At 58.8% G+C, this 57,671-nt stretch carries 52 protein-coding genes, 1 tRNA gene and 1 riboswitch; of the genes, 37 read left to right on the forward strand and 16 right to left on the reverse strand.

Annotation, left to right across the window (positions count from 1 at the left end; translation table 11 throughout):
• Positions 1-258: 258 nt before the first annotated feature.
• The 7 genes from Q7U39_12260 to Q7U39_12290 form a co-directional block, all read right to left on the reverse strand.
• On the reverse strand, positions 259-903 hold the full coding sequence (locus Q7U39_12260) for a response regulator transcription factor (GenBank protein MDO9118726.1): 645 nt from the start codon (positions 901-903) through the stop codon (positions 259-261).
• Positions 896-2,065, reverse strand: coding sequence for a sensor histidine kinase (locus Q7U39_12265; GenBank protein ID MDO9118727.1), 1,170 nt, complete (start codon positions 2,063-2,065; stop codon positions 896-898). Before Q7U39_12265 ends, Q7U39_12260 begins: the two co-directional genes overlap by 8 nt.
• 64 nt (positions 2,066-2,129) lie before the next feature.
• A complete protein-coding gene (gene mutS / locus Q7U39_12270) occupies positions 2,130-4,781 on the reverse strand; it encodes a DNA mismatch repair protein MutS (protein MDO9118728.1) in 2,652 nt (883 codons plus the stop codon).
• 96 nt (positions 4,782-4,877) lie between these two features.
• The gene (locus tag Q7U39_12275; protein MDO9118729.1) at positions 4,878-5,216 is read right to left on the reverse strand and encodes a LapA family protein; all 339 of its coding nucleotides are present in this window, start codon (positions 5,214-5,216) and stop codon (positions 4,878-4,880) included.
• Complete coding sequence (tsaE, locus tag Q7U39_12280; GenBank protein MDO9118730.1) at positions 5,213-5,848, reverse strand: tRNA (adenosine(37)-N6)-threonylcarbamoyltransferase complex ATPase subunit type 1 TsaE; 636 nt, start codon at positions 5,846-5,848, stop codon at positions 5,213-5,215. The genes Q7U39_12275 and tsaE overlap by 4 nt, the downstream gene beginning before the upstream one ends.
• Positions 5,820-7,376, reverse strand: a complete 1,557-nt coding sequence (locus Q7U39_12285; protein ID MDO9118731.1) for an NAD(P)H-hydrate dehydratase — start codon at positions 7,374-7,376, stop codon at positions 5,820-5,822. The genes tsaE and Q7U39_12285 overlap by 29 nt, the downstream gene beginning before the upstream one ends.
• Positions 7,377-7,509: 133 nt before the next feature.
• A complete protein-coding gene (locus Q7U39_12290; protein ID MDO9118732.1) occupies positions 7,510-8,223 on the reverse strand; it encodes a pyridoxine 5'-phosphate synthase in 714 nt (237 codons plus the stop codon).
• A gap of 290 nt (positions 8,224-8,513) precedes the next feature.
• Here Q7U39_12290 and alaC point away from each other — a divergent pair, with 290 nt between their 5' ends.
• The 13 genes from alaC (at position 8,514) to rlmB (ending at position 20,998) form a co-directional block, all read left to right on the forward strand.
• Positions 8,514-9,710: an alanine transaminase gene (alaC, locus tag Q7U39_12295; protein ID MDO9118733.1), complete on the forward strand. Its 1,197-nt coding sequence runs from the start codon at positions 8,514-8,516 to the stop codon at positions 9,708-9,710.
• Positions 9,707-11,020, forward strand: coding sequence for a homoserine dehydrogenase (locus Q7U39_12300; GenBank protein MDO9118734.1), 1,314 nt, complete (start codon positions 9,707-9,709; stop codon positions 11,018-11,020). The genes alaC and Q7U39_12300 overlap by 4 nt, the downstream gene beginning before the upstream one ends.
• Positions 11,013-12,086 (forward strand): threonine synthase, encoded by a 1,074-nt coding sequence (gene thrC, locus Q7U39_12305; protein ID MDO9118735.1) that lies wholly within the window; start codon positions 11,013-11,015, stop codon positions 12,084-12,086. The genes Q7U39_12300 and thrC overlap by 8 nt, the downstream gene beginning before the upstream one ends.
• Positions 12,087-12,099: 13 nt before the next feature.
• The gene (gene apgM / locus Q7U39_12310) at positions 12,100-13,311 is read left to right on the forward strand and encodes a 2,3-bisphosphoglycerate-independent phosphoglycerate mutase (GenBank protein MDO9118736.1); all 1,212 of its coding nucleotides are present in this window, start codon (positions 12,100-12,102) and stop codon (positions 13,309-13,311) included.
• A gap of 4 nt (positions 13,312-13,315) precedes the next feature.
• Positions 13,316-14,557 carry an aspartate kinase gene (locus tag Q7U39_12315; protein ID MDO9118737.1) on the forward strand — a complete coding sequence of 414 codons (1,242 nt, stop codon included), beginning with the start codon at positions 13,316-13,318 and terminating at the stop codon, positions 14,555-14,557.
• 60 nt (positions 14,558-14,617) lie between these two features.
• Complete coding sequence (cimA, locus tag Q7U39_12320) at positions 14,618-16,267, forward strand: citramalate synthase (protein ID MDO9118738.1); 1,650 nt, start codon at positions 14,618-14,620, stop codon at positions 16,265-16,267.
• A 145-nt stretch (positions 16,268-16,412) separates the two neighbouring features.
• The gene (locus Q7U39_12325; protein ID MDO9118739.1) at positions 16,413-16,688 is read left to right on the forward strand and encodes an integration host factor subunit alpha; all 276 of its coding nucleotides are present in this window, start codon (positions 16,413-16,415) and stop codon (positions 16,686-16,688) included.
• A gap of 43 nt (positions 16,689-16,731) precedes the next feature.
• Positions 16,732-17,082, forward strand: coding sequence for a MerR family transcriptional regulator (locus Q7U39_12330; GenBank protein MDO9118740.1), 351 nt, complete (start codon positions 16,732-16,734; stop codon positions 17,080-17,082).
• A 76-nt stretch (positions 17,083-17,158) separates the two neighbouring features.
• A tRNA-Pro gene (locus Q7U39_12335) sits at positions 17,159-17,235 on the forward strand.
• A gap of 119 nt (positions 17,236-17,354) precedes the next feature.
• Positions 17,355-18,158: a 5'/3'-nucleotidase SurE gene (gene surE / locus Q7U39_12340; GenBank protein MDO9118741.1), complete on the forward strand. Its 804-nt coding sequence runs from the start codon at positions 17,355-17,357 to the stop codon at positions 18,156-18,158.
• Positions 18,159-18,161: 3 nt separating this feature from the next.
• Positions 18,162-18,800, forward strand: coding sequence for a DedA family protein (locus tag Q7U39_12345; protein ID MDO9118742.1), 639 nt, complete (start codon positions 18,162-18,164; stop codon positions 18,798-18,800).
• Between the two features lie 10 nt (positions 18,801-18,810).
• Positions 18,811-20,244, forward strand: a complete 1,434-nt coding sequence (gene cysS, locus Q7U39_12350; GenBank protein MDO9118743.1) for a cysteine--tRNA ligase — start codon at positions 18,811-18,813, stop codon at positions 20,242-20,244.
• Complete coding sequence (rlmB, locus tag Q7U39_12355; protein MDO9118744.1) at positions 20,219-20,998, forward strand: 23S rRNA (guanosine(2251)-2'-O)-methyltransferase RlmB; 780 nt, start codon at positions 20,219-20,221, stop codon at positions 20,996-20,998. The genes cysS and rlmB overlap by 26 nt, the downstream gene beginning before the upstream one ends.
• On the opposite strand, the gene Q7U39_12360 is transcribed toward rlmB, so the two are convergent.
• Positions 20,995-21,273: a LuxR C-terminal-related transcriptional regulator gene (locus Q7U39_12360; protein MDO9118745.1), complete on the reverse strand. Its 279-nt coding sequence runs from the start codon at positions 21,271-21,273 to the stop codon at positions 20,995-20,997. The genes rlmB and Q7U39_12360 overlap by 4 nt on opposite strands.
• 221 nt (positions 21,274-21,494) lie before the next feature.
• On the opposite strand from Q7U39_12360, the gene Q7U39_12365 reads away from it, so the two are divergent.
• The 20 genes from Q7U39_12365 to Q7U39_12460 all read left to right on the forward strand — a co-directional run bounded on the left by Q7U39_12365 (position 21,495) and on the right by Q7U39_12460 (position 44,701).
• Positions 21,495-22,265 (forward strand): prepilin peptidase, encoded by a 771-nt coding sequence (locus Q7U39_12365; protein ID MDO9118746.1) that lies wholly within the window; start codon positions 21,495-21,497, stop codon positions 22,263-22,265.
• Between the two features lie 279 nt (positions 22,266-22,544).
• Positions 22,545-22,979: a GspH/FimT family pseudopilin gene (locus tag Q7U39_12370; protein MDO9118747.1), complete on the forward strand. Its 435-nt coding sequence runs from the start codon at positions 22,545-22,547 to the stop codon at positions 22,977-22,979.
• Positions 22,976-23,455, forward strand: coding sequence for a prepilin-type N-terminal cleavage/methylation domain-containing protein (locus Q7U39_12375; GenBank protein MDO9118748.1), 480 nt, complete (start codon positions 22,976-22,978; stop codon positions 23,453-23,455). Before Q7U39_12370 ends, Q7U39_12375 begins: the two co-directional genes overlap by 4 nt.
• The gene (locus tag Q7U39_12380; protein MDO9118749.1) at positions 23,452-24,192 is read left to right on the forward strand and encodes a hypothetical protein; all 741 of its coding nucleotides are present in this window, start codon (positions 23,452-23,454) and stop codon (positions 24,190-24,192) included. The genes Q7U39_12375 and Q7U39_12380 overlap by 4 nt, the downstream gene beginning before the upstream one ends.
• 27 nt (positions 24,193-24,219) lie before the next feature.
• A complete protein-coding gene (locus Q7U39_12385) occupies positions 24,220-25,692 on the forward strand; it encodes a hypothetical protein (protein MDO9118750.1) in 1,473 nt (490 codons plus the stop codon).
• A 28-nt stretch (positions 25,693-25,720) separates the two neighbouring features.
• Positions 25,721-27,532, forward strand: a complete 1,812-nt coding sequence (locus Q7U39_12390) for a GspE/PulE family protein (protein ID MDO9118751.1) — start codon at positions 25,721-25,723, stop codon at positions 27,530-27,532.
• Between the two features lie 343 nt (positions 27,533-27,875).
• Positions 27,876-28,388 carry a type II secretion system protein gene (locus Q7U39_12395; protein MDO9118752.1) on the forward strand — a complete coding sequence of 171 codons (513 nt, stop codon included), beginning with the start codon at positions 27,876-27,878 and terminating at the stop codon, positions 28,386-28,388.
• Between the two features lie 23 nt (positions 28,389-28,411).
• Positions 28,412-28,924: a type IV pilus modification protein PilV gene (gene pilV, locus Q7U39_12400; protein ID MDO9118753.1), complete on the forward strand. Its 513-nt coding sequence runs from the start codon at positions 28,412-28,414 to the stop codon at positions 28,922-28,924.
• Positions 28,925-28,977: 53 nt separating this feature from the next.
• Positions 28,978-30,207, forward strand: coding sequence for a PilW family protein (locus Q7U39_12405; GenBank protein ID MDO9118754.1), 1,230 nt, complete (start codon positions 28,978-28,980; stop codon positions 30,205-30,207).
• A gap of 2 nt (positions 30,208-30,209) precedes the next feature.
• The gene (locus Q7U39_12410; GenBank protein ID MDO9118755.1) at positions 30,210-30,818 is read left to right on the forward strand and encodes a hypothetical protein; all 609 of its coding nucleotides are present in this window, start codon (positions 30,210-30,212) and stop codon (positions 30,816-30,818) included.
• 26 nt (positions 30,819-30,844) lie between these two features.
• Entirely contained in the window at positions 30,845-31,216 is a 372-nt protein-coding gene (locus Q7U39_12415; GenBank protein MDO9118756.1) for a hypothetical protein, read from the forward strand.
• 53 nt (positions 31,217-31,269) lie between these two features.
• Positions 31,270-35,649, forward strand: coding sequence for a PilC/PilY family type IV pilus protein (locus tag Q7U39_12420; GenBank protein ID MDO9118757.1), 4,380 nt, complete (start codon positions 31,270-31,272; stop codon positions 35,647-35,649).
• Positions 35,650-35,733: 84 nt separating this feature from the next.
• Positions 35,734-36,699 carry a putative Ig domain-containing protein gene (locus Q7U39_12425; GenBank protein ID MDO9118758.1) on the forward strand — a complete coding sequence of 322 codons (966 nt, stop codon included), beginning with the start codon at positions 35,734-35,736 and terminating at the stop codon, positions 36,697-36,699.
• 98 nt (positions 36,700-36,797) lie between these two features.
• Positions 36,798-37,862: a PhoH family protein gene (locus tag Q7U39_12430; protein MDO9118759.1), complete on the forward strand. Its 1,065-nt coding sequence runs from the start codon at positions 36,798-36,800 to the stop codon at positions 37,860-37,862.
• Positions 37,863-38,363 (forward strand): rRNA maturation RNase YbeY, encoded by a 501-nt coding sequence (gene ybeY / locus Q7U39_12435; protein ID MDO9118760.1) that lies wholly within the window; start codon positions 37,863-37,865, stop codon positions 38,361-38,363. It begins immediately after the preceding gene.
• Between the two features lie 2 nt (positions 38,364-38,365).
• The gene (gene ftsY, locus Q7U39_12440) at positions 38,366-39,301 is read left to right on the forward strand and encodes a signal recognition particle-docking protein FtsY (GenBank protein MDO9118761.1); all 936 of its coding nucleotides are present in this window, start codon (positions 38,366-38,368) and stop codon (positions 39,299-39,301) included.
• Between the two features lie 106 nt (positions 39,302-39,407).
• Positions 39,408-40,193 (forward strand): response regulator, encoded by a 786-nt coding sequence (locus tag Q7U39_12445; protein MDO9118762.1) that lies wholly within the window; start codon positions 39,408-39,410, stop codon positions 40,191-40,193.
• 10 nt (positions 40,194-40,203) lie between these two features.
• On the forward strand, positions 40,204-42,426 hold the full coding sequence (locus Q7U39_12450; protein MDO9118763.1) for a M1 family aminopeptidase: 2,223 nt from the start codon (positions 40,204-40,206) through the stop codon (positions 42,424-42,426).
• The gene (locus tag Q7U39_12455; GenBank protein MDO9118764.1) at positions 42,410-43,543 is read left to right on the forward strand and encodes a hypothetical protein; all 1,134 of its coding nucleotides are present in this window, start codon (positions 42,410-42,412) and stop codon (positions 43,541-43,543) included. Before Q7U39_12450 ends, Q7U39_12455 begins: the two co-directional genes overlap by 17 nt.
• 117 nt (positions 43,544-43,660) lie before the next feature.
• Complete coding sequence (locus tag Q7U39_12460; protein MDO9118765.1) at positions 43,661-44,701, forward strand: phosphatase PAP2 family protein; 1,041 nt, start codon at positions 43,661-43,663, stop codon at positions 44,699-44,701.
• A gap of 32 nt (positions 44,702-44,733) precedes the next feature.
• Here the strand turns inward: Q7U39_12460 and Q7U39_12465 are convergent, their stop codons facing one another.
• From Q7U39_12465 to Q7U39_12500, 8 genes are all read right to left on the reverse strand, one after another.
• Positions 44,734-46,539 (reverse strand): glycosyltransferase family 39 protein, encoded by a 1,806-nt coding sequence (locus Q7U39_12465; protein MDO9118766.1) that lies wholly within the window; start codon positions 46,537-46,539, stop codon positions 44,734-44,736.
• Positions 46,536-46,847 carry a lipid-A-disaccharide synthase N-terminal domain-containing protein gene (locus tag Q7U39_12470; GenBank protein ID MDO9118767.1) on the reverse strand — a complete coding sequence of 104 codons (312 nt, stop codon included), beginning with the start codon at positions 46,845-46,847 and terminating at the stop codon, positions 46,536-46,538. The genes Q7U39_12465 and Q7U39_12470 overlap by 4 nt, the downstream gene beginning before the upstream one ends.
• Before the next feature lie 17 nt (positions 46,848-46,864).
• Complete coding sequence (locus tag Q7U39_12475) at positions 46,865-47,596, reverse strand: glycosyltransferase family 2 protein (protein ID MDO9118768.1); 732 nt, start codon at positions 47,594-47,596, stop codon at positions 46,865-46,867.
• Between the two features lie 72 nt (positions 47,597-47,668).
• Entirely contained in the window at positions 47,669-48,841 is a 1,173-nt protein-coding gene (locus tag Q7U39_12480) for an MFS transporter (GenBank protein ID MDO9118769.1), read from the reverse strand.
• Positions 48,841-49,263: a universal stress protein gene (locus tag Q7U39_12485; GenBank protein ID MDO9118770.1), complete on the reverse strand. Its 423-nt coding sequence runs from the start codon at positions 49,261-49,263 to the stop codon at positions 48,841-48,843. Before Q7U39_12485 ends, Q7U39_12480 begins: the two co-directional genes overlap by 1 nt.
• A gap of 2 nt (positions 49,264-49,265) precedes the next feature.
• A complete protein-coding gene (locus tag Q7U39_12490; GenBank protein MDO9118771.1) occupies positions 49,266-50,474 on the reverse strand; it encodes a cation:proton antiporter in 1,209 nt (402 codons plus the stop codon).
• A 20-nt stretch (positions 50,475-50,494) separates the two neighbouring features.
• Positions 50,495-52,177 carry an ABC transporter ATP-binding protein gene (locus tag Q7U39_12495; protein ID MDO9118772.1) on the reverse strand — a complete coding sequence of 561 codons (1,683 nt, stop codon included), beginning with the start codon at positions 52,175-52,177 and terminating at the stop codon, positions 50,495-50,497.
• A gap of 19 nt (positions 52,178-52,196) precedes the next feature.
• Positions 52,197-52,267, reverse strand: a riboswitch (Fluoride riboswitch).
• Positions 52,268-52,323: 56 nt separating this feature from the next.
• Positions 52,324-52,872 carry a hypothetical protein gene (locus tag Q7U39_12500; GenBank protein ID MDO9118773.1) on the reverse strand — a complete coding sequence of 183 codons (549 nt, stop codon included), beginning with the start codon at positions 52,870-52,872 and terminating at the stop codon, positions 52,324-52,326.
• A 219-nt stretch (positions 52,873-53,091) separates the two neighbouring features.
• Between Q7U39_12500 and Q7U39_12505 the strand changes: the two genes are divergently transcribed.
• The 4 genes from Q7U39_12505 to Q7U39_12520 all read left to right on the forward strand — a co-directional run bounded on the left by Q7U39_12505 (position 53,092) and on the right by Q7U39_12520 (position 57,577).
• Positions 53,092-54,507 carry an SAM-dependent methyltransferase gene (locus tag Q7U39_12505; GenBank protein MDO9118774.1) on the forward strand — a complete coding sequence of 472 codons (1,416 nt, stop codon included), beginning with the start codon at positions 53,092-53,094 and terminating at the stop codon, positions 54,505-54,507.
• A 392-nt stretch (positions 54,508-54,899) separates the two neighbouring features.
• On the forward strand, positions 54,900-55,178 hold the full coding sequence (gene tatA / locus Q7U39_12510; protein MDO9118775.1) for a twin-arginine translocase TatA/TatE family subunit: 279 nt from the start codon (positions 54,900-54,902) through the stop codon (positions 55,176-55,178).
• Positions 55,179-55,288: 110 nt separating this feature from the next.
• Positions 55,289-55,588 (forward strand): twin-arginine translocase TatA/TatE family subunit, encoded by a 300-nt coding sequence (tatA, locus tag Q7U39_12515; protein ID MDO9118776.1) that lies wholly within the window; start codon positions 55,289-55,291, stop codon positions 55,586-55,588.
• A 306-nt stretch (positions 55,589-55,894) separates the two neighbouring features.
• Positions 55,895-57,577: an alginate export family protein gene (locus Q7U39_12520; protein MDO9118777.1), complete on the forward strand. Its 1,683-nt coding sequence runs from the start codon at positions 55,895-55,897 to the stop codon at positions 57,575-57,577.
• Positions 57,578-57,671: the final 94 nt, after the last annotated feature.

Here is a 57,671-nt window from a genome sequence, read left to right on the forward strand (position 1 = left end):
ATTTCTCTTCACTGGCCTGTTCTGAAAGACCGTCTTGCACACGATGACAGGTGTCGCACAGTAAGACGACGGGGTCGCTCATCCATCGTCCCGGCGTGATGGTCTGTTCGGACTCGTCCTCTAACTCCATCTGCACCGCCTGGCCACAGAAGCCGTTGAGTCATGCCACTCTATACGGACTATTATCGCGGGATGGAACTCGTAATTCCCGAAGGTGCCGGATGTATTTTTACGAGGAAGCGGTCGATTCTGATGGGCCTAGGTGGGGGTAACAATTCCGTGGGACAGCGCATATTTGATCAAGTCAGCCGTATTCTCCAACTGCAAGAGTTCCAGGATTTGCCCCTTATGGAATTCAACGGTTCTCGGTGAAATGTTCAGCACATTAGCGATGTCTTTGGCGGTGCGCCCTTCGGTAAGAAGTTGAAGAACTTCCTTCTGCCGCAGAGTGAGGCCGCCGGCGCCATTGGCCTTTTCGGATGGGGTGGCGAGAAAGACGGCCAGGAGGTCCTTGGTAATGAGCGGGGTAATATACGAGTGCCCGGCAAGGACCGCTCGGATCGCCTGCTCCAACTCATCGACCGCTGATCGTTTCAGGACATAGGCAGAGGCGCCGGCTTCAAACGCAGAGCGAACATATTCCGTGTCCGCATGCATCGTGACGAAGATCAGCTTGGCCATCGGGCACACTTTTTTGAGATGGGCAGCCGCATCAATGCCGTTCAGGAGGGGCATCGACACGTCGAGTATAATGATGTCCGGCTGAAGGGCTTTGGCCGACTCGATCAGTGCGCGACCGTCTGCGGCGGTGCCGACAAGGTCGTACCGGCCTTCCAGAATACGTTTGAAGCCTTCAATGATGAGCGCGTGGTCGTCGGCCAGCAGAACGCGGGGTTTATGCACGGGGTGCTCCTGTAGTCAGGGGAATCTCAACATGGATATGGGTGCCCTGGGAGGGCGTAGAATCGATTCCGAATCGACCCTTCGCCAGGCGAACCCGTTCTTTCATGCTGAGAAGCCCCAGGTGTGCTCGGGTCTGCGAGAGTTGCGCCTGGTCGAATCCCTTGCCGTTGTCATGGACAGAGAGAGACACGAGATCGTCTTCGCAGATCAACTCGACTTCAACCTGGGAGGCGTGGGCGTGGCGGACGATGTTGCTCAGACTTTCCTGTACGATCCGATAGAGGCAGATCGCCATTTCTGCGGGGAGCCCCGTCGTAGGATCCCGATGGACATAGGATATCTTGATTCCTGTGCGGGTGGAGAAATCATCGATCTGGCGTCGAATGGCTTTCACGAGCCCGAGATCGTCGAGGATGGAGGGGTGAAACCGGTAGGCCATCTGGCGTACGTCATCAGAGACAATGGTCAGCCGGTCGGAGACCAGCCGAATCGTCGAGCGGAGCGAGTGTGCGTCGGAGGACTCGTCTTTCTCAGCCTGCCGCAAATCCATTGAGAGCATGGCGAGCCGTTGATTGATATCGTCGTGGAGGTCCCGGGAAATCCGTCTGCGATCCTCTTCCTGCGCCGTGAGGAGTTGTCCGGCTAACGCGCGCAGATCCTCCCGGCTCTGTCGAAGTTCCCGCTGATTCGCCTGCAACACGGCTTCACTGTTCCGAAGCGATTGTTCCGTCTCTGCTCGCTCGGCGATTTCCTCAACCAGGGTATTGTTGACGGTTGCCAGTTCCTGGGTGCGTTGTTGAACGCGTATTTCGAGGTCATCATGGGCACGTTGCAACGTGTCCTCTGCCCGGCGCTGATGAAGGAAGAACAATACCGGTAGCCAGATGGCCGTCAAACTAAAGAGCCGGTTCGTGACGCCCATCCAAAGGGGAACTCCGTCGAGCGTGGGGCTCAGAATCACGTCGGCCATGGTCAGCACGGAACATATGGAGGCGGTGATCACCGGCCCTGTACGGTTCGGTAGCAGGAACGACAGAATGACGAGTCCCCCGTAGAGAACGCCGTTTCCTATTCCCAGCGGGAGGTAGAGGTCGAGACAGAACAGGGCGATCCCCAGACCGATGATCACCAAGAGGAGTCGTTGATTGGCATTGACTGCCATGAAGCGCCTCGCAGGCGGCCATTATCCGACTATTGAGGAAGCGGCATCAAGAGGGATGCGGCCCTCAGGATGCGGCATCCTTGGTCGAGGGGGTCGCTTTTCGCTGGAGATCCGCAAGGCAGTTGAGGGCATCCAGAGGCGTCATCGAGAATAAATCGATTTGCCGAACTTCCTCGACCAGGGGGTGCGGTTGAGGCAACGGCGCGGCGGCTGGTTCTGCGTGGGGGGCTGACTCCGCGATCTGGGCCGCCTCCGGTCGCTCCAACTGCACAAGGACATCCTGGGCCCGCGCGATGACGGATTGCGGGAGGCCTGCGAGCTTGGCGACGTAGATGCCATAACTCCGGTCCGCTCCTCCGGCGACAATCTTCCGGAGAAAGACCACATCGCCGTCGCGCTCTTGCACCGCCACCCGGAAATTCTTGATCCCGTCACGCTGTTGTTCCAATTGGGTCATCTCATGATAGTGCGTGGCGAACAACGTGCGGGCTCCGAGCGTCCTGCGATCGTGGATATATTCTGCGACGGCCCAGGCGATACTGAGCCCGTCGTAGGTGCTGGTGCCCCGCCCGATTTCGTCAAGCAGGATCAGGCTCCGCACGGTCGCGCTGTGAAGAATCGTGGCGGTTTCCACCATCTCCACCATGAAGGTGCTGTGGCCGCTGGCCAGATTGTCCGAGGCTCCCACGCGGGTGAAGATTCGATCGACCACGCCGATGGTCGCCGCAGTAGCCGGGACGAAGCTGCCGATCTGCGCGAGCAGGACGATCAAGGCGACCTGGCGAAGGAAGGTGCTTTTCCCGGCCATATTGGGCCCGGTCAGGATCTGCAGGCGGTGGGAGTCCAGGTTCAGGAATGTGTCGTTCGGTACGAATGCCATCTCTTCAGTCAGCCGTTCCACGACGGGATGGCGGCCGCCTCGAATGTCGATCAGCCCGCCTTCGTTGATGACGGGTTTGGCGTATTGATTCAGGGCGGCGGTTTCCGCCAGCCCGGCCAGCACGTCGATCAAGGCCAGTTTTCCGGCCATCTCTTGTAGACGGCCGGCGTGGCCGGCGAGGGTCGTGCGAAGCTGGGCGAAAAGATCCTGCTCCAGCGCCAGCAGTTTCACTTCAGCTCCCGTCACGCGCTCTTCAAGCTCTTTCAACTCGGGGGTCATGAACCGCTCGGCGTTGACCAGTGTTTGCTTGCGGATAAAGTCCGCCGGCACGCGGGCCAAATTGGCCTTGGTGATTTCGATGTAGTAGCCGAACACCTGGTTGTAGCGGACTTTCAGGGAGTCGATGCCGGTCCGTTCACGCTCTTTCGCCTCCAATGCGGCAATCCAGTGTTTGCCTTCGGTGTTGGCTTTTCGCAGTTCATCCACGTCAGCGTGGTATCCGTCGCGGATCACACCTCCGTCTCGAAGGGACATCGGCGCGTCCGGTTGAAGGGCCTGTTCGATCAGTTCGGCGAGATCCCGCCCGTCGTCCCATGCTTCGCGGGCTTCGGCGAGCTGGGGGCTTAGGAGCGGAGTCAGTTGCGTTGCAATTTCCGGAAGGGCGGCGAGGGAGTCCTTCAGTGCCAGAAGTTCCCGGGGGCCTGCCACGCCGAGAACGATGCGGCCACTCAGGCGTGAGAGATCCTGTACGGTTCTGAGCGCCGCGCGCAATGCCACGCGTGCCGCAATCCGGTCTTTCAATTCTCCGACGGCATCGAGTCGGGCTTGGATGGCATCACTGTGAATCAGCGGCCGGACTAACCATTGGCGGAGCAGGCGGCTTCCCATGGCGGTGACGGTTCGATCCAGCACGGAGAGCAGCGTGGCAGGTTTCCCGCTGTGACCGTCGTCGAAGGCTTCCATCGGTTTCAGCAGTTCGAGATTGCGAATGGTGACGCTGTCCAAATGCATCGCGTCCGAGATCCGGCGGACACGCGGGCGACGGATGTAATCCAGCGGCGCGCTCGGCTGGGTGTCGCGGAAGTAGTTCAGGACCGCTCCGGCCGCGCCGATTCCTGCCGTCAGGCCCTGACAACCGAAGGCCTCCAGCGAATGAATGTGAAACTGCTCTTGCAGCAGGCGAGCGGCTCGTTCAGCGTCAAACGTCGACGCGTCGCGCTCGCACAGGCGTATGCCTTTCATCTGATCGAGCCAGGCCCTGTCCCGGCGGTCGGCTGTTGGCGCAAACAGAATTTCACGGGGATCGAGGCGAGCCAGTTCATCCAACGTTTGCGTCTGAGCCTGATCCCCCTGAAATTCGGCAATCCAGAACTCTCCGGTGGAGACTTCGAGCATAGCCAATCCGATCACGGATGGTGGTTTGGCTGTGGAGCTCACGGACACGGCTGCGAGGAAGTTCGATTCGACCGGAGAAAGAAACTCGGTTTCGACGAGCGTGCCGGGCGTGTACAGCCGGACGACTTCGCGGCGTACCAGCCCTTTGGCGAGCTTGGGGTCCTCGACCTGCTCGCACAGCGCCACCGTCCGCCCGGCCTTCAGCAGCTTGGCGATATAGCCGGTGGCGGCATGGTAAGGGACGCCGCAGAGCGGGACGGGATTCGGGCTGTTCTTGTCGCGCGAGGTCAGCGCGATGGAAAGAATGCGCGAAGCTTCCTGCGCATCCTGATAAAACATTTCGTAGAAATCACCCACCCGGAAAAACAAGATCGCATGTTCGTAGCCGCGCTTGATCTCCCGGTATTGCCGCATCAGCGGACTGGCGTCGTGATCACTCATCGGCGAGATCTCGCACGGGGTGCGTGACGGAGATGGAATGGCCGGCGGCCTATTCGAGCGACCCGTATTGCCGTATCAGCGGACATGGCGTTGTGCTCACTCATCGACGAGATCTCGCGCGGGCCCGGCGGTTGAACTCGAACGGCCGGTCAGCTTTTCGAGCGACTGGCGCGCACGCTCCAGATCCACTTCGGCATCTTGCAGCGCTTTGGTCTTGCGGCGGAGTTCAATTCGGCCACGCACCCATGGGGGGAATAACAGAATGCCGGACACGAGCAGGCCGACAGCGAAGGCGGTGAGGATCGGTTTGTAGATCAGGGTGGAGGCTTCCAGTAGACCGAAGAAGTACCGCAAGGTGACTTCCTGTTCCTGATTTTGGAGAAAAAACGCCAGGGAAAGGAGCAGCAGAATTCCGACCAAGATGAGCCGAATCATGATGTGCGGGGTCTCCCTCTCCCGGTGGCCGTCTTGCGCGATGCGCTGGGTGCGGCCGCGCGCCGGCGTTGTCGAGCGGCTTGCTTGAGTGCTGCGAGCAACGTGCAGGCGCGCGGTCCGTGAGCGATCATGCGCGCAGTTCTCGTCGTCGGTGTGTTGTGCTGTAGCGTGAGTTCAAACCGATCGCTCGGCAATAATTCCGGGAACTTGTCGGCCCATTCGATCGCCGTGACGATGTTCCCATGAAAGTATTCTTGTAGCCCGATTCCCTCGGCTTCCGCTCCGCTCCGTAGGCGATAGAGATCCACGTGAATCAGCGGGAGCCGTCCCTCGTATTCGTGGATCAAGACGAAGGTCGGGCTGGTCACCTGATTCGATGGCGTGCCCAGTCCTGTTGCAATGCCGCGCACGAGAGCCGTTTTCCCGGCGCCGAGTTCTCCGGAGAGGGCCAGGGTTTCGCCGCCAGCCAGTGATCGCCCGATAATCCGGCCGAATGCTTCTGTGGCGGTGCGGGAGGGGAGCGCCACCGTCCAGGGCGCAGACGACGCAGCGCGTGGCGGCGTAGCCGCGCGGGCCTTCCGTGGTGCGGCGGTCGTGGGCCGGCTACGCTGAGCCGATGTTCGTGAGCGCATAGGGAATATGGTCAATGACATCTCTGGCGATTAAGCTGGTCTGTCCTATTGTCTCGGCGGCCAGATCTCCGGCGAGTCCGTGCACATATGTCGCGGCACAGGCGGCCTCCCATGAGGCGACTCCCTGGGCGAGTAGTCCGACGATCATACCGGTTAAGACATCGCCGGTTCCAGCGGTGGCCATACCGGGATTGCCGGTCGGGCAAATGGCCACCCTGCCGTCAGGTCCGGCAATCACGGTCCTGGCGCCTTTGAGCACTAGATAGCAGCCGCGTTCTCTGGCAAAACGTGCGGCCGTGCCGATTCGGTCGCCGTTGACCGATTGGGCCGAGGATTCGGTCACGAGTCTGGCCATTTCGCCGGGATGTGGCGTCAGGATAGGGGGGATTGTACACTCGGTGAAGAGCGCGGCGCGACCGGCCAGCGCGTTCAACGCATCGGCATCGAGGACACTTGGTCGATCCAGTTGCCGGACGAGTGCCTGCACCAGCTCAACGGTTTCCGGATGGGTTGAGAGCCCCGGGCCGATCGCGACCGCCGTTCTTGCGGCGATGAAGTCTTTCAGGCGATCCAACGCGGCGCGGGACAAGGTGCGCGCCTTGGTCTCGGGCATCGGAATCGTCATGACTTCCAAGAGCTTGGCCTCCAGGACATCGTTGACGCTCGCCGGGATGGCCACGGTCACCAGACCTGCCCCCATTCGCAGAGCCGCCTGTGCCGACATCGCTGCGGCCCCGGTCTTGCCGACCGAGCCGGCGATGATGCCGGCATGGCCGAACGTGCCTTTGTGACTCGAGAGCCGGCGTGGAGGTAAGGCGGTCCGCACGAACGGGGCGGTGATCAAGCGAATCCGGCTTTCCGTGGCATCGACATAGGCCGGTGGAATACCGATATCGACAATCTCCACCCGTCCGGCGTGATCGATGCCCTGATTCTGGAATAGACCCAGCTTGGGCAGCCCGAAGGTTACCGTCAGATCGGCCTTCACGGCGTGGCCTAACACTGCGCCGGTGTCGGCATGGATACCGGAGGGCAAATCCACGGCCACGGTCAGGCGCTCTGCCTGATTGATGATGTCAATCGCCTCTGCATAGCGGCCGGTGACCGGAGCGGCCAGGCCTGTCCCGAGCAGCGCGTCGATGATCACGTGGCTGTCGCTGAGCATCGTCTGAATTTGACTGGTCGAAGAAAATGGCTTCACGACAGTCTTGCCGGCGATCCGGACGAGGTGCCGGTACATGCGCGCGGCGTCGCGACTCAGGTCCGTGGCCGGAGCCAGGGTGAACACCTGCACCTTGGCTCGTTGCTTGTGGAGCAAGCGCGCTACGACGAATCCGTCGCCGCCGTTATTGCCTTTCCCGCAGAAGATCGTGATGACTTTCCCTCGCAAGGCACCCAGCTGGTGCTCAAGGCTGACGACGACTCCGGCTCCGGCCCGCTCCATCAACGTGGTCCCGGGCACGCCAGCTTCTTCAATCGTCCGGTGATCCAGCGCCTGCATCTGTGCGGCGGTGACGATGAGCATCATTGCGGGGCGTACCCTTTTCTGGCCATGGGCCATTGCGATGCGACTGGCAGCGCATGGCGCGAGAGGATGAATGCGTGTGGCGTCATGAGATCGTTGACGGCTCGGGTCACGGTGAATGGCGTCGACAGGCAGGCTAGCCGAGCAGCGCTTTCATTTCTTTCACTGCCTGGTCGAGGCCGACGAGGACGGCGCGGGCGATGATGCTGTGCCCGATGTTGTACTCCACGATTTCAGGAATATGTGTCAGCCGTGCGACATTGCGGTAATTGAGGCCGTGTCCGGCGTTGACGCCCATGCCCAGCTTGTAGGCGAGCTTGGCGGCCTGGGTGATCGCCTCGAATTCCGCATCGGCCTCTTTCGACTTGGTGGCGTTGGCATAGCGCCCGGTGTGCAGCTCGACGAAGTCGGCAGAAATCTTGTGCGCCGCTTTGATCTGATTGAGATCGGGTTCGATGAAGAGGCTGACGGGGATTCCGGCATCGTGCAGCATGGAGACGGTGGTCTGCATACGCTCTTTCAGCCCTGCCACATCCAGACCGCCCTCGGTCGTCAGCTCCTGTCGTTTTTCCGGGACCAGGGTGACCAAGTCCGGTTTTATGGTCAGCGCAATCTTGACCATGGCTTCATCGGCGGCCATTTCCAGGTCCAGCTTGGTCCGGACGATCTCCCGCAAGAGCGTGAGGTCGCGGTCCTGAATGTGCCGCCGATCTTCGCGTAAGTGGACGACAAGGCCATCGGCCCCGGCGAGTTCTACGAGGACCGCTGCGGCCAAGGGATCCGGATCGGTCCCGCCCCGGGCTTGGCGAAGGGTCGCGATATGGTCAATATTAACGCCCAGCCTGGCCATGACACCTCCAGCCTGCGGGAGACCAACAGGAACGGAATGAGTGACGGGGGAAACGTGACGCATTAATAGCAGAAGGCGAGGGATGGAGCAAGGTTGGCCGGCGTGGATCGCTGGAATGGGGAAATTGTGAGGCTTAATTGTTTGCTGAAACCGAACCCCACAGAATCACAAGGCAAATTGACTCGACAGGAGCCCTCCATTAGAATAGGCCCTTCTTCCAGCCTGTTCATTCCTCTGATCACTGAGGAGCAGCTGGAAGGAGACCAGAATTTAAGAGGTAGAGGACCGTCATGGGTTTGGGCGATGGGTTTTATCGGTTACAGCGACTTCCACCATATGTGTTTGCTCAGGTGCAGAGCCTCAAGTTAGAAGCTCGACAACGCGGAGAGGATGTCATCGATTTCGGGATGGGCAATCCCGACCAGCCGACTCCGCCTCACATCGTCGACAAGCTGATTGAAGCCGCCCGCAAAGGCAAGAACCACCGCTACTCGGCGTCGCGTGGCATCACCAAGCTGCGTCATGCGATTTGCGGATGGTACAAGCGGAATTACAATGTCGAGCTGGATCCCGAAACGGAAGCCATTGTCACGATCGGATCCAAGGAGGGCCTGGCCCATCTTGCGCTGGCGATGATCGGTCCCGGCGATGTGGTCCTGACCCCGACGCCGACCTATCCTATCCATATGTATAGCTTCATCATTGCCGGGGGCGAGGTGCGCGGGATCGAACTGCGCCAGGACAGCGATTTTTTTGAGGACTTGCAACGGGTCTATCGGCAGACGATGCCGCGTCCGAAAATCCTGGTCATTAACTTCCCGCACAATCCCACGACCGCGGTGGTCGATATTTCATTCTTTAAGAAGATTGTCGCGTTTGCCAAAGAGCACAACGTGATCGTCATTCACGATCTCGCCTATGCCGATCTGGTGTTTGATGGCTATAAGGCACCGAGTTTTCTCCAGGTCCCCGGCGCGAAGGATATCGGCGTCGAGTTCTATACGCTGTCGAAGGCCTACAATATGCCCGGATGGCGGGTGGGATTTTGTGTCGGCAATCGAGAAGTGGTCGGAGCCTTGGCGAAGATCAAGAGCTATCTGGATTACGGTATTTTTCAACCGGTCCAGATTGCCAGTGTCATCGCGCTGAACGGGCCTCAGGACTGCGTCAAAGAGACGGTGTTGCGCTATCAGAAGCGGCGGGATGTGTTGGTGGGCGGCTTGAACCGGATCGGGTGGCAGGTGACCAAACCCCTGGCGACGATGTTTGTGTGGGCGCAGATTCCGCAGGCCTATCGGCATATGGGGTCGTTGGAGTTCTCGAAGTTGTTGTTGCGCGAGGCAAAGGTAGCGGTCTCTCCCGGCATCGGGTTCGGCGAGGGTGGCGATGAGTATGTGCGATTCGGGCTGGTCGAAAACGAACATCGAACCAGGCAGGCGGTTCGGGGGATTAAGAAGGTGTTGAAGCTCGAAGGTTCGGAGGAATGAAAACCCGCATCGGTGTCGGACTGATCGGATTCGGAACCGTCGGAACCGGCGTCGCGAAAGTCTTGTTCGAGAACGCGGCCTTGATTCGTCGGCGGGTCGGCGTTCCGGTCGAGCTCCTGCGGATCGCCGATCTCGACATCACCCGTGATCGCGGAGTGGCGGTGCCGCCCGGCGTGTTGACGACGGATGTGAAGCAGGTCCTTGCCGATCCGGCAATCGATATCGTGATCGAGCTGGTCGGCGGCTACGATTTTGCCAAGCGTGTGATGCTCGACGCCATTGCCGCCGGCAAACATGTCGTCACGGCCAATAAAGCGCTTCTGGCGTTGCACGGAGAGGAAATCTTTGCCGCGGCGGAGTCCCGTCATGTGGACCTTGGCTTCGAAGCCAGCGTGGGCGGCGGAATCCCGGTCATTCGGGCGTTGACGGAAGGGCTGGCGGCGAATCGTATCGAATCGATCTACGGCATTATCAACGGGACGTCGAATTATATTCTCTCCCGGATGACGCGCGACGGGCACAGTTTCGACGCTGTTCTCAAAGATGCTCAGCAAGCCGGGTATGCGGAAGCAGATCCCACGTTCGATGTGGCCGGGATTGACTCGGCCCACAAGCTCGCCATTCTGGCGAATCTGGCTTTTGGAACGCCGATCAATTTCAAAGAGATCTACACCGAGGGGATTACCAATATCACGGAGCAGGACATCGCGTATGCGAGGGAGTTCGGATATACGATCAAGCTCTTGGGGATCGCCAAGCTCCATGACGGGGCCGTTGAAGCGCGGGTGCATCCGACCATGGTGCCGTCTGATTCTCCGATCGCCAAAGTCGAGGGCGTCTATAACGCGATCCATCTCGTCGGTGATGCCGTGGGCGACGTGATCCTGCATGGTCGGGGCGCAGGCTCCATGCCGACCGGTAGTGCGGTGGTGAGCGACGTCATTGCGATCGGGCGCAATCTGTTGAAGGGCGCTGCCGGGCGGGTTCCGCCGGCCTCGTTTCAGCAGGATCAGCGGCGGCCGATCCGTATCAAGCCCATGGAAGAAATCAGCTCACTCTACTATCTCCGATTTATGGTACTGGATCGACCGGGTGTGTTGGCGCAGATTGCCGGAGAGCTTGGCCGTTGCGAGATCAGCATCTCGTCGATGCTCCAGCAGGGCCGTCGCGAAGGGCAGACGGTTCCGGTGGTCATCAAGACGCATATGGCGAAGGAGCGGGATGTGCAGAAGGCGATTCGTGAAATCAATCGCCAGGCCTTTATTTCTGAGCCGGCCACGCTGATCCGCGTGGAAGGGAAGGATGAGTAGTCGGATGGCTCGTTGGCGCGGCATTATTGAGGAGTATCGAAAGTTTCTTCCGGTGACGGGGGCGACGCCGATCATCAGTTTGGGGGAAGGCAATACGCCGCTCATTCGCGCGGAACGTTTGGCGAAGGCGATTGCCCCGGGTGTCGACCTCTACTTGAAATTCGAGGGGGCCAATCCCACCGGCTCATTCAAAGACCGCGGGATGACGATGGCGATCTCGAAGGCGGTGGAGCAGGGCGCGCGCGCGGTCATGTGCGCATCGACCGGCAATACCTCCGCCTCCGCCGCGGCCTACGGGGCCCGCGCCGGGCTGGCTGTCTATGTGTTGATCCCTGCGGGCAAGATCGCGCTCGGGAAACTGTCGCAAGCCATGATGCATCAGGCGACGGTTATCCAAATCGAAGGCAATTTCGATCAGGCGCTGACGATCGTCAAAGATCTCTCGGTCGCGCACCATATTGAGCTGGTCAATTCCATCAATCCCTTTCGAATCGAAGGCCAGAAGACGGCCGCCTTTGAAGTCTGCGATCAATTGGGGGACGCGCCGCACCTTCATGTGTTGCCGGTCGGGAATGCCGGGAACATTACGGCCTATTGGAAAGGCTATTGTGAGTATCGGGCCGCGAATCAGACGACCAAGTTGCCGCGCATGATGGGCTTTCAGGCGGCGGGAGCCGCCCCGATGGTCTTGGGTCGGGTGGTGGAAGAACCGCAAACGATTGCCACAGCCATTCGTATCGGGAATCCGGCAAGCTGGGCCGCGGCGTCGACCGCGGTGGAGGAATCATCCGGCGCGATCGACCTGGTCACCGATGAAGAAATTCTTCAAGCCTATACGCTGGTGGCGGCCACGGAGGGTGTGTTTTGCGAGCCGGCTTCTGCCGCGTCCGTCGCAGGGGTGACGAAGCTGGGCCGAGCCGGGAAATTGCGGGAAGGGGAGACGGTGGTGTGTACGCTGACCGGACACGGATTGAAAGATGCCGATACGGCGATCAGCGTGTCGAAACCGCCGTTGACTGTCAAGGCGACATCCTCGGATGTTGCCCGGTTATTAAACGCGCGATGAGGGTCTGATCTCAATGAAGTATCTGATTCTCCATGCTGGCGGGTTAGCGGGTCATGCGCAGGATGCTCTGGGGGGACGCACGCCGCTCCAGGCGGCTGCCACGCCTCATCTTGATCGATTGGCACGGATCGGCGAACTCGGGTTGGTCACGATTCCTGCGGAGGGGCATCGCCATGGCAGCGGGCTCAATGGGACGGCGATTCTCGGGTACGACCCCAAGAAATACTATCAAGGTCCCGGTCCGCTTGAGGCTGCCAGTCTCGGCGTATCTGTGACGGAGCAGGATGTGGTCTATCGTTGTACGATGGTCACGGTGAAGCCGGAAGGCGGAAAAGTCGGCGCCGACATCAAGAAGTTAAGCGCGCATGTCGTACTCGATGATGCGACGGCCGGCCTCATCGAAACGGAGGAGGCGCGTGAATTGATCGAGGCGATCAATGAGCAGCTCGGCTCTGAATCGATGCAGTTTTACCCCGGGACGGGCCATCGTCACGTCATGGTGTGGATGAAGGGCAAGCCACGGGCCGTGTGTGTGGATCCGCAGTCAGTGAGAGGCCGTCTGATCGGGGATGCGCTCCCGACGGGGGACGGCGCCGATATTCTGAGAGAATTGATGGAAACGTCGCATGTCATTCTGCGCGATCATCCCATCAATAAAGAGCGGCTGGCTTCAGGGAAGAATCCGGCCAATTGTATCTGGCTATGGGGAGAGGGGCGGGCGATTCCATGGCCTAGCTTGACGGAACGATTTCACGTCACCGGCGCGGTTGTGGCCTCCAGCGACGTCCACCGTGGGGTTGGATTGTGCGCCGGGTTGGACGCGTCGGATTCTCCAGGGCTCGGGGATGAACACTTTAAAGCGATGACGGCAACGGTCCTTGATGAGTTCGGCAAGAAAGACTTTGTCTACGTCCATGCCTCCTTGTCCGATGAAGTGGTGCATGGCAGCGATGTGAATGCGACGGTGCAGGCCATTGAAGAGTTTGACCGGGACCTCGTCGGGCCGATCCTGGACGGGCTCGCAAAGAAAGGCTCGTATCGGTTTCTCGCGCTGTGTGACCATGGCGAGGGGGTGCAGGGACAGGCGTTTGCGGTGTTTGGGGAGGGCCCCGGCAAGGAGGGGGCGGCAGGCGGTCGTCGATTTACCGAGACGGATGCGCAAGCCTCCAAGGCGCCGGTCCGTGATGCCAGTAAGTTTGTGATCAAGCTGTTTGCCAAAGGGTGAGTCGGTGGCGTTGATTGTTCAGAAATACGGCGGGACCTCGGTCGGCACGATCGAACGGATCCATCGGGTCGCAGAGCGGGTCGCGCAGTCGCATCGTGCCGGAGACCAGGTGGTCGTCGTGTTGTCTGCGATGAGCGGCGAGACGGATCGATTGATCAAGCTTGCGCACGAGGCGGCCGCTACGCCCGATGACCGTGAGATGGACATGCTGTTGTCCACGGGGGAGCGCGTGACCGTGGCGCTCTTGGCGATGGATCTTCGTGGCCGCGGATTGAATGCCCGGTCCTACACCGGACGGCAAGTCGGCATTGTCACCGACAGCGCCCACACCAAGGCCCGGATTGCGCGGGTCTCCGCCGACCGGCTTCGCGAGGCGTTGGCAAAAGGCATCATTCCCGTGGTGGCGGGGTTCCAGGGAATCAACGAGCAGTCGGATGTTACGACCCTAGGACGCGGCGGATCTGATCTGTCTGCGGTGGCGTTGGCTGCGGCGTTGAAAGCGGATCGGTGCATCATCTTTACCGATGTGGACGGGGTCTACACCTCGGATCCCAATGTGGTGCCTGCGGCGCGGCGGATCGATAAGATTTCATATGAAGAAATGCTGGAAATGGCCAGCCTCGGCGCGAAGGTGCTGCAGGCCAGATCGGTGGAGTTCGCCGCGAAGTTCAATGTCCCGGTTGAGGTGAACTCGAGCTTTAAAGAAGGAAAGGGGACTCTCGTGACACGTGAAGATGCGGACATGGAAGCGGTGGCGGTGGCGGGAGTCACGGGAGACCGGAACCAGGCAAAAATCACGATGGTCGGTGTGCCCGACAAGCCCGGCATCGCGGCAAAAATTTTCGGGCCCGTCGCCCAGGCCAACATCAACGTCGACATGATCATTCAGAATGTCAGCCAGGATGCGTTGACGGACTTGTCGTTCACCGTTCCTCGGGCGGATTTGCGCACCGCCACTCCGCTGCTCCAAGGCGTGGCCAAAGATGTCGGGGCCAGAAGTGTGGCGATTACCGAAGCGATTGCCAAGGTCTCGCTCATCGGCGTGGGCATGCGCTCGCATTCAGGTGTCGCGGCGAAGATGTTCGAGGTGTTATCCCGTGAAGGGGTCAACATCATGATGATCAGCACGTCGGAGATCAAAATCTCCTGCGTCATCGACGAGAAGTATTTGGAATTGGCCATGCGTTCACTGCATACGGCATTTGGCCTTGATCGGGTTCCACCAGGAGACCGGCCGAACAAGTAACGCGGATTTGGCTGACTCCCGCTCGACAGATCCTTCTCACTCCTGTTAGTCTTTCAGACGATGGCTCGAAAATCCTCACAGACTCGTCCTGCTCGTCCCGCTCCGCCGGAGGAGCCTGTCGTCATTCCTGTTCTCACTCTCGATCGAGCCGCTGCTCTGGAAATTTACGATACGACGCTTCGCGACGGCGCACAGGCTGAGGATGTCAGTTTTTCAGCGGAAGACAAAATCCGCGTAGCTCAAAAACTGGACGAGCTCGGCGTGCACTATATTGAAGGCGGCTGGCCGGGAGCCAATCCGAAAGACATCGAATTCTTCCGGATCATGAAGACGACCCCGCTCAAGCATGCCTCGGTCATTGCCTTTGGATCGACGCGCAAAGCCAGCAACTCTGTCCGTAAAGACCAGAATCTGCAGGCGCTCCTTGCGGCTGAAACCAAGACCATCACGCTGTTCGGGAAAACCTGGTCGCTGCATGTGACCGATGCGTTAGGGATCTCGCTGGCGAAAAATCTCGAATTGATCGGCGACTCCATCGCGCACCTCAAAAGCAAGGGCCGGAGGGTGTTTTACGATGCCGAGCATTTCTTCGACGGGTACAAGACGAATCCGGAGTATGCGCTGAATACGATCCGGAAGGCGGTGGCGGCCGGGGCTGAACGCGTCATTCTCTGCGATACGAACGGCGGAGCGATGCCGTGGGAGATCCGGACGATCTGCGAGGTCGTTCGCCAGGAAATCAAGGTACCGTTGGGTATCCACGCCCACAATGATTGTGAAATGGCGGTGGCGAACTCGCTGGTGGCGATCGAGACCGGCATTGTTCAAGTGCAGGGGACGATCAATGGGATCGGTGAGCGGTGTGGGAATGCCAACCTCTGTTCAATCATTCCCAATCTGGAATTGAAGATGCGGCGTCCGGCGCTCGGCGATCGGCTCAGTCATTTGAAAGATGTGTCGGGATTCGTCACGGAAATCGCGAACTTGATGCCCAATAAGCATCAGCCCTATGTGGGCGATTCTGCGTTTGCTCATAAGGGCGGCGTCCATATCCATGCGGTGCTGAAGAATGCGTTAACGTATGAGCACGTTGATCCGAAGAGGGTCGGGAATCGCCAGCGCGTGCTGGTGTCGGACTACGCGGGGCGCAGCGGGCTGTTAGACAAGATCGAGGCCTACGGCATCAAGCTGTCGAAAGACCACGCGAAGGTGCAAGAGCTGATCGATACGCTCAAAGAGCGGGAAAATGAGGGCTACCAGTTTGAAGGCGCTGAGGGCTCGTTTGAGTTGTTGATGCGCAAGGCGATGGGGACTCATAAACCGGCGTTCCAGCTGCTGGGATTCCGCGTGATTGTTGAGAAAAAGCAAGAGGACGGCGCTCCCCTTTCAGAGGCGACCGTGATGGTCAAGGTTGGCGGAGTGGTCGAGCATACCGCAGCGGTCGGTGCCGGGCCGGTGAATGCGCTGGATCATGCGCTGCGTAAGTCGTTGGAAAAGTTCTACCCACAATTGCAAGAAGTGAAGCTCCTCGACTACAAGGTTCGAGTGCTCGCGGCCAATAAAGGTACCGAGTCGAAGGTGCGGGTACTGATCGAATCCGGCGACCACAAAGATAAATGGGGAACGGTCGGGGTCTCCGAGAACATTATAGAGGCGACTTGGCAAGCCTTGGCCGACAGCATAGAGTACAAGCTTCTTTCGAAGCGTTAACGAGCTCCTCCCGCCTGTCCGGCAATGTTTATTCTTGACAGAACTCGTAACCTCACGTAACTTAAGCAGAACTTTCCGTCTTTAGAGTGCAACTTCATCGGAGGTTGTGTGATGGGAATGCGCAGCGGTTACGGAGGGGGGTGGCATGAGAAAGGCTGATATCGCGAACGAGATATTCAAGCAGGTAGGAATTTCGAAAAATGAGGCGGCCGATATCGTTGAACTTGTGCTCAATCTCCTCAAGTCGGTGCTGCAAAAAGGTGAGTCCGTCAAAATTGCGGGCTTCGGCAATTTCGTCGTTCGCAGCAAAGGTTCTCGCAAGGGGCGCAATCCTCGTACAGGAGAAGAAATTGGGATTACCCCGCGTCGAGTCGTCACATTCCGCCCAAGCCAAGTCTTTAAGAAGTACGTCAATTCGTAGCTATCGCGAGACCCACATCGCGACCACCGCATGAGGGCCGGTCATGGGGATTGAACCCAGGCTGGGGAGCAAAGTTTTCTATAAAATCGGGGAGGTCAGTCAACTGACGAAGCTCCCTGCTTATGTGCTACGTTTTTGGGAGTCTGAGTTTAAGTTCCTGAGCCCGAAGAAAAGTCGGGGAAATCAGCGGCTGTATATTCGTCGGGACATTGAGACCGTCCTTGAAATTAAGCGGATGTTGTATGACGAAGGTCATACGCTGGAGGGAGTGAAGCGGTATTGGGCCAGGCGCGGGCGGGCGGCTTCTCGAAAGCTCACCCCTCAAGAGTTGGCCAAGAAGCTGCGCGGGGATCTCCAGGCCATTGTGAAAATCATCGACGCGCATTCACGATAAGTCTTCCGTAACATCCCCATTGCCTTTCCGGGGTTGCACAAGCGACAATAGAGATCGAATCATACAGAGAAGATGTCGGGGCGTAGCGCAGCCCGGTAGCGTACTCGCTTGGGGTGCGAGTGGTCGTGGGTTCAAATCCCGCCGCCCCGACCAATCTTTTCGAAGCCCCTTAGCGGCTGAGCATGAGGCAGCGATAGCGGCGCGGCCTTTCGGTCGGCTGCAGGGATGGAAAACAAGCTGCTTCGGGCAGCTTTTTTTATGACTGGAATCACATGCGAATCTTAGTCACAAATGACGATGGGATCGACTCGCCAGGCCTGACGGCATTGGCCGAAGCGCTTAAGGCGATCGGCGAGGTGTGGGTGGTGGCGCCGGATCGAGAGCGGACCGCTGTGGCTCATGCCGTGACCTTGCATAAGCCTCTTCGGCTCCATCGCCTGGCTCCACGCACATTTTCCGTCAACGGCACGCCGGTGGACTGTGTGAATTTGGCGTTGCTCAAGGTGATGCCGAAGCCTCCTGCCATTGTGGTGTCCGGAATCAACAAGGGCGTCAATCTCGGCGATGATGTGCTCTACTCAGGCACCGTCTCTGCGGCGATGGAAGGGACGATTCTCGGCATTCCATCGATTGCCGTCTCGCAGGAGGGTCGAGAGACGTTTCGATTTCCTGTCGCCGCGGACTATGCCGCGCGTATTGTGCGGCAGGTATTGGCGCAGGGGTTGCCGGACGAGACGTTGTTGAATGTGAATGTGCCGAATCGTGCGTTGCGGGCCATCAAGGGAGTTCGGGTCACCTGCCTGAGTCGGCGGCGCTTTCATAACCCCATCATCGAAAAGCTCGATCCGCATGGCAGAAAGTATTATTGGATTGCCGGGACGCGGGTATCCTGGAGCCGGAGCAAAAACGCCGATCATGAAGCGCTCGAACAGGGACGGGTGTCGGTGACCCCGATCCATCTGGACTGCACCAACTACGCCGTCCTCGATCATTTTCGCGCCTGGGAACCGATGATCCAAGGTAAGTCGGTGCGCCCCAAGCCGCATCCGCAGTCAGCCTCCCGGCGGAAGGGGTGATCGATGATTGGAAGTCTCATTGAAGCGATCATCGGCGAGCTGAGCCGCTTCGTCATCGCCTGCATTTCCCGATTCGGCTATGCCGGAATTCTGTTTACTATGGCCGTGGAGAGCGCCTGCATCCCGTTGCCCAGCGAGATTATCATGCCGTTTTCCGGCTATCTGGTGCTGTCCGGGCAGTTCACGATGCTCGGGGTCACATTGGCCGGGGCAGTAGGAAACGTCGTCGGGTCTATTGCAGCCTACTACGCGGGGGTTTGGGGTGGCCGCCCGTTCGTGGAGCGTTATGGCCCGTACTTTCTCGTGTCGCATCGAGATCTCGACATTGCCGATCGCTGGTTCCTGAAATACGGGGAAGCCGCAGTTTTTTTCAGCCGGATGCTGCCGGTGGTGCGCACATTTATTTCATTGCCGGCCGGCATCGCCCGGATGAACTTCCCTCGTTTTGTGCTGTTCACGTTTCTCGGTGCGTTGCCCTGGTGCTACCTCCTTGCGTATATCGGGTTCAAGATGGGCGAGCACTGGGAAGATCTGCGGCAATATTTTCATGGGTTTGATATCGTGATTGGCTTGGCGCTCGCCGCGATCATGGGGTTCTTTGTCTGGTCGCACTGGCCGAAGCAGCGCTCCACTCTTCCCTAGGGTCACGCTCATGCTCAAAATCTACAACACGCTCACGGGAAAGAAAGAAACGTTTGAACCGCTCGTACCGAGCACTGTTCGCATGTACGTGTGCGGGGTAACGGTCTATGACTATTGCCACATCGGGCATGCGCGTAGTGCTCTGGTGTTTGATGTGGTTCGGCGGTATCTCGAATATTCCGGCTTTCGCGTCGAGTTTGTCAAAAACTTCACCGATGTCGATGACAAGATCATCAAACGCGCCAATGAACAGCATGTCAGTTGCGACGCGATTACTGCGACATACATTCAGGCCTATCACGATGATATGGCCCGATTGGGGGTGCGCCCCGCGTCGATCGAGCCGAAAGCCACCGAGCATATGGCTGACATCGTCCGGTTGACCGAAACCCTGATCGCAAAGGGTTTGGCGTATCAAGTGGACGGAGATGTCTACTTCGAAGTTGCCAAGTACGGAGATTACGGGCGACTCTCCAAGCGGAAGATGGACGATCTTCAAGCCGGGGCACGGGTGGGTGTGGACGAGCGAAAACGGCACCCGATGGATTTCGCTCTCTGGAAGAGCGCCAAGCCTGGCGAGCCGGCCTGGCCGAGCCCCTGGGGCCAGGGACGGCCGGGGTGGCACATCGAATGTTCCGCCATGTCCATTCGGCACCTGGGCGAGACGTTCGATATTCATGGCGGCGGGATGGATCTTATTTTCCCGCATCATGAGAATGAGATTGCCCAGTCTTGCGGTGCGACCGGGAAAGAATTTGCCCGCTACTGGATGCACAACGGGTTTGTGCAGATCAATCAAGAGAAGATGTCCAAGTCGCTGGGGAACTTTTTCACGATCAGAGAGATCTTTGAAAAGTCTGAGTGGCCGGAAGCGGAGACCGGAGAGCTGTTGCGGTATTTTCTTCTGGCGACGCAATACCGAGGGCCATTGGATTTCTCCGATCAAGCTTTGAAAGAAGCGAAGAATGCGGCGAATGGGTTCTATGATCTCTTTGCACGATTGGCCGAGACGGGCGGGAATGCGGCAGGAGATGCAGGACTGAATCCGGCGATTGAACGATGCAGGGCCGCCTTTCAGTCGGCTATGGACGATGATATCAATACACCTGTGGCTCTTGCGGCGTTGCAAGGGCTGCGGAGCGATCTGAATAAACTGCTTGCCGAGGGGTTGTCGACGGAGGCGCGCCGCGCGGCCAGAGAGGCTTTCCGGTCGCTGGGCCGGGTGTTGGCATTGTTCCAGTTGGATCATTGGGTATTCAACGTCGAAACCGGGGGATCTGTGTCCCTCGCCAGTGAGGTCGAGATTGAGAGACAAATTGCCGAACGAACGGAAGCCAAGAAGCGGAAGGACTTCAAACGCGCCGACGCCATTCGAGCGGAACTGGCAGCCCAAGGCATCGTCATCGAGGACAAGCCCGATGGCACCAGCCGATGGAAGCGATGACAGCCAGGAGATTCTCTACGGTCTCCATGCGGTCCGGGAAGCGCTGAAGGCCGGCAGCAGGCCGTTGCAGCGGCTGCACGTGATTCGGACTGATAAGCAGTTCGCGGAACTGGTGCAGCTGGCCAGGGCGTTGCATGTGCCGGTTCATATCCAGCCGCTCGCGTCTCTCGATCGGCTGGCTCCCGGCGGCCGACACCAGGGTATCGTGGCTTTTGCCGCGGCGAAGGCCTATCAGACGGAAGATTCCATTCTTGCCGGCGCCGCCAAACGGAACGAGCCGCCGTTACTCGTGATTCTCGATGGCGTGGAAGATCCACATAATCTTGGCGCGGTACTTCGCACGGCCGAAGGGGCCGGGGTGCATGGGGTGTTTATTCCTGAGCGGCGGGCGGCCGGGCTGACGTCGGTGGTGGCGAAAGTATCGGCCGGGGCGATCGACCATATCCCCGTTGCCCGCGTGACGAATACCAGCCGGCTGCTGGAGTCGTTGAAAGCGGCAGGGGTGTGGATCTACGGATTGGATCCGGCGGCGACGAAGCTGTTCACCGACGTGGATTTCCGAGGCCCTGTCGGGTTGGTTTTCGGGGGAGAAGGCGCGGGGATTCGTCCCGGCGTTTTACAGCATTGCGATGAGCGGATTCGCATCCCGATGAAGGGGCATGTGCAGTCGCTGAATGTCTCGGCTTCTGCGGCAGTGACGCTCTTCGAGGCGGTGCGGCAGCGCGCCGTGCCCGCACCACCCCGCACACGTTAGCGGATCTTCAGCACGCCGCCTTGAATGGCGTTCTTCAGGAGTTGTGCGGTGTTGGACACCCGCATCTTCTTCATCATGTTCGCGCGGTGCGCTTCCACCGTTTTCACGCTGATCTTGAGCTTGGTGCCGATTTCCTTATTCTTAAATCCGGCCCAGATCAATTCTAAGATTTCCTGTTCGCGTGCGGTGAGCGACTCCGGCCGTTTCTTGCGGGGAGGGGGCTCGAGGTCAGCAAGGGATTTGCGTACCCGAGGCTTGGTCGGTGCTTTGGCCATAATCGTCGGTTCTCCTTTGAATCGCCGGGGCTTGAGGTATACTGGATTCGCGCGGCTGCGCCTCAGGCGCGCTGCGGGCAAAAGTATAGAGACGTTCTTAATAAGTGTAAATGCAGGCATAATGGCCCTAGTAGGGTTACTGAGTACGGAAACAAGAGTATTCGTAACCAGCTAGAGAGAAATTGGACTTCTTCACGGTTGCCATAGGGACAGGGCGCGGTATGTGGCAGTTGTATCTCATCGTGGGACTCTTGGGCGCACTTATTGGGAGTTTTCTCAATGTGTGCATTTACCGACTGCCTCGCCATGAATCCATTGTCTGGCCAGGATCCCATTGTCCTGCCTGCTCCAAGCCGATCGCCTGGTACGACAACGTACCGATGCTGGGCTATCTGATGCTAGCCGGTCGATGTCGCGCCTGTTCCGTCAGCATTCCACTCCACTATCCCGTCGTAGAAGCGTTGAATACTGTCGGGTATCTGGCCACGCTGTGGGTTTTTGGGCCTACGTTGGTGGCGGCGGTTTATGCCATTCTGTTTTCCGCCTTGCTTGTGGTGGCGGGCACGGACTTGTCCCATAAGATTATTCCCAATGCCGTCACCTTTCCCGGGATCGTGTTAGGGCTGGTGAGTGCCGCAACCATCTTGCCATTGGGATTGTTGAATGGCCTTGTGGGCCTCCTCGTTGGTGGCGGGATTTTGTGGCTGCTCGCCTGGGCCAGTCCCTATCTGTTCGGCAAAGAAGGGATGGGCGGCGGGGATATCAAATTACTGGCCATGATCGGGGCATTTCTGGGGTGGAAGCTGGCATTGATGACGATCATGATTGGATCCCTGGTCGGGTCGATCGTCGGCATTTCGCTTCTCGCGGCGCAGGTGATCAAGCGCGAGGAGTACATTCCATTTGGCCCCTTCCTGGTCCTGGGCGCAGTGAGCGCCCTCTTCTTTGGAGCCCCCCTTCTCGAGTGGTACCAGGGGTTGTTGGCGGGCTAATCTTATCCCCTAAATTCACGCTATTCGCTCTCCTCTGTATCTATTCCTTTCCCGATTGTATCCGCCTCGTTACACGGTCATGTGCTACGCGTGGCATGTTCCGATGCCGCGGTCTCGTGGCTATTCCCTCCATTTCCCGATGATTTCCCCGTGAGATTCAAAGGGATCGGTATCTCGCTCCTATCGGCTCATGTCGAGATGTTGCGCTGTACGCGACAGGTATGGCTCTTGATATGACGCCTGAGTATGAACCGATGCAGCGCAAACAGAACATCAGTGGTGAAGAATGAGAGCGGGTTCAGCCTCACGGAGGCGCTGACCTCGATGGCCATCGTCGGACTCGTATCGGCGTTGGCCATTCCCAATCTGATGATGCTGAACGCGCGCATGCAGGCCGATGTGTTTGCGCAGCAGGTCTCGTCTGAACTCCGTTGGGCCAGGCAATGGGCGATCTCGAAGCGAGACCGTGTCCGGCTGGTATTCGATCAAGACCGCCAGGCGATCGTTGCGCAGATCGGCAATGATCGCGTGCAGCATCACCAGTTGTCGTATCAGCACAAAGGGCTTGAGATTGATGAGCCGAGCGCGGGACCGGATGTCGTCTTTCATCCGAGCGGTCGTTCTGCGACCGCCACGACGATTCAATTCCGCAACGGCCAGGGGCATGCCCGCACCATCACCGTGAGTCTTACGGGACGAGTCTCAATTCGATGACGCGGCGTTACGACAGGGGCTTCAGTCTGGTAGAGGCGATGGTCGCCATGACTATTTCAACGATTGTCGTGATGGGGGGGATGGCGGCGATTGAGGTGTCTGCCAGGCTGGTTCAACAGGGGACTTTAAAGACCAGGGCATTGGCCCTGGCGCAGGGGCGCTTGGAAGCCAAGCGGTCCGTGCGGTGGGAGGCGCTTCTGCTGGATGATCTCGACCATGACGGCAGGACGGATGTGATGATGGCGGATGATGGTCAGGGGGGCGATGTCTTGGCCGGAGACGGCATCTACTCGGCTCAGTGGGAGCATGACGGGGTGACCCTGAAGTGGACGGTGGCAATGGACCGTCTCGGACCGCTCAGCACCGCCGGATGGGTGACGATTCGGGCGGCGGCATCCTATCAGGCGTTCGGTGGCGTGCGGGTGGTGGAGCTGGGAACCGTGCGGGCCAATCCGACATTCACAGGGGCTCGATGAGCGGACCGACTCGACATCACCGGTGGCTGACAATCCTGATCTCACCGTCCGGGGTGTGCTTGTCAGAACTGATGGTGGCGTTGGCGATCGGAACGTTGGTGTTGGCGGGAAGCCTGGAGGCGTTCAACATCGTGCAGGCTCAGGCCGTTCGACAGCAACGCATTATGGCCGCCCAGCAAGAGATGCGGGTGGGCTTGGAAGTGTTTGAGCAGGAAGTACGCATGGCTTCGTCGTCGACCATTGTCGTTGCCAGGTCTGATCGCTTTGAGTTTTCCGCCAACATCCATGGGTTGCGGACGGTGACCACCGCCTCTGTCGCGGCCGGTCAAACGGTCTTGCCGGTGCAGAACGGCAGTGGGTGGGACGCAGGGAAAACGGTGGTGCTTTGTGGGGTGAGCGGGTGCGAGTCCCACCGACTGGGGAGCCCAGGTCAGCGCAGCCAACTCCTGCTGAGTGGCCCGGTTGGGGGAACCTATCCGGCTGGTGCGTCGGTAGAGGTGCGCAATCGGGTCACGTACTACACCCGGGTTGATGACCGAGATCGCACGCAGCTGATGCGGCAGATTGATGGAGGCGCCGGGGTGTTGATCGGCGATCTGCAGTCCGTGCGTTTGTCGTATTGGGATGAGTGGGGGAAGGCTGGTGCAGGCATAGGCCGGATCCTTCGTGTCGCAGTGGAACTTCTGCCGGTTGCCGGTGATGCCAAAGTCGTTCGAGAAGTCACGGTGCGCTCCTAGCGCATCGGATGAAAGGAGTCAGGCGCCATGAAGACGGTTCAAACACGCTCATCACATGAACAGGGCATTGCGCTGTTAGGGGTCATCATTCTTGCCTTGGTGCTGGCGCTGGTGGGCGCGGCGCTGCTGGATCTGGCAGGGCAAGAGGCGTCGAGCGCCTCGGGAGCCACCGAGGTTGCTGTGGCCCAGGCCGTGGCTGATGCGGCGCAAGATCTGGTCATCGCCTGGTTTCATAGTCCGCACACCAGCCCGTCGGCCTTGGCGGCGCTCCTAACCAAGCGGCAGTCGTCCTCAGAGGGAAGTCCCTCATTTTTCGACCAGGCCGGCCGGTCTCAATTCATCGGAACGGCCGATCGTCCCGATGTGTGGCTCGATGCTTCACGGAGTGTGGATCACCATTTGTTGAACGATGCGGGGACGGGAATGTTTCGGCTCCTGCAGGATCTCGGTTCAGTGCAAGGGCTGAAGGTCTATGCCCCGAGCGGTCCCGGGTTGCTCTGTACCGTCGACGCAACAGTCGCGACGGTGAGTTCTTCCGTGAGACATGCGGTCTCGATGCAACTCCGTGCCCTGGAAATTCCGGCACTGCGAGCCGGGATCCAGGTTGGAGGCAATCTTGGTGTGCCTCAGGTCGCGCCGGAGTCGGGTGCGCTGGTGCATTGGGGAGACCTGACCGTCGGAGGCGATCTGATTGTGCAGCGGGTGGAAGATCTCCCTTCGCAGAGTGACAGCGCACCGGTGACCGGTGTGAGCTATCGCGACATGTCTCACCGCGAAGACCGATGGTTATCGATGTGGATAGGGGGACCGGTTCATCTCATGCAACTGTCACCGGGGCAAAGCAGTAGTGTCGTGCTTCCCCTCAATGTCCATGTCAATCGGCATCCGACTCCCGGGGTGCGGAGAGATCGCTGGGGGTACGAGCAGCTCAAGCAATTTGCCAAGCAACATGGCACCTACGTGGCAATCGATCGGGATGGCCTCCTGTATTTGAATGGGGCTGTAGAGCCAGGCCGTGGTGTGGCTCCAGACGACTACCTCCGCTCACGCAGCGTTGGCGATACCCGAGGACTCATCTTCATCGACACGTTGGATCAGAAGGCTCCGCGGACGGACAACCTTGGGGTGGTTCGGCTGAATATGGCGTACCTTGAAGCGGTCCTTGTCGTGCAAGGTCATGTCATGGTGGGTCCTGCCGGGTCGGGGCAGTCCCTGTCGGTACTGAGCCCCCCTGCCGGAGGAAGCGAGGCGGCCGGCAGCCGGACCGCCGTTCAACTCTCGAATATTCATCTGAACGGGGCGCTCTATGCCGTCGGGAATATCACGCTCGATCGCTCCATGCGGGTGTTCGGGGCCGTCGCGGCGGAAGGGACGATTGCGACGACTCACCCGGGGGCGACCATGGAGCTGTGGTACGACCACGAGATGGGGCGCGGACTGTTTCGCGGGATTCCGGTTGTTATGCGCGTGCCCGGGACCTGGATGGTCCGATATGAATGACACCGACTTGGCAGGGAGGAGGTGAAGAGTGCAGAGTCCAGGCGACAAGCTCCCCAACGCGAATCCGTCTAACAACGTAGAACGTCCGCTAGGCAAGAATCCGCCTGCTCGCATGGATCGGGAGCGCCGTCTCCTGTCGCTGCTGGTGACTCGCGGCGTGCTCAGTCAGGATGAGATGGAAGCCGTGCTTGAGGCGGTACGGGTGGAAGGGGTTGACTTGGAGTCGCTCCTCCTCGACACGTATCACGTTCCCAAGTCGGACTTTGGTGCCGTGCTCAGCGAGTATTATAGCTGTCCGTTTCTTGCGTACGATGAACGCGTCGTTCTAGAGGTGGCGCTCCTCAAGAATCTGCGCATTGAGTATCTCAGGAAAAGCGCATGGGTGCCGATCAAGCGGCAGGGAGCGGTGGTGGAGATTCTTCGGGCGGATCCGCAGGATCTCGATAAAGATCCTGACATCCGGCGAGCGTTCCCACGGCTGACGATTCGAGTCGTGGTTGGACTACGGCGCGATCTCGAAAAGTGGTTGCTTCTGGCCACCGAGCAGTCGGCTCGCGGGGCGATCGCCGACATTCTCGGCGAACTCGTGCAGGAGGTCTGGAACGAAGCCGATGGCACCGTGCAGCAGATTACGGAGCATGATTCCGCCATCGTACGACTGGCGAACCAATTGATCGCGGAGGCAGACCGGCTCGGGGCTTCGGATATTCACATCGAACCCTATTCGACCGGGCGTGACACCGCGGTGCGCTTCCGTGTTGACGGGACCTGCTTCCCCTACATGAAGATACCCTCCGGCTACCGGCGTGCGGTCGTGTCACGCATCAAGATCATGGCCAATCTGGATATCGCGGAGCGGCGCAAACCCCAGGATGGCAAGATTCGCTATCGCCTCGGAAAAGATCGAGAGCTTGAACTGCGCGTGGCGACGCTTCCTACGGCAGGAGAGAACGAAGATGTGACGCTGCGACTTTTAACGGCGAAAATCCCGATGCCGTTGGAGGCCATGGAATTTATGCCGGGTGTTTTGCAGGCCGTCAAGGAGTTGGTCGAACGTCCGCAGGGTATTCTCCTCTGTGTGGGTCCGACCGGGTCCGGGAAAACGACGACCCTGCATGCCCTATTGAAGCAGGTGAATACCGATGCTCGGAAGATCGTGACGGCAGAGGATCCGATCGAACTGACCCAGGAGGGGCTCCGTCAAGTGCAGGTGCACCCCAAGATCGGCTTTACCTTCGCTGCGGCTATGCGGGCGTTTCTGCGGGCCGATCCGGATATCATCATGATCGGGGAGATGCGCGATAAAGAAACCGCGGACATCGCGATTGAGGCATCACTCACGGGTCACTTGGTGATGAGTACGCTGCACACCAACAGTGCCGTCGAGACCGTGACGCGACTGTTGGATATGGGGTGCGATGCGTTCAACTTTTCCGATGCGATGCTAGGCGTGCTGGCGCAACGATTGTGCAAGCGCCTCTGTGTGCACTGCAAAGAGGCGTACTATCCGGATCGGCAGGAGTTTGACGACCTGGTTCAAGCCTATGGAGCGTGTGACTGGGACCGAGTCGGAGTCACGTATTCGCCAGGGCTGAGCTTCTATCGCGCGCGTGGATGTGAGCGCTGCAATCAGAGCGGATTCAAAGGCCGGATGGCGCTGCATGAGTTGCTGGTCGGTTCAGACGAGGTAAAGCGCTGTATTCAGTCTCGGGCCAGAACGGCAGAGATGGCGGGTGTCGCGAGGCGTGAGGGGATGGTGACACTGCTCCAACATGGGATTCAGAAAGTTTTCGAAGGCGTCACCACCTATCGACAAGTTCGTGCTGTGGCTGTGAAGTGAAGAATCGAGTCAGATTTTCTCGCGCCTGTAGGGCCAACCGTTAATGTCCCTCACCCCGGGTGGCTTTCCTTTTGAGGCTTGCCTGTGGTGTCTCTCCAGCCTTCAGCCAACCACCATTATATGTAGTGACCAGGGGGCGCTTGAGGGGCGCGCCATCTCAGCCCGCAAGGGTGCGCGCGCGCATTGGCTCAGACTCCCGGCCAAAATTTGTCGGCACATTGCGCGAAAAGCGACCATCACACGCTCAGCATTGCTCCGAACAAGTCCTGATAAATCAAGCAGTTAAACTGTAACGCAAGAGCCTCAGCAACGGCATGCCCCTTGCTCGGTTGGGGGTGCCATGATGCACTCTAGATCAAACAGGCTACGCAAGGTCCGTACACAGGAAGGGGGGTTCACCCTTCTTGAGATCATGATCGTGCTTGTCATTGTTGGGATTGCTGCGGCGCTGACCGTTCCGAACTTTACATTCATGTATGCCAAGTACGAGCTGTATCAAACCACTACCACGATTTATAACCGCCTCATCATGGCTCGCTCTGCTGCCATCAGCCGGAACGCTATGATTGTGGCCACTCCAGCCAATATACCGTTGGGCCTGGACCAGGTGACGTTCACCGCGCCACTTGGAGCAGAGACCTTGCCTTTAAATGTGAGATTTGTCCTGCCGCTGCCAGTTAATCCTATCGGTTATACGCCCAGAGGGTTGAGCACATCGCCTCTGGCGGTTCAGACAATTCAACTGCAAAGCGTACGTAACCCCAGTCTGATTTACACGATCTCACTCGCGCCTTCGGGAAAGGTGACGTGGTGTCGGCAGGCCATCAACCCTTGTGTGTTGAACGCCACATCATGAAGAGAGGAGCAGGCGAAACCATCATGAAGGCACGCAACGAACAGGGTTTCACGTTGGTAGAAGTGCTTGTCTCGGCTGCTATTCTCGGTGTGGGTGTGATGGGTATGGCGGCTATGCAGGGCATGTCACTCGGGAAGAATGTCGATGCCAACGATTTATCCATTGTGACGAACATCGCCGCCGACATGATGGAGCGGATCCAGAACAACCGGCGGTACTCCTGGGCGTACCACAATCTCGATACGACCGGCCCAGGTAACTGCCTTGTAGGCGGATTGCCAGCCCCGCCTCCACTTGGCATTCAGCCGATTACCAGTCCACAGGTGACGCAGGTGGTTCAGGGAGATTGTACCCAGTGGCGGGCGAGAGTTCTAGGTTCGAATCTGGTGAATGCAGTTGGTTTGGTGACGGCGACTCAAGTGGCGCCGGCCGGATCTGGAGCCATGCAGGTCACAGTCAGGGTGAACTGGAACGACCGAGGGCCTGGACAGCGAGCCAGGACCGTGGCATTTCAAACGCTTGTTGTTCCCGAGTGATCAATGAGTAGTCGGTTTGAGTTGGGCGAGAAGGATAAGGATTAGGTGAACCGATGACGACACAGCCACAGGTTCGGAGCCAGGCTCAAGCGGGATTTACGCTCACGGAAGTCATGGTTGCGACCATGATGACGACGGCGCTGCTCGCGGCTGGGTTCGGGGCCTTGACCGTGAGTCAGAAGACCACCCGGGTTAGCGGTCAGGTTGGGCAGACACAGGCCACAGCGCGGAATGCCCTCGACATGATCACGGCCGATCTGAAGCTGGCCGGTTTCGGGATGCAGGGACTCACGACACCCGTCGGGGGGTGTCATATCAACGGAACTCCGTCCGCGCTCGTGCCGGCAGACAACAATCCGGCAGGAGCCGATTTCGGACCTGACTCTATCTCAATGGTCGTTCCGATGACGAATTCGATTCCCGCAGTGGGAGCGCTATGGCAGGTGTTTGTGCCACCGGCCGGAACCATCGGGGGGCCGAAGACGCCCATTACCAATATTCCAATGCCGGCGAATGCCACTACGGGGATGGGCACCGCTCTCCCTGGCGGGTTTCTCTCACTGCCTGGAAACGTGGTGTCGTTGGGCGGGGTGGCTGGATCAATCATCCAAGCAGCAAATGTCGGCGGGTTAACCATAAGCCCGGCGATTCAGGATCCGACGGCGTTTGGTACCGGAACTCAGGTCTATCTGGTGCAGTGCATCACCTATCAGGTTATTCCTCCGCCTGATGTTCTCAACATCTGCCAGGGGTCGGCGCCCTGTCTCGTTCGTGGAGCAGTACCAGCGGCGCTGGTACTACCGGGTGCCCTGCCGAACTGTAATCAGGTGAACGCGAATTGCGTGCCCATTATGGACGGGGTTGAGGATCTTCAACTGGCCTATGCGTGCGATGGCTGCAACCCCATCATCAATTCAGGAAATCCTGATGGACAGATCGATGATCTGAACGGGAATAACATCTTCGACACCCCCGATTTTGTCACGGATAGAAATTGGTTCGGCACGGCGGCGCCGTTTGGCGCGTCCATGACGCCGGCGAAGATCCGCATGGCTCAGGTCACGATTGTTGCTCGGCAAACGCAGCTAGACCAGGGCATGGGCGAAGGCATCTCGACGAATGTCTCGAACAATAACGCAATTACCAACGTGAGTGACCACAATCATGTAACCGGGGTCTTCGCGCTCGGCGATAACGCTACACCGGCTCAACAGCAAGCCTATCTGCAGTTTCGCCGACGGGTGCAGACTCGTACGGTTGAGCTCCGAAATTTGAGGTCATAACTATGAGACAGGTTGATTGCGATCGCGCTCAAGAATGCCGGCAAGACTCGCTGGGTCTCGATGAACGAGGCACCTCGTTTATGACCGTGATGGTGATCATGCTCATGACCGGCACGCTCGGCGTAGCCGCGCTCACGATGACCGGCTTGGAAAATTCGATGGCCGGTGCAATCAGGATGGTCGAAGAGGGCACCGATGCTGCGGAGTCTTGTGTGGGCATGTCTGTAAATGTGATTCAAAATTCGGTTGACCCCGGATCGGTTCCCGCCACGCTCATCGCCCCGGCTGGACCTGTGCCTGCGGCCAATGCTGCCATACTCAGTCAGGAAATCAATGGCGCTCCGGTCTCAATGAGGAATAACCCGGATGTGGCGGTGGGCGCCGGGAATGCCCCCAATATCACGATGACAGTGAATAACTACCTGGTGAACGGGGACATCGATTTTCTCTACAGTAAGCTACGAGCCGGCAGCGATGAGAATACGAAAGACTTTTTCTATCGTGTCGATTGCACGGCGGCGAATGCGGCAACCGGAGCGACGAGCCGGGTCATTGCGGTATTTGACTGTCTCCATCTGGGGTCCGATACCTGTCAACGCCGGGCGCTGTAATGCGCCACAAAAGAGGAGCCAAGATCATGGACATGCCGCGTACCAGCGCGATGAATCAACTGAGTCGATCCAGGGCCTCCTGTAGAACGATTGTGGGAGCGGTCGTGGTCTTAGGAATGTGTGGTCTAGCGGGATTCGCTGATTCTGCGGCTCAGGCTGACCCCATTCCCCTCAGCGTGATGACCAGCCTCCAGTCCGGCAGTATCACGGCCATCTATGAAACAGCCTTTCAGATTGACGGGAGAACGTTCAGACTCACTCCCGATGCGGTAATTCAGAATGAGAAAGGCGAAGTGATGGAGGCGAGTTCACTCGTGGTCACTGCCGAGGTTAAGTATCACGTGAAAAAAGAGCAAAACAACCAGATCGACCGCATGATCGTCTTTTTGCCTCGCTAAGACATTCGCTAAGCAGACTCGAGGTTAAGAGTTAGGGGAAAGGGAAGAGTACCATGAAAGGCCGAAGTCTCGCAGTTCGTGGAGCCATCTTGAGTGTGCTCATCGGATCTTTGACCGGTCCGAACGCAAGTCTGGCCCAAACCATGGATCAGTACTACGCGGTTCCACCTTTTGTCAGCGACCAGGTGGCCCCGAACATCATTCTCCTGCTCGATAACTCCGGCAGCATGGCGGAGCGGGCTTGCGATGCGACTTGGTGCGGTGTGCTGTCCGGAGGCGGAACGACGCCGGTGAATCAGAACTTTGTGGCGACCACGACCTATGGCGGGTTTTTCGACTCCCTGGGCTGCTACGCCTACGATGCGACGAACACGCGTTTTGAATTCGCGGTGGGGAAGGCCACGGTTAATGCTGGTTGTCCGGCCACCACGCAGTGGGACGGGAATCTGTTGAATTGGGCCACATTCCTGCGTATGGATGGGCTCAAGAAGGCCATGTCGGGCGGCGATTGTGCTGTGATCAGAGCGGCCGACGGAACCTGTCCCCCCAGTGGAACTCCTGCGAAGATTACGATTAAAGCTCAGCAGCGGTTTGACAACACAGGTCGTGGGCACGACGTCATGGCGATCTCGAGCGGACCGGGAAACGGATACCAGAATCGCATTCCCACTGCGGCTACTCCCGGTACTCCCGGGACAATCCGCATCCAATACCGGGGCGGTACGAGCGGGATGGGCGGCAGTTTCTGCATCGACGACGACGCGACAGCTCCCGGCAACACGGCTACCTCGTGCAATGACGGTGATGGATTCGCCGAAACACAATATTGGCTTCGATTCGTCCGGGATGCGGAGCCGACGGGCACCATTCAGCAGGTCGGTCCTCAGGCTCGATTCGGTCTCTTCGAGTTCAAGGCGACCGGCGACGGGCCACGCATGTTGGTAGGAGTGGGAGCCCGTCAGACCATCGGGTTCAATACGACAACCGTGAGAACGTTCAATACGAACACAGCAGCCATGTTGGACGCAGTCGAAGAAACCTTTCCTTCGACCTGGACACCACTCGCGGAATCACTCTATGAAACCACACGCTATGTGGCCCAGATCAATTCGGCGTACCTCACCACCTCGTATGTGTACCCCATTTCCTATTCGCCGGGCGTGGCTTTTCAGGGAACCGGTGCAGGATCCATCGGGCCCAGTGAAATCAGTGCTTTGACCGGAAGCGAGGTCTGCCCTGCCGGATACATCACCAATGGCTGCGGTCGCGATCCCTATTTCTTCGGCAGCAACCATTCGCCGGCCTGGGCTACCAACTCCGTTCAGGTAGCCTGCTGCAAGACGTTTGTCCTGCTCGTGACGGATGGCGAGCCGACCCAAGACTTAAACATCCCCGCGAGCATCAGGAATTATGCCAACACCAATGCTCAGCCTTACGCGGGAACCTTCTGCGCAGGGAATCGCGGAGTGCCCTTCGTGGATCCTCCCGGAGGAACCTGCAATAACGATCCCGCGACGCCGACCAATGTTCTGCTCAAGCAACACCGGACGGACTATGCGAGCAATGGCTCGCATCACTTGGATGATGTCGCCTATTGGGCCCATACCACCGATCTCCGGCCTTGTAGCGGTACGGCTGATGGAACGATCGCCATTCTGGGTGTGTCTGGTCGCTGTCTGCCCGGTCTGCAAAATATTAATCTCTATACGTTCTATGCCTTCGGCAACATCAGTGGACGCGAGCTGCTTATGAAGTCGGCATTGCTGGGAGGATTTGAAGACGTGAACGGCAACAACCTTCCTGATCAAGTATCCGAATGGGATAAGGTCATCAATGCGACCGGGGCGCAGGGCAGCGACGGGATTCCCGACAATTACTTCGAGTCATCGAACGTTGACGATCTGCAAGACCGGTTGATGGCCACGATCACATCGATTCTCCGCAAGAGCGCCTCCGGTACATCGATTTCGGTCTTGGCGACGGCATCGACTGGTGAAGGGTCGATCTACCAGGCCTACTTTTTTACGAGCGACGTCGGTCAGGGCGGCGCCAGCGTGAAGTGGACGGGCTATACCCATTCCCTGTTCGTCGATGGGTTCGGTAATTTCCGTGAAGACACGATCCAGGATGGGAAATTGGTGTATGAGCAGGATCGCATCATCACCACGCGGTACGACAACAATCCCCTAAGCCCGACGTATCAGAAAGTGCTGGTCGATAAGTTCGAGGATCTCAATGGAGACGGGGTGGCCGACAGTGCCACGCCGATTCTGACGTCCGACTTGAAGTCCATCGTACCGGTGTGGGAGGCGGGGAAAGAGTTGGCTTACACCACATCAGGAGCACGTACGATTCTGACGTGGGTCGACGCGAACAATAACGGCGTCGTCGATCCGTCGGAACAGATCGATTTCAATACGGCAAACTGCGCGGCGCTTAAAGACTATCTCCGGTATGCGGCCGATACCTGTTCTGGTAGTTCGAATGCCATGAACCTCATCAATTTTATTCGTGGCGACGAGGTGGCGGGCCTGCGAACGAGAATGTTAGAGACGCCGGTCGGGAGCGGGACGTACAAGGTCTGGAAGTTAGGAGATCCGATCCATTCGACGCCGACGGTCGTTGGCGCCCCTAAAGCTCGATACGACCTGGCCTATGGGGACGCAGACTATAACCTCTTCTATCAGCAATACCGGAATCGCCGGCAAGTGGCCTACGTTGGCGCGAACGATGGAATGCTCCATGCTTTCAATGGCGGGTACTATCATAAGGGTGACGATTCAACGACGGCTGGTACCGTTGAGCATGGCTGGTACACGAAGAATCCGACCAACAATTCAAGCGGACCGAACCTCGGGGCTGAGATGTGGTCGTTCATTCCGCAGGAATTGCTCCCTCATCTTCAGTGGTTGGCGCGGGTCGACTATAGCCATGTGTACTACGTCGATTTGAAGCCGACGATCACGGAAGCGCGAGTGTTCACTCCGGATGCCGACCATCCGGGCGGATGGGGCACGATTCTCATCGGGGGATTCCGCATGGGGGGCAGTTGCGGACAATGCGCCGCTGGATCCGGTGCGCCGCCCATGACCGCCACGATCGGCGGGACGCCGCGGACATTTTATAGCGCCTACTTCGCGCTCGATGTGACCAATCCAGAAGTTAGCCCCAAACTACTGTGGGTATTTACCGACAGCGGCTTGGGGCTCACCACGAGCTATCCATCGGTTGTGCGGATGAATCCCGATACCGATGCCATCACAGCAACCGGGAATGAAAAATGGTTCGTTGTGTTTGGTTCGGGCCCCAATGGGTATCAAGCTGATTTGCCTGCTGCCCCATCTCAGTCTGCGAAACTGTATGTGGTGGATCTGAAGAATGGGCCGAAGGTGGCTGCCAGTGGCAGTTTGACGACTATGCCGGTCGGCAGTTGGCGATCCTTTATGGGCCACGTGGCCTCGATTGATAAAGATTTAGATTGGCGGACTGATGTCGCTTATGTTGGACGAACGGCCCATGACGGGGCGTTGCCCTGGCGCGGGAAAATGTACCGGCTGACCATGGGTTGTCCCGCAGCCCCTTGCACGCCTAATACCTGGGGGATTGCGAATGGAGCCAATCGGACTCCAACGGAGGTCATTGACACCTTCTTCGATGCAGGCACGGGCACCACAGTCGAAGTCGGCCCGACGGCCGCTGCGCCGGCGGTGACGATCGATGACACCAATGCGACCTGGGTGTTCTTTGGAACAGGCCGGTATTTTAGCAATGCCGATAAGGTGGATAGCACCATCCAGCGGCTCTATGGTCTCAAAGATCAAGTCATGAACGGATCCTGTACACAAACCTCGACCTTCAACTGCCACAGCGATGATCTGGTCGATGTGACCAGTGCGGTGGTGTGTTTGATCTGCAGCGGCGCGACCAACCAGGTCACAGACCCGACTAACCCCAGTGTGACGAGTGTCGAGGGGACTGGGGCGAACTCGATGATGGGGTTGATTGCGAGTAAGGACGGCTGGCGGATCACGTTGCCCGGACCGGTCACGATCTCCACTGTCAACTATTCTGCCGAGCGATCAGTAGTGAATCCGACTCTGATCGCCGGCGTGATTTTTCTGCCGACGTTCGTGCCGACGAACGACTTCTGTGCCTCCGACGGAATCAGCTATCTGTACGTGCTCTTCTATAAGACCGGTACGGCACCTCCTTATCCTGTGGTCGGCACCACGCCATCCGGCGCAAATACCAATATCAATACCAAGATTAACCTTGGCGTCGGTTTGGCCTCGTCCGGATCGATGCACGTTGGACAGGAAAGCGGCGGAGGGAAAATCTGTAATCAGATGAGCGGTGGTAATGCGGTCTGTACGAGTACGGTATTGAAAGAGTTCTATAGTCGATTCGTTAGCTGGGTGCATCAACGAGACTAATGTCGCATGGTGGTTGGCGATGGGCAAGGACACGTCTATCGCCGACCGATGATTCTCTAGGGAATGACTGATAAAGCAAGATCAATGGCTCGTAATCCCAATAGAGAAATCTTGATCGCTGGTGTGCTGCTCGTTCTGAGTGGAGCTGGTTGTACCGGCGGCGCTGGTTCGGAACCAGTAAAAGGTGTGGGAGTTGCTGGAAATGCGCCTCCCGTCATGGTGCTGGCGAAGATTCTCCAGACCCCGATTCCTTTGACGGGCCCGGTCGGAATCCAAGCCCTGGCGGAGGATCCCGAACGAGAACCCATTACCTATTCCTATCAGTGGTATGTGGATGATGCTCTGGTCGCCGGCCAAACGAATCCGACATTTCCGGCCGAGTTGTTGCGCCGGGGGCAAATGATTTCTGCCGAGATCACACCCTCTGATGGAAAGCAGAAGGGAAAACCGGTCCGAACTCCGGCGGCGCAGGTCGGCAATACCGCTCCCCATATCACCGCAGTGACATTGACCCCTCAGACTGCACAGCCCGGTGGCAAGCTGACTGCAGAGGTGGTTGCGACCGACCCTGATCATGACCGGGTTGATTTGACCTATCGCTGGTTCCGGAATGATGCGGTCGTCAAGGAGGGGGAAGAGGCGTCCTTAGATACGACCGGATTGGCTCCACGCGACAAGGTGACGGTCGAGGTAACGGCGCGTGACTCGCAAGCTATGGGTAATATGCTGCGCTCTGATGTCGTGACGTTGGGCAACAACGCTCCTACGATCGTATCGACTCCTCCTGCCCCAGTGACGCCGGATCAATATGAGTATGCCGTCAGAGCGACGGACTTTGACGGGGATCGCTTGACCTATGAATTAGAAACGGCCCCTGCCGGCATGACCATTGAGTCTGCTACCGGGCGGATTACCTGGATGATCCCACCGGGCAACCGGGGCGTTTTTCACGTCAAGGTCTTGGCTAAAGATGGCCAGGGGGGCTTGGCCTATCAGGAATTTGACCTCGCGCTTGGCGTCAGCCTGCCAGGTAAACCAGCGGGGGCCTAGTCTTCCTACTCTGTTCCGTACTTCTGCTTGTCTCGCCTTTTCTCCCTCTGCTAGAATCAACCCATCTGATGTTTTAGGAGGGAGACCATTCTGCATTCGTGCGTAAACTAAAACTACGAGAAGGCACGGACACTGCCGCCCTCTTCGGTCACCACGACCGGCACCTCAAGCTGATTGAGGACGATCTCGGCGTGCGGCTGTCCGCACGCGGTGAAGAGGTCACCCTCGATGGTCTTCCTGACGCGACTCGCCAGGCTGAACGGATCCTCTTCGAACTCGCGAATCTCACCAACGAAGGACTGGTGCTTCAAGCCGATGATGTGACGCATGCGCTGACCGCGTTGCGTCAGACGCCGGATGCCTCTGTTAAGGAGGTGTTGACCAACGCCACGACGATAGTCACGAAGAAGCGGTTCGTCGGCCCGAAATCTCCCACGCAGAAATCCTACATCGAAGCGATTGAGACGCACGACATTGTGATTGCGATCGGGCCTGCCGGTACGGGCAAGACCTATCTGGCGATGGCAATGGCGGTCAGTGCGTTGATGAAGAAGGAAGTGAGTCGCATCATCCTGGCACGGCCCGCAGTCGAGGCCGGCGAGAAGCTCGGCTTTCTCCCCGGCGATATGTATGCAAAGGTGAACCCGTATCTTCGTCCGCTGTACGATGCGCTGTTCGACATGATGGACATGGAACGGGCCAATCGCATGATTGAACGAGGGGATATTGAGATCGCGCCGTTGGCATTCATGCGCGGGCGCACCTTGAATGATTCGTTCGTCATTTTGGACGAAGCTCAGAATGCCACAGCGGAACAGATGAAGATGTTTCTCACCAGATTGGGATTTCATTCAAAGGTGGTTGTGACCGGAGATATCACGCAGATCGATCTGCCGTCCGAGCGGGTGTCCGGTCTCATTGAAGTGAAAGAAATCTTGCGCGATATCGAAGGGATTGCCTTCGTATATTTCGATGAGAAGGATGTGGTCCGTCATCGGCTGGTGCAGGACATCGTCCGAGCGTATGATCGACACCAGTCTGCAACCGGTGGTGATCCCAGGCTGTCCAAAGGGCCGGCCTTGCCGCACTCGTCGCCGTCCGGGTCCAACAAGTGGTCTTCCTCTGGTTCGCCGCCCCGAGGCTCCTCGGGACAATCGCACTAAATGGCTGTCTATCTACGTGTTCGTCTTATTCGTGTCAGGGTACGTCAGGCGGCCCTGAGGCGTCTGGCTGAGCGCGTGCTTGTCACGGTCGGGGAAAAGCAGTCAGAGCTTAGCCTGGATTTGGTAGGCGATGGGCGGATGCGTCGGTTGAATTGTCAGTATCGGAAGAAGGATCGAACCACCGACGTCCTGGCGTTTGCTATGCGAGAGTCGAGCAGCCCGATGTCTGCGCTGCTCGGTGATGTCGTGATCTCGGTGCCGACGGCGCAGCGGCAGGCGAAAGAAGGCGGACGATCCCTGAGTGAAGAGCTGGCCTGGTTGCTGGTTCACGGCGTGTTGCATCTCTGCGGGTACGATCATGAGCGAAGCGACGCGGAGGCGCGCCGCATGAAGCGGCGGGAGCAAGCGGTGTTACGAGGTCTGCGGCCGATTCCAATATTGGCGACGGTGCCACGGGTGAGTCGAATGTGTGCTGGATCAACGGCGGCGAGGAAAGGGTAGCGATGGGGTGGTTTCAGCGGCTGAGCGATGGGCTCAGTAAGACGCGTCAGGTCGTTCGGCAATCACTGGATCGCGTCTTAGGGCGCATGCCCGATCCGGCGATGCTGGAGGAGCTGGAGGCTGCGTTGCTCTCGGCAGACTTGGGTGTGCGGGTGGTCGACCGATTGATGACCCATGTGCGCGAACACGCCAGAGGGGCGGATGCGGCCAACCCTGAGGCGTTGCAGAATGTCCTGAGCCGGACTTTGTATGGTGTCTTGGCGCCGGTGCAAGGGCCGTCGCTGGAACAGTTGATCGAAAAGGGGCCAAAGCCCTTCGTGGTCCTGATGGTCGGGGTGAATGGCGTCGGGAAAACGACCACCATCGCCAAGATGGCGCAACGGTTGGTGCAGGGTGGTCGCCGCCCTCTGCTGGTAGCCGGCGATACCTTTCGCGCGGCGGCAATCGATCAGCTGCAAGTGTGGGCGGATCGTGTCGGTGTGGATGTGATCCGGCATCGCCACGGGGCGGATCCGGCGGCTGTCGCGTTTGACGGCATCGTGGCGGCCAAGGCGCGCGCGGTCGATGTGGTGCTCATTGATACGGCCGGTCGGTTGCATACGAAGTCAAATTTAATGGAAGAATTGCGGAAGATCGTTCGGGTGATCGGTCAGGCGCTGCCGGGGGCGCCGCATGAAATTCTCCTGGTGCTCGATGCGACGGTCGGACAGAACGCGTTGGCGCAAGCGCGACAGTTTAAGGATGTCGTCGGCGTCACCGGATTGGCGCTCACCAAGCTCGATGGGACGGCGCGCGGCGGGATTGTGGTGGCCATCGCCGATGAGCTGAAGCTGCCTGTCCGTTTGATCGGTGTGGGAGAGGCGGTCGAAGACCTGCAGGACTTCAATCAGGAAGCCTTCATTGCCGCCTTATTCGGCCAACCGGCCGCTCGGTCATAACCCGCCATTTTCTTTTCGCTCCGAACCCCCTGTGCTATGGTGGTGACGTATCTCTTTGGAGATGGTCGCCAATAGCATTCACCCGATTCAGAGGCAGGGGTTTCGAATGATCAAGATCTTAATCGTCGACGATGACCAGATGAACTGCGATCTCCTTCAGACCGTGTTCATGCGGCATGGGTATCAAGTGATCACCACGACCAGTGGCCGTGAAGGGCTGAATCTGTTTCGCAAGCATACCCCGCGCATTACGTTGCTCGATCTGCGTATGCCGGAGATGGACGGCTTGACGGTTTTGAAAGAGATTCGGGCCATCGATCCCGAGGCGCCGGTCATTATTCTTGGGGGTGGCGCCACGGAAGTGCAGGAGAATCAGGCGCGCTCCCTGCGAGTCACTGACTTTATCCGGCGCGGGCTGTCGCTCGATATTCTGGTCGAAGCGGTGCACCGGGTGTCTCAGACGCCGGTCAAGGTCAATCAGACGCCGGTCTCCCCGATTCCCTCGTTCGCCGGGCAAGAGACGGCGGAGTCGGTGTTGGTCGTCGATGACGATCCGCTGGTGCGCGATCTGCTCGTACAGTTCCTTAGCCTGCGCGGGTACCGGACGTTGGGTGTGAAGGATGGTTATGAAGCGATGCGGGTCGTCGAAGAAGCTGCGCCGGATTTGTTACTGCTCGATATGATAATGCCCGGGCTGTCCGGGATCGATGTGCTGAAAGCGCTTCGGGAAAAAGAGTATGCCGGCGGCGTGATCATTATGACCGGGAGTCACAACGAAGAGATGCTGGAGGAAGCCTGGTCGTTGGGTCCGCAAGAAGTGCTGGGCAAACCGATCGCGCTCGATCGCCTATTGACCGCCATCCAGCTTGTGCTCGTCTGTCGCGAGTGCTAAAACCCTTCCGATGCCAGTCGGAAGCACGCGCCGCGGTTTCATTGCTTGTCTCATCGGATTGTCGCTGCTCCTGCCCCTGTCACAGGGGCAGGCCGGCGATGTTCCTGCGCCTCCCCCTGCCATAATCCGGCACGAACTTCGCGCCAGCATCGATCCTGACCAGCATCAGCTGACCGTGACCGATCGGATGGTCGTGCGGGTCGGCGATTCACAGTCGCCGCTGGACTTTACGTTAGCCACATCGTTGCGCCTTGAGATGGTGGCGTTTGTGACAAGGGTGGGGAGCGAAGAGCGCCTGACGCCCGTCTCGACGTCGCTGGGCGCTGTGGCAATCGATTCCAATCTCCGGTCCCTCCTGGTCTCGCTGCCCAATCATCAACAAGGAAATGTGACGCTGGAATGGCGCTATCGCGGGGCCATCGATGATCCTCCGCGCGAGCCACGGCACCTTCGATTCGTGACGCCGAGCGAAACGTCAGGGCATATCGGCCAGGAAGGGGTGTATTTGAGTAGTGAAACCGGCTGGTATCCCGATCTGGCCGGCTCTCTCGCATCCTATGCGCTGACGGTTGAAATGCCGGCCGGATGGACCACGGTGAGTCAGGGGCAGGGAGGTGCAAAACAGGATTGCACGAAGCCTCGTTCCGATGGAGCCTGCCGCTCCGTGCAGACCTGGGAGTCGGGCGTGACCGAAGCGCTTACTTTAGTGGCAAACCGATTCACCGTCACGGCGCGGGATTGGAAGGGTGTGAATGGACAAGTGGTCCACCTCGCAACCTATCTATTCCCCGATGATGCGGCGCTGGCGGATGAATATCTGGATGCGACCGTCAAATACCTGGATGCCTATGTCCCGCTGCTGGGCGCCTTCCCCTTTAAGCAGTTTGCCGTGGTGGAAAACTTTTTTGCGAGTGGCTTGGGGATGCCGTCCTTTACCTTGCTGGGAAGCGGGAGCATCAAGCGTCACTATACTCAGCCCTATGCTCTAGGGCATGAGATCGTCCATTCCTGGATCGGCAATGCGGTGTGGAATCGTCCCGAGAGCGGCAATTGGGTCGAGGGGCTGACGACGTACCTGACGAACTATTACTGGCACGAGCTGATTCACGATGATCGGCAAGCGCGTGAACAGCGGCGATTGATGTTGCAGGGCTACAGCCTCTACGTGACTCCGCAGTTGGATTATCCCATCGCGGCGTTTCAGCGAAAGAGCGACGAGAAAGACAATGCCATCGGGTACCAAAAAGCGGCGATGGTGTTTCATCAGCTTCGATTGGAGATCGGCGATGAGGCCTTCTGGCGGGGTGTGAAACAGTTGGTGGCCGATCTGTCCGGGCGGCATGCCGATTGGCAGGATCTCGAGCGGATCTTTAGCCGAACCAGCGGACGGGAGTTGCGATGGTTCTTTGCACAATGGATCGAGCGACCAGGCGCGCCCGCCGTCGCCATCGCCGAGGCGACGGCGACTCCCAACCAGGATCAGCCGGGTGCGTATAAACTGCGTATCAGACTTACCCGGGAAGGCGGGGCGTTTCGGTTCATCCTGCCGCTGGCCATCACTATGAAAGGGTCGACAACCTCGATAGCGGTGGCCTTGGATACCGAACAGCATGACGTCGAGCTGGTAGTTCCGGCTGAGCCGCTGCAGTTGTCGATCGATCCCGATTTCATGAGCCTGCAACGACTGAAGCGGGAGCAACTGGCCCCGGTGTTGAATCTCTTCGTGACCGATCAGCGAAAGGCGGTGCTGCCGCTGTTTCCTGACAGCGCGACGCCGTTTAAGGAACTCGTCGCACGGATCGAGTCGCAAGATGCGCAGGATCCAACCAAGGAGAAGATAACCATATTGCCGGTAGACATCGTGGCCTTGCCTCCGTCAGGATCGGTGTTGATCGTGGCGACGTCAGACCGTCATGCGCAGGCGCAGTCGTTGCTCGCAAACGCGTGCGGGGATCTGGCGACGGTGGGACCGGATGGATTTCACATCGCCGGAACTTCGTATGAAGGCCGCCGCATGGCGGTGCTGTGGTCCTGTCATCGCCCTGATGCACCCGGTTCGGTGGTGACCGTGTTGTACGCGATGGATCCTGCGGCCGCGGCGAAGGTGGCACGGCTCCTCTTCTTTTATGGATGGCAGAGCGCGGTGGTCTTCGACGAAGGCACCGTGACAAAGCGAGAAATGTGGCAGGAGTTTCAGGGAATGAAGGAGGTTCGACGTGATGAACAGCGGTAATCGAATGCGCGGTCTGATCGTAGTTGCGATCGCCTTGGTCTTGTGGCCTCAGCTTGGACTGACTGCCGATCGAGCGAAGAGTGCACCGGCAGCCAAGGCGCCGGTCAGTGCCGAGCGTCACTTCAAGAATGTGAAGCAGCTCACCTTCGGCCGGCAAAATGCCGAAGCCTATTTTTCTTTCACGGGGAATAAGCTCATCTTCCAGTCGACCAACAACTGGATGAAAGATACGTATGCGGCCACGCTGAAGCCGGACGATATTCCCCTGGGCTGTTACCAGATGTACGTGATGGATCTGGAGAGCGAGAGCGTCCGTCTGGTGAGCACCGGGTCCGGCGCGACCACTTGCGGCTATTTTTTTCCGGGCGATCGGCGGGTCCTCTATTCATCCTCGCACCTCCACGGTCCGAACTGTCCGCCCAAACCGAAGCGCGAAGGGGCCTATCGCTGGGCGCTCGACGACTATGATTTGTTTGCCGCCCGCATCGACGGACAGGAAATGCAGCGGTTGACCAATACGCCCGGCTACGATGCGGAAGCCACGGTGTCACCGGACGGCAAAACCATCATATGGACTTCGGTGAGAGACGGTGATCTGGATATCTACGCGATGGATCTGGACGGCTCGCGTCATCGCCGCCTGACCGACGATGTCGGGTACGACGGCGGGGCTTTCTTTTCCCCGGACAGCAAACGCATCGTGTATCGGGCATCGCACCCCACGGATCCGGCCGAGATTGCGCGGTATAAAGAGCTGCTGGGACAACGGCTGGTGGAGCCGGGCCAGCTGGAACTCTTCATCATGAATGCCGACGGGAGCGGAAAGCACCAGGTGATGTCGAACGGCGCCTCGAACTTTTCACCCTTCTTTCATCCGGACGGGAAGCGGATCATCTTCTCGTCAAACGTTGAAACCCGCGGCGAGGGCGGCCGGCCCAGCTTTCATCTCTATCTCGTGGGCGATGACGGCGTTGGGTTGGAGCGCCTGACGTTCGAGGGAGCATTCAACAGCTTCCCGATGTTTTCGCCGGACGGCAAACGCGTCGTGTGGGTCTCCGACCGGAATGCGAAACAACCGGGCGAGTTCAATGTCTTCCTGGCCGAGTGGGTGCCGTAAGGTAAGCGGGTGACGAGTGACAGGTGATATGTGACAAGCGGGGAAGAGGGGCGAGACCCCGCATCTGCAGATTTCGCTCATCACGCGTCACGCGTCACACATCACTGGGAACGCTTCGTGTCCCTGGTTAGTCTCTGTGCCGCCTTAGGCTGCGTCCTTTGGGGTTTGCGTCAGCTCGATGGTCCGGTCGCCCGGTATCTGCGTACGATGACGACGCCCGAGGGCGGCGGGACGTTAACGATTCCCTGGATGGCGTTCGTGAGTCACGCCGGGAACTGGATGGGCGACGGTCGGCAGTTGCTGATTGTCAGCGCGATCCTGCTGGCCGTTGGCTGGCTGCTGCCGTCATCGCGCGGGATCGCAACCGGCATCCAAACCCTGTGGGCGCACGGGCTGGCCACAGTGCTTGTCCATACGGTGAAGCATCTCATCGGTCGGCCACGGCCGAAATTCTCTGCGTCGGGTGAGTGGTCGATCGCGCCCTCGCTGGTTTCCGGGTTCGATTCCTTCCCATCCGGCCATACGACGGCGACCTTTGCGCTCGCGACCGTCCTGAGCCGCCGGTTTCCGTTGTTATCCGCGTTATTCATGGGCATCGCGGCATTTGTCGCGCTCAGCCGCGTGTTACGCGGATCGCATTTCCCCAGCGACGTCTTTGGTGGGTGGGTGTTGGGAACGGTGAGCGGGATGGTGGCGGCGAATCCGTGGAAGGACTGGATCCGGTCGGTTGAATCCGCGTTGTATCAGGCCGCTACCGGTACCGTGTGGATCTTTGCCATTGTCTGGTCCTTGGCCTTTCCGGTCGAGTCGGGGCCGGAGAGCCCGTTCCTCATCGGGGGCGGGGCGTTGCTGGTGGCGGCCGGTGTCGTGATCCGGGTCCGTGCGTGGTGGATCAGCCGCGTGTCTTCCGCACAAGGGTCAGTCCAAGGCCCGATCCTGGCGATGGCCATCGGGTTATCGCTGATGTCCACGGCGCCTCTCGTCATGGCGGCAGCCGGGTTGCTCGGTCTTGCCCTCTGGTTCCGCGGCGATCAGATCCCGGCTGTCGGAGAAACACCCTGCGGGATCGCTGTATCCAGGGAGTGTGAGTTGGCCGGGGCGGTCCTGCTGAGTCTGGTCATCCTCGTGGCGTTCCGAGGTGTGCTGCCCTTGGGCTAGGAGGTGGTGCGTCTCTCACCTCCTGATGCTGGTTAGTGACCGAAGATTTTTGGCTCAAGAGCCGGCGGAGGCGGAAGGAGCCCCTCCGGGATTTTCACCATCGGCTCGCTGGCCAAGAGCAGATAGCCGTAGCGTTTCAAGATCGGCTGATAATTTTTGAGATCTCCCGGCAGTTTGTCCACAAACGATTCCGGCAGCAGAATCATCGAGCGGCCCGGCTGGCTCAGGGCCGTGCGGAGTTTCTCTTCTTCACCCGCTCCCACGAAGAGCACTTTTCGTCTGGCATAAAACGCCGTCGAAGGTCTTGTCGCCCCATAGGCGATTAGTTGTTCTCCCGGCGCCAGGTTCAATCCTGCGGCGTAGGCCAGCTCTTGCTGCGGCGCGACGAAAAATCGATTCGCCGCGGGCAGGATGAAAATCATCAGCACGAGGATCACGCCGAACAGCGATCCGCTGGCTGCCCAGAAGGCGGCATTGCGTCTGGTGTCCGACAGGCCGAACAACCCCACCAAGCCCATCCCCACCAGCAGGACCGTCGCAGCGATATAGGGCCCGTGGCCCAGGGAGAGCTGGGTGGCTAACGGATATTCTTTCGTGAGCTTACTCGCCAGCATCGTGTCGTAGATCCAGGGGAGGCAGGCCATGGCTCCCGCCAGGATAAACCCCAGCCACATGACCAGGTGAACGGAGGCATTGGCGCCTCTGGTCGAGGGTTCCCGTACGCAGCGTGCCCAATAAGAAGCCGTCAGGATCGCGGCGGCGGGAAAGAGGGGGCCGATGTAATGGGGCAGTCTCGTCGACGAGAGCGTGAAAAAGACGAATGTTCCAAAGATCCACGCAGCGGCGAACCAGTCTAATTTGTCGGAATGTGATGAGTGATGAGTGATGGATGATGGGGTGGGTGATTCGCTCGTCCGTGCCGCGCGCCAACTCTTCAAGGTCTGCGGCCAGGCGAACAGCAGCCAGCCGCTCCAGGGGAAAAATCCCAGCAGCAACACCGGAACGTAAAACAAGAATCCGAAGCTGTGCCCTTCCATGGGCTTGAGAAAGCGCCCGACCGTATTCGCCTGCGCCGAGTCGGTGTACTCGCTGCCGTGAAGCCACCACATGCCTGCGTACCAGGGCAGCGCGATCAGGACCGTCAGCGCCGTGCCGGCGAGCGGGCGCCCCTCCTGCCAGAAAGGTTTCCACTGTTTCGTGAGCGACAAGTACAAGGCGACCACGATCAGAGGAACGAGGAACCCCACCGGTCCCTTTGCCAGCGTGGCGATCCCCATGGCCGCATAACAGATCCACAACCAGGGGCGTCGCTCGCGTGTGGTCTGAAATCCCATCCAGAAGGCGAAGAGTGAGAGCGTGGTGAAAAAGATCAACACGCTGTCGGTCAGGGCCATGCGGTTCAGCCCGATCATCTGAAGATTCAGCGCCAGCATCATGGCGCCGAGCAGCCCCGTATTCGCGTCACGCAGGCGCGTGAGGAACAGGTAGAGCATCAGCACCAGGCCGAGTCCGAAGATCGCGGAGGGGAATCGTGCGGCGAATTCGCTGACGCCGAATGTTTTATACGAGGCGCCCATCAGCCAGTAGACCAGCGCCGGTTTTGCATAGCGGGGTTCGTAGTTGAAGGTGGGGCTCATCCAGTCGCCGGTTTCGAGCATCTCCCGTCCGGCTTCGGCATTCCGGCCTTCGTCGCGATCGGTCAGGCCCAGGGCGCCCAGATTCCAAAAGAACAGGATGCCGCAGAGCGCCAGCAGGAGCAGGACGTGACGGGTGCTGGGTGACGAGTCACATGCAGAGGATGCGGGGGAGTCGGCTTGCCCGATTGTCTCGCTTGTCACTTGTCACCCGTTACCTGGGCGCCACTGCCTGCCACGGGCTTCGAGGGATTCGGGCGATAGATCAGCATGAGATTGCGTACGTAGACGACGGCGCCGATACTTTGCCCGGCGATGAAGACGGGGTCTTTCCGGTAGATGGCATAGGCCAGCGTGATGAGGCCTCCAACCAGACTGAGGTACCAGAAGGAGATCGGCACTTTGCTGGAGGCGCTGCGTTCCGAGGCGAGCCATTGCACGATCCAGCGGCCGAAGAACAGGCCCTGGCCGAGAAATCCCGTGGCAATCCAGATGGTGTCAGTCGTGATCATAGAAAGGGAGCCGCGCGTTAGTGACGTAGCGTATACCGTAAACAGCGATGTTGCATCCAGCGCACGGCGATCAGGTCGTAGAGGCTCTTGAAGAGCCGGTTGCCGACGCCGTATTTGGAAATCCCATGTGCCCGGGGATGGTGGCTGACCGGTATTTCGGTGACGGTGAAGCCGTGCATGAGGGCTAAGGCCGGAAAAAACCGGTGCATGCCGGTGAAGAGCTGCAGCTTGTCCACGACGGCGCGCCGGAAAATTTTCAGGGAGCAGCCGGTGTCGTGCACGCGGTCGCCGGTCACGGCGCTGCGCACGGCATTCGCGATGCGCGAGGACAGTTTTCTGACGAGATTGTCGTTGCGGCTGGTGCGCCATCCGCACACCAGATCGAATTGCCGGAGCAGGGGCAGCATTTTGTCGATGTCGGCCGGATCGTTTTGCAGATCGCCGTCCAGCGTAATGACCAGGTCGCCGGTGGAATGTTTGAATCCGGCGTCGAAGGCGGAGGATTGTCCGTAGTTCCGGTCGAAGTGCAGCACGCGGACCGCCGGATAGGTTTGTTGGAGCTGATCCAGCAATTCGCTGCTGCCGTCGCTGCTGCCATCGTCGACGTACACCAGCTCAAACGGCGCGGTTTTGGATTCTTCGCGAGTCGAGAGGACTTTGAGCACCCGTTCGGTAAGCGGGGTGAGGTTGTCGCGTTCATCCTTGATGGGAATGACGACAGAGGCCCATGGGCGAGGTGATGGGCTCATGAGGCTCGGCGCGATCTTGATAAGGGTGGCAACATCGTCACGCCGGCATTCTAACGAATGGTCCGGAGACCGTCAAACGCCGACGGGTGAGCGGTTTTCTGCCAACCACGCGAAGGCCGAGCCTGAAAGCAAGGCCATGGTTGCGCCGAATATGAAAGGAGCCGCCGGTCCGATGGAATCCCATAGCAGCCCGGCGATGAGGCTTGCAGGTAAGATGGCCAGGCCGACCACCATGTGATAGAGGCCGAACCCGGTGGCTTGCTGGTCTGCGCTGATCAAGGTGGAAAGATAGGCACGCTGCACTCCGTCTGTCAGGCCCATGTATAGACCATAGCCGATGAAAAGCGCAGCAATTTGCCAGATGTGTGTCACCAGAGCAAACCCTGCGTACACCATGGCGAACAGCGCAAATCCAGACAGAATCATCTTCTTCGGTCCAATTCGATCGGCCAGCATTCCGGCAGGCACCGACAGCAGGGCATAGGTGATGTTGAACGCAAGGTAGAGCCCTGAAATCCAGGCCGGACTCACTCCCACCTGCTCGGCCCTGAGGATCATAAATACGTTGCTGGAATTGCCGAGGGAGAACAAGCCGATGACTAGCAGGAATTTCAGAAGACGCGGGTCGAGCCCATGAAGCGACCACTCGAGCGGCGGCCGAGTTGAGGGAGCCGGACCATCGGAATTGATGAACCAGACGATCAGTGCAACGGCTACCACGCCGGGCACGATGGACAGCCAGAAGACAAGGCGATAGTCTGCCACCCAGACGGACAGAATGACGAGGGCCAGGGCCGGGCCTACCACTGCTCCCGCCGTATCCAGCGCCCGGTGGAAGCCGAAGGCCAGCCCCAGCCGCTCCGGCGGAGTCGAGGCCGCGATGATCGCATCGCGCGGGGCAGTCCTGATGCCCTTGCCGACGCGGTCGGTAAAACGGGCCGCTAGCACCATTCCCCATCCTGGGGCGAGCGCCAGAAGCGGACGAGAAGCGGTCGAGATCCCGTAGCCCAGCCCCATTAAGAGCTTGGTTTTACCGAAGCGATCGGCCACCACACCGGAAAACAGTTTGAGCAGGCTCGCGGCTGCTTCGGCAATGCCCTCGATGAGCCCGACAACGGATTTGCTCGCGCCTAACGATGAGGTGAGAAACAGCGGCACGAGGGGATACACCATCTCCGAACTGACGTCCATGAAGAAGCTGACCCATCCGGCGATCCACACATTGCGCGGGATCGATCGTCGCATCACTTCACGACCAACACCGTGCAAGGGGACAAGCGCACGAGATTCTGCGACGTACCGCCCCAGATGCGGCCGAAGATATTGGAATGTCCGGTAAAGCCGACGACCAGGAGATCGAAGCTCCCGTCTTTGGCAAACTTCGTGATGGCCTCCACGGGATGCCCGGGCACGACGTGCGACGCGAGTGTGACTCCCTGGGCGGCCGCCGCCGCTTCCGCATCCTGCGTGACGCGGTGGAAGAATACCCGGGCCTCCTCCTTCGCTTCGTCCAGTTCGCCCATCAGCGCGCCGTAGCGAGGCAAGCGCTCCTCGATGGAAATTTCATGCAACTCTGCGCCATCGCGCTTCGCGAGAGCCAGCGCCGTCTGCAGCGCGTTCTTCGCACCGTCGGAACCGTCATTGCCTACCAGAATTTTTCGAAACATGCTCAGGCCTCCGTCGATGATGGTGAACTGTGACGTGAGGGGGGTGCACCCGACGTCGTCTGTCCTTCCGGTCTCTGTTCCGGCCATCGTTCTTCGGCAGGCTTGCCGCCCGGGTCGAACCATCGCTCGGCGATCAGTGTGGGGATAATCGCCGTCAGGATCACCACGGTCACCAGTGTCGCGTATTGCTCGCGGGTGATCAGATGATGTTCGAGTCCGAATAGCGACGAAATCGTCCCGAAGGTCAGGCCTGTTGCCATCAGCAGCGTGGTGTACAGGCCTTCCTTCGGGTGGAATCGAAACAGGCGAGTGAGCGGCCAGACACTGACGAGTTTGGCGGCCGTATTGACGGCGAAGAACAGGCCGATCAACGCCGTGGTCACGAGTACGGCCTTAAGACTGACCAGTACGCCGGCCTTGAGAAAATAGAAGGGGGTCAAAATCGTCAGGGCGATGGTCCGCAACCGGTGTGCTAGGCCCTTGTTGGCGAGAAAGATCGGGGCCAGCACGAGGCCGACGAGATAGGCGGGGAGGACCGCCTCGCTTTGTGCTGCGCTCGCCAGGGCGCCGAGGGCGAAGAGAATCAGCAGCACGAACTTGAGCTCCGGCTCACTGATCCGCTTGCCGACCCGGTTGAAAAACCAGCGGGTGATGCCGGGCAATTGCCAGAGGGTGACCGCCGTCACCGCCAGAAACGCCACCATCCACCAGTCGTATCGGGCGAAGAGGAGGCCAAGCGCGACGACTGATCCCAGATCGGTCACAAAACAGGCGGCGAGAATGATCTTGCCCAATTCGAGTTCATTGTGCCCACGCTCGACGAGCACGGTATAGACCACGGCAACGGAGGTGGCGCAGAGGGCGATGCCCGCGATCTGCGAGGCTTCCAGCGACCACCCGGCCCCCCAATAGGCCACGGCCATCACGCTGAGGCAGGGCACCAGAAACGAGGCGAGGCCGATCCCGAGTGTCTCCTTCCACTTATTCTTCATGACATCAAGGTCGATCTCGGCGCCGGCGAGGAACGTCAGGACGACGCTGCCGAATCCGGCCAGCGACAGGATCCATGAGGTCGGCTGAATGCCGAATACGTTGCCGCCGGCAATGCCGACGCAGATTTCCACCAGCGCGACGGAGACGCCGATGCGCACGGAGATGAGTGACGCCAGCAAGGCCATCCCCATCCAAACGGCTGCGGTCTCCCAGGTCATGCCCGTCGCTCCATCGTGAATTACGCGACCGTCACGCGGCGGTCGACATAGGTGGCAAACGTCGGATCGTTGGTGACGAAGATGACCGACCAGGGTTCGTCCTTGGAGCAGAGCCGGCGCAAAATCGTTTCGCGTAGCGTGGGAATCATATTGTGCAGGGTGCCGTCGATGATCAGGACATGCGGCCGGATCACAATGGCGCGGGCGAGCAGAAGGCGCAGCGTTTGGCTCAACGTGAACTGATCGCGGTGGCCCGTCACCTGCGTGGCCAGGCCGTCGGGAAAGTGATCGATCTCGTCATCCAGCTCCACGAAATGGAGCGCCCACAGAATATCGTCATGGGAGATGGCAGGGCGGCCCAGCGTCAGATTGTCCTCAATCGTCCCTTCGAGCAACGTGGGCTGTGAGTCGAGCATCAAGCCGCGATAGGGGTCAATCGACTCCAGGCTCACCTCGACCAGATTCATATCGTTATAACGCACCACGCCGCCGGTGGGCGGGAGCAGGCCGGCTAGGACCTTGGCCACGGCAGTTTTCTGCACATTGGACTGGCAGAGCAGAGCGATCTTTTCCCCGGCGACGACGTCCAGATCGAGATGCTCGAACAGCGGGGTCGAGTTCGGATGGGCGAAGGAAAGATTGCGTGCGGCGATCGAGACCCCCTCCAGCCCGAAGTGTCCCACGGGGACGATGGCTTTGGCGCCGTGCGTATCCTGGGGGAGTGAAAAAAACGCATTCATCTCGCGGAACGAGACGAAGGCGAAAAACATGTGGACCATGCGGCGCGCCAGGGTGTCCATGTTCAGGAGCAGCTGTCCCGCCAGCAGTTCCGCTGCGGCGAACTGGCCTACTGTGAGCTGGCCGGTTGAAACGAGCATGCCGGCCGTGGCGATCATGCCGGTGTGGCCGACGACTTGCCAGAGTGCCGCCGCCTTATACTGGCGGCCGGTCAGTAGGTCGGAGCGGCGTTGCCGCACGCGGGCATAGGCCTTCGTCAACGCATCGGTTTTCTGCATGAGGTAGGGGCTATGTCCGGCGGCGCGCAGGTGCGGGAGATTGGCGGCGATATTCTGCATCCAGTGGTAGATCTCATAGTTCAGCCGCGACATTTCGAGTGTGATCAAGAAGCCGCCCCGCCCGAACAAGGTGAGCAGGACGACGAAACCGGTGACCAGGGTGACGTTGTAGAGCAGAAAATAGGGGTGGAACAAGACCAGCATGGTCATGCCGATGCTTCCGACGACGGCGACGTTGAAGAGATCCGCCACCATGGCGACCAGGGCGCGGGTCAGCAGATCGGCTTCGGAAAAACGATGCGCATGTTGCGGGAGAAAGGACTCTTCCCGAAGCCGCGGCAGAGTCTCAGTAAAGGCGATGGCAATGCGGGTGTAGATGCGTTGTTGCAAGGTTTCCACCGCCCGTGCCTGCAAGATGCGGAAGGCGGCCGCACCCGTGAGGGCGCACCCTACGACAAGCGCCAAGGTGAAGATCATGGAGGGCTGTACGGCGAAGGAAAAAGTGCTGACCAGTTCCTGCACGGCAATCGGGACGCACAATAGGAACATCCCGATGGCCACGGCATAGGAGGCGATGATGCCGAGCATCTTGCGCTCAAGCCGGATCAGCAACCCCAATTGAGTCAGGATGTCGTCGAGGATGTTGCGGAGTTGATACTGAGGAAATGCGGGATCCGGTGCGGCCATGAACGAAGCTCCTACCAGAGGGTGCGTAGGAGTTATCAGCCTGGGTAGAGACCGCAGGCGGTTCCGGTGAACCCCATCACCGTAAGGAATCTATCTATGCTTATATACGCCTGCAGTCTGGCCGTCAATCGAAGGGCGGCTATATGTCACTTCCCGGCGACGACCGTAAAACGCATCGTACCGATCAGACTCATCTCGCTCACCTGTTCGCCGGCGTGAATTTCGACTTTGTAGCGGCCCGGTGTCCACTGTTCTTTCGGCGGGAGCAGTTTCAAATACCCGCTCTCATCTTCCAGGGCCATGTGCATGGCGTCTTCGCTGACGATCGTGTCCGGTTCGATGCCCGCAATCCCTTCGGGAAAGCATCGGCCGAATACTTTGAAGGCTTGATAGTGCTGATGGAGTGCGAAGACGATAAAGATGGCCGGCGCATCGGCGACAAATCGCTCGGTCGGTTTGACCGGGACAATTTCGTGGGTCTGGCGAAAGCCCAGTTCCTCTTCAAACCCCTCGGCCATGGTGATGGAGCGGAACATTCCCTGCGGGGGCGCGTCGAAGTCGTACGGTTTGGCATCTTCCGGACGATTCTGAAACTCAGGTATAGGGAGATTCTTTGTGATCGGCAGTTCCCCGGCCCAGATGGAGGCTGGCCCAGCGATCAGGGCAGCAAGGACAATGAAAAGGAGCCGGCTCATATGCAAGGTCTGGTACACCCCCTGCGGAGTGAGAGTCAAGGGGAACCCGCGCAGAGCACGGGTGCTATCAGCAGTTAGCTATCAGTTTCGGAGCGAATAATAGAGTCAACTCGGACGGTGGTTCACTCTGGCTGATCGCTGAGGGCTCTTGATTCCCCGATTGCGGCTCTTTCGAGCCGTCTGCTACAATCCTCCTTCTTTACCAAGGACTGGAACCACATGAACACCTTACAAGACGCCGACGCATTGCCGCAGTTGATCGGGGACTATAAGCCGCTGGATCAGTGGCAGGCTCATCTCAATACGCTCTTCTATCGCCTCCGCGGCGACCAGTTGCGGACCTATTACCAGACGTTTGCGTCGGCAGACTATCGGTTGGCGCATGCGTTGGCTGCGGATTATTTCGAGAAGGTGACGAAACGGGAGAAGGCCACAGGGGCCGCGACCACTCCACTCATCGTGCATGAATGGGGACCGGGGAACGGCAATCTGGCTGCCTGTTTCTTAAGCCACCTGAAGGCGATCGATAAAGCCGGGCAGGTCTATTCGCGAGTCAAGTACGTCCTGGTGGATTGGGAGCAATCGGTCCTGGATCGTGCGCTGTCGCATCCGGACCTCGCGCCGCACAAAGATCGCGTCGAGGCTCAGCTGGCCACCGTCGATCATGTGTCCGGGGCCGCGGATCAATCGGTCGATCGGATTATCTGCAACGAGTTGTGGAACGACTTGCCCACCAAGCTCATGGCGAAGAACGCCGGCGAGATTGAGGAAGAATTTCTCCGCCCCAACCTCAGCGAATCGCTCCATGCCACCATTCAGGACTGGTCGGGATTCGTCCGGGCTTTCGAGGGCAAAGACATCGAGACGCTCAAGACTTTCCCTCCCTTCCTCGACGATCTGGTCTGGGAGAAGGAATATCGGAAGGTGGAGTGGAAAGATGTGCCCTATCGCAAGACGATCACCGAATTTCTGAAGACGATCGATGAGCAAGTGCTCGTCCCGATCAACTTGGGGGCCTTTGCGACGGTGAAGGAAGCCAAGCGATTGCTGGCGCCGGGCGCGATCGGCTTTAGCGCCTTCGATGCTGGCACGGCGGATATGCAGGTGCTCAACGATCCGGACAAGCCCTGCTACGGCCAGTTCGGCGGACAGTACAGTTTCATGATCAATTTCGCCTTGGTCGAAGCGATCGCGAAACATCTGGGGTTGGGCGGGATCACCATCGAGCCGCAGCGGGAATTCGTCGGCCGGTCGTTGAATACGAATGTCATCACGCTCATGGACCTCCTCGCGACCCATCCGTCGGCCGGACCGAAGATGCAAGCGTGGGAGCAGGATCGGCTGGTGCTGAAGACGATCAAGGCGTTGAACGAATCCTACGAAAGCCCCTATAGCCGCATGTTGGAGTTCCCATTGCAGAAGAACATGCCGATGGAGGAGCGGGAAACCTTGAACGGGATGCTCCTCTCGCTCAAGCGCACCGGCGTGCCTGACACAGTCGCCTACCTGACCGAAGAAGAATTATTGGCAACGGCGCGCGATTTGGAAGCGGTCGGCTACGACCCCGATACGCTGAATGTGGCGCTCACGGCTCCTCCCAGCCCGATTGAGTATCATCACTTCACATGTAAGTAAGACGCCGTGCTAGTTTTCTTCTGCCCCTCCTTCGTAAGGAGGGGCCAGGGGAGGTCGAGTCTTTCGGTTGCAGTGATGACTGCGCACGCTCTCCATCTCCCAGGGTGGCCGGAGCATCTCTACCCCTCCTCGCCTCCCCTTACAAAGGGGAGGAAGAAGAGTGAGCCTCATGGATTGTGCTTCTTGGATTAACTCGTAGCGCTCTCGTTCCCGTCTCTTCCTTCCTTCCCTCCCGCCTCTCTCCTAGAGCCTGTTCCCTGAGTTTTTCCTTGACTTGCTATTGAGTTTTCTATAGCCTTCCCCGCGATTTAGGTATCTCTCCCATCTTTCGTACTGGATCGGGGGAGTGCAGACGAAACTGGACAGACGGCGCACGTTACACGAGGTAATACATGTTTGGCTCCTTCGGCTGGATGGAATTGATGCTGATCTTGATCATCGTGTTGATCATTTTCGGCGCAGGCAAATTGCCGCAACTGGGCGAGGGACTGGGTAAAGCGATCAAGGGATTTAAAAAGTCGGTCCATGAAGCCGATGCGATTGATGTGACGCCGGGCGATCAGCCGCCGGTGGCGCCGCCGCAAGTGCAGGCGCAAGTGATGGGTCAGCCGGAAGCGGTGCCGCCGCCGGCCGCGCCGGTCGCACAGCCGGGACAGACGAAGCAGGGATAACGCAGACGGAACGGGTGACGAGTCACGCGTGACGGGCATGGTGAGAAAAAACGGATTAACCAGAAATAGACGCGTCCCCGGTCACCAGTCACGCGTCACAGGTTTCCCAGATGTTTGGATTAGGCGCCGGCGAAGTCTTAATTATCCTGGTGATTGCGTTTCTGTTGTTCGGGCCCAAGCAGTTGCCTGAAGTCGGGCGGCAGGTCGGGAAGGCCGTCAAAGGCTTCAAGGAGACGGCGGAAGATCTGCGGAAGTCGGTGGAGCCTGAGATCAACATGATTCAGCAGGAAGTGAAGATGGTCGAGCAGGATTTCCAGGCGTCGATGAAAGAAGCGGAAGAGGAAATCAACGCGGCCGGCAAACAGGCAGAGGACGGGACCAAGTCCATCAGCCAATCCGGGCAGGCGTAAGCAAAGGGCAAGGGGACGGAATCCTTTCAGGGAAGGAGGTGGCGGGAAGCGCTGCGCCGGACTGAAAGTGAGATTTTTGAAGGCAGAATTCCGAATTCTTGGTAGAAACAGACTGAGCGGAACCGAAAAGAACGAGTGCCTAATGGTTGTGGAGCAGCAGAGTCGAGTCAAGGACGTCGTCGTAGTGGAAGTAGTTGGATCTCAAGTCGGCAGCCTGTCTGCGGGAGTGGAGCCAACAGGGGCTGTTATCCAATTCACAGGAGGAACGCTATGAGAAGCATCCAAGGACGGACAAGGTTGGCCGGTATGGCCACCTTCTTCAGCGCGGCCGTAATGGCAGCGGGCATGTCGGTCACGGCAGTCCCGGCCCAAGCGGCATTTGAGCTGCCGGAAGGCGAGAAGATCACGAATCTTCCAGCCATCCCCCGTGCAATTCCGCAAAAGGAAGGGTACGAACTCTACGATCCGAAGATCGGGAAGAACTTCGATCTCAAGAATTTCTGGATGCGCGCGGATGTCCGCGTGCGGCCGGAAATGCGTAACGCATCATGCTTCGGCAGCACGTTTCAAGGAGCTGGAAATTGTAATACGTTTGCGCAAGCTAATGCGGGCACGAGAAATCAGGGTAGAGCCAACGACTCCTATGTGCAGCAGTGGGTGCGTTTGGGTATCGGCTATGACCTCTCGCCGGACGTGAATTTCTACATGGAAATTATTGACTCGGCGACGTGGGGTGGCAACGGCACGTTTGCGGGTACGAACGGTGCGGCCGGCATTGATGCGCTCAACCATAATGGAGCTAATGCCAACGGTGGTGGTAATGGCGGTCGCTTGGGTGTTCGCGCTGCCTACATGTTGGTTCGGAACTTTGCCGGAGTCCAAGGCCTCAGCTTGAAGGCCGGTCGGCAATACGTGATCTTCGGAAACCATTCATTGTTCGGCCACTTCGATTGGGCTAACACCGGTTATTCTCATGACGGTGTGATGTTGCAATACAGCACCAAGTCGATCGACACCTACTTGGGCTGGTTCAAGACCTCGGAGAGTGACCTTGGCCAGGCTGCGGCGGTTGGCAGCTTGGGAAATAACCTCGGCATTGCTGGGGCTGCTGCCACGAATAGTGCCTCAGCCGATGGTGACATGATCATTTTCTACAACCAGATTAAATCTGTCCCAGGCTTCTTGATCGAACCCTATTACATTTTCTATCGGAATGGTTTGGGTTCTGGACAAGTGGGCACTGATGCAACTTTTGGGCAGGGAGCGCCGAAGCATGCGAACCAGGTTCGCCATACGGTGGGTAACCGGATTGAAATGCGCAAGGGTAACTTTGACGCGATCAACGAGACGGTCTTCCAGTTCGGTCGGATGGGCGACAGTGGTAACGGTAACGCGTTGGCCGGCGGAGCAGGCGGTTGCGGTGGCAGCGGCCGTTGCTTAAGCATTAATGCCTTTGCGACCAGAAACTGGATCGGCTACACGGCCTATGAAACTGCCTGGAAGCCGCGGTTGGCCTTCAACTTCGACTATGCCTCAGGCGACGGTCGCAACAATTGCGGTCAAGGCGCTTCCCCTACGGCCTGCAAAACGGCCAACACGTTTGAAAACTTCTTCCCGACCAACCACATCCACATGGGTTACATGGATGTCCAAGCCTGGAAGAACATGATGAGCCCCTCGGTGAACTTCCAAGCTCGCCCGAGCAAGGACGACCACATCGAGTTGTGGTACACCAACCTGAACCTCGCGAGTGCCCAGGACAACTGGTATCGCGGAGCGCAGGGCGCCTATGTGTTTTCACGGACAGGCAACACCAAGAAGCACATCGGAGACGAAATCGACTTCTCCTGGACCCATATGATGATGGACGGCAAGCTCGCCTTCCAAGCCACCTATGGGTACATGTTTGCCGGTTCGTACATCGAACAGAACCTGGGCACCAGCACCAATCAACAGTGGGGCTACGTCCAGCTCTGGATGAACTTCTAAGAGAAGTGGTAGAACATTTGCTCGTGACGCGCTGATCCGCGCCACGTAGTCAATCCAAGAAGCCCCGCGGGGAGATCCCCCGCGGGGCTTCTGC

This window comes from Nitrospira sp. (assembly GCA_030653545.1).
Classification (GTDB): Bacteria; Nitrospirota; Nitrospiria; order Nitrospirales; family Nitrospiraceae; genus Nitrospira_D.

What these genes read in the sequence shown, in the direction of transcription:
- alaC (MDO9118733.1), top strand. Translation starts at nt 8,514, where the DNA reads ATGGGTTTGGGCGATGGGTTTTATCGGTTACAGCGACTTCCACCATAT.
- Q7U39_12450 (MDO9118763.1), top strand. Translation starts at nt 40,204, where the DNA reads ATGCCAGTCGGAAGCACGCGCCGCGGTTTCATTGCTTGTCTCATCGGA.
- pilV (MDO9118753.1), top strand. Translation starts at nt 28,412, where the DNA reads ATGAAGGCACGCAACGAACAGGGTTTCACGTTGGTAGAAGTGCTTGTC.
- cimA (MDO9118738.1), top strand. Translation starts at nt 14,618, where the DNA reads ATGGCTCGAAAATCCTCACAGACTCGTCCTGCTCGTCCCGCTCCGCCG.
- Q7U39_12410 (MDO9118755.1), top strand. Translation starts at nt 30,210, where the DNA reads ATGAGACAGGTTGATTGCGATCGCGCTCAAGAATGCCGGCAAGACTCG.
- Q7U39_12480 (MDO9118769.1), bottom strand. Translation starts at nt 48,841, where the DNA reads ATGCGACGATCGATCCCGCGCAATGTGTGGATCGCCGGATGGGTCAGC.
- Q7U39_12330 (MDO9118740.1), top strand. Translation starts at nt 16,732, where the DNA reads ATGGGGATTGAACCCAGGCTGGGGAGCAAAGTTTTCTATAAAATCGGG.
- Q7U39_12490 (MDO9118771.1), bottom strand. Translation starts at nt 50,474, where the DNA reads ATGACCTGGGAGACCGCAGCCGTTTGGATGGGGATGGCCTTGCTGGCG.
- surE (MDO9118741.1), top strand. Translation starts at nt 17,355, where the DNA reads ATGCGAATCTTAGTCACAAATGACGATGGGATCGACTCGCCAGGCCTG.
- thrC (MDO9118735.1), top strand. Translation starts at nt 11,013, where the DNA reads ATGAGTAGTCGGATGGCTCGTTGGCGCGGCATTATTGAGGAGTATCGA.
- Q7U39_12375 (MDO9118748.1), top strand. Translation starts at nt 22,976, where the DNA reads ATGACGCGGCGTTACGACAGGGGCTTCAGTCTGGTAGAGGCGATGGTC.
- Q7U39_12495 (MDO9118772.1), bottom strand. Translation starts at nt 52,177, where the DNA reads ATGGCCGCACCGGATCCCGCATTTCCTCAGTATCAACTCCGCAACATC.
- ybeY (MDO9118760.1), top strand. Translation starts at nt 37,863, where the DNA reads ATGGCTGTCTATCTACGTGTTCGTCTTATTCGTGTCAGGGTACGTCAG.
- rlmB (MDO9118744.1), top strand. Translation starts at nt 20,219, where the DNA reads ATGGCACCAGCCGATGGAAGCGATGACAGCCAGGAGATTCTCTACGGT.
- apgM (MDO9118736.1), top strand. Translation starts at nt 12,100, where the DNA reads ATGAAGTATCTGATTCTCCATGCTGGCGGGTTAGCGGGTCATGCGCAG.
- Q7U39_12395 (MDO9118752.1), top strand. Translation starts at nt 27,876, where the DNA reads ATGCACTCTAGATCAAACAGGCTACGCAAGGTCCGTACACAGGAAGGG.
- Q7U39_12365 (MDO9118746.1), top strand. Translation starts at nt 21,495, where the DNA reads ATGTGGCAGTTGTATCTCATCGTGGGACTCTTGGGCGCACTTATTGGG.
- Q7U39_12285 (MDO9118731.1), bottom strand. Translation starts at nt 7,376, where the DNA reads ATGATGCTCATCGTCACCGCCGCACAGATGCAGGCGCTGGATCACCGG.
- Q7U39_12360 (MDO9118745.1), bottom strand. Translation starts at nt 21,273, where the DNA reads ATGGCCAAAGCACCGACCAAGCCTCGGGTACGCAAATCCCTTGCTGAC.
- tatA (MDO9118776.1), top strand. Translation starts at nt 55,289, where the DNA reads ATGTTTGGATTAGGCGCCGGCGAAGTCTTAATTATCCTGGTGATTGCG.
- mutS (MDO9118728.1), bottom strand. Translation starts at nt 4,781, where the DNA reads ATGAGTGATCACGACGCCAGTCCGCTGATGCGGCAATACCGGGAGATC.
- Q7U39_12500 (MDO9118773.1), bottom strand. Translation starts at nt 52,872, where the DNA reads ATGAGCCGGCTCCTTTTCATTGTCCTTGCTGCCCTGATCGCTGGGCCA.
- Q7U39_12475 (MDO9118768.1), bottom strand. Translation starts at nt 47,596, where the DNA reads ATGAGCCCATCACCTCGCCCATGGGCCTCTGTCGTCATTCCCATCAAG.
- Q7U39_12385 (MDO9118750.1), top strand. Translation starts at nt 24,220, where the DNA reads ATGAAGACGGTTCAAACACGCTCATCACATGAACAGGGCATTGCGCTG.
- Q7U39_12275 (MDO9118729.1), bottom strand. Translation starts at nt 5,216, where the DNA reads ATGATTCGGCTCATCTTGGTCGGAATTCTGCTGCTCCTTTCCCTGGCG.
- Q7U39_12290 (MDO9118732.1), bottom strand. Translation starts at nt 8,223, where the DNA reads ATGGCCAGGCTGGGCGTTAATATTGACCATATCGCGACCCTTCGCCAA.
- cysS (MDO9118743.1), top strand. Translation starts at nt 18,811, where the DNA reads ATGCTCAAAATCTACAACACGCTCACGGGAAAGAAAGAAACGTTTGAA.
- Q7U39_12415 (MDO9118756.1), top strand. Translation starts at nt 30,845, where the DNA reads ATGGACATGCCGCGTACCAGCGCGATGAATCAACTGAGTCGATCCAGG.
- Q7U39_12420 (MDO9118757.1), top strand. Translation starts at nt 31,270, where the DNA reads ATGAAAGGCCGAAGTCTCGCAGTTCGTGGAGCCATCTTGAGTGTGCTC.
- Q7U39_12445 (MDO9118762.1), top strand. Translation starts at nt 39,408, where the DNA reads ATGATCAAGATCTTAATCGTCGACGATGACCAGATGAACTGCGATCTC.
- Q7U39_12470 (MDO9118767.1), bottom strand. Translation starts at nt 46,847, where the DNA reads ATGATCACGACTGACACCATCTGGATTGCCACGGGATTTCTCGGCCAG.
- Q7U39_12325 (MDO9118739.1), top strand. Translation starts at nt 16,413, where the DNA reads ATGAGAAAGGCTGATATCGCGAACGAGATATTCAAGCAGGTAGGAATT.
- Q7U39_12405 (MDO9118754.1), top strand. Translation starts at nt 28,978, where the DNA reads ATGACGACACAGCCACAGGTTCGGAGCCAGGCTCAAGCGGGATTTACG.
- Q7U39_12505 (MDO9118774.1), top strand. Translation starts at nt 53,092, where the DNA reads ATGAACACCTTACAAGACGCCGACGCATTGCCGCAGTTGATCGGGGAC.
- Q7U39_12425 (MDO9118758.1), top strand. Translation starts at nt 35,734, where the DNA reads ATGGCTCGTAATCCCAATAGAGAAATCTTGATCGCTGGTGTGCTGCTC.
- Q7U39_12300 (MDO9118734.1), top strand. Translation starts at nt 9,707, where the DNA reads ATGAAAACCCGCATCGGTGTCGGACTGATCGGATTCGGAACCGTCGGA.
- Q7U39_12345 (MDO9118742.1), top strand. Translation starts at nt 18,162, where the DNA reads ATGATTGGAAGTCTCATTGAAGCGATCATCGGCGAGCTGAGCCGCTTC.
- tatA (MDO9118775.1), top strand. Translation starts at nt 54,900, where the DNA reads ATGTTTGGCTCCTTCGGCTGGATGGAATTGATGCTGATCTTGATCATC.
- tsaE (MDO9118730.1), bottom strand. Translation starts at nt 5,848, where the DNA reads ATGCGCTCACGAACATCGGCTCAGCGTAGCCGGCCCACGACCGCCGCA.
- Q7U39_12380 (MDO9118749.1), top strand. Translation starts at nt 23,452, where the DNA reads ATGAGCGGACCGACTCGACATCACCGGTGGCTGACAATCCTGATCTCA.
- ftsY (MDO9118761.1), top strand. Translation starts at nt 38,366, where the DNA reads ATGGGGTGGTTTCAGCGGCTGAGCGATGGGCTCAGTAAGACGCGTCAG.
- Q7U39_12485 (MDO9118770.1), bottom strand. Translation starts at nt 49,263, where the DNA reads ATGTTTCGAAAAATTCTGGTAGGCAATGACGGTTCCGACGGTGCGAAG.
- Q7U39_12265 (MDO9118727.1), bottom strand. Translation starts at nt 2,065, where the DNA reads ATGGCAGTCAATGCCAATCAACGACTCCTCTTGGTGATCATCGGTCTG.
- Q7U39_12520 (MDO9118777.1), top strand. Translation starts at nt 55,895, where the DNA reads ATGGCCACCTTCTTCAGCGCGGCCGTAATGGCAGCGGGCATGTCGGTC.